At 37.7% G+C, this 53,787-nt stretch carries 50 protein-coding genes and 11 tRNA genes; 18 read left to right on the top strand and 43 right to left on the bottom strand.

Translation table 11 applies throughout. From position 1 onward, the window contains the following. Positions 1–298 precede the first annotated feature (298 nt). Complete coding sequence (locus tag AC2VNP_RS05965) at positions 299–814, top strand: DUF3231 family protein (RefSeq protein ID WP_486916466.1); 516 nt, start codon at positions 299–301, stop codon at positions 812–814. A gap of 52 nt (positions 815–866) precedes the next feature. Here AC2VNP_RS05965 and AC2VNP_RS05960 read toward each other — a convergent pair whose 3' ends face one another. The 7 genes from AC2VNP_RS05960 to AC2VNP_RS05930 form a co-directional block, all read right to left on the bottom strand. Then, a complete protein-coding gene (locus AC2VNP_RS05960; protein ID WP_486916465.1) occupies positions 867–2,069 on the bottom strand; it encodes a serine hydrolase domain-containing protein in 1,203 nt (400 codons plus the stop codon). A gap of 140 nt (positions 2,070–2,209) precedes the next feature. Continuing rightward, a complete protein-coding gene (locus AC2VNP_RS05955) occupies positions 2,210–2,521 on the bottom strand; it encodes a DUF5634 family protein (RefSeq protein WP_486916464.1) in 312 nt (103 codons plus the stop codon). Positions 2,522–2,797: 276 nt separating this feature from the next. Continuing rightward, positions 2,798–4,033 carry a Ger(x)C family spore germination protein gene (locus tag AC2VNP_RS05950; protein WP_486916463.1) on the bottom strand — a complete coding sequence of 412 codons (1,236 nt, stop codon included), beginning with the start codon at positions 4,031–4,033 and terminating at the stop codon, positions 2,798–2,800. Continuing rightward, positions 4,026–5,123 (bottom strand): GerAB/ArcD/ProY family transporter, encoded by a 1,098-nt coding sequence (locus AC2VNP_RS05945; protein ID WP_486916462.1) that lies wholly within the window; start codon positions 5,121–5,123, stop codon positions 4,026–4,028. Before AC2VNP_RS05945 ends, AC2VNP_RS05950 begins: the two co-directional genes overlap by 8 nt. Before the next feature lies 1 nt (position 5,124). Then, complete coding sequence (locus tag AC2VNP_RS05940; protein ID WP_486916461.1) at positions 5,125–6,651, bottom strand: spore germination protein; 1,527 nt, start codon at positions 6,649–6,651, stop codon at positions 5,125–5,127. Positions 6,652–6,777: 126 nt separating this feature from the next. Further along, complete coding sequence (locus AC2VNP_RS05935) at positions 6,778–7,617, bottom strand: DUF2935 domain-containing protein (RefSeq protein WP_486916460.1); 840 nt, start codon at positions 7,615–7,617, stop codon at positions 6,778–6,780. Positions 7,618–7,799: 182 nt separating this feature from the next. Continuing rightward, positions 7,800–8,864 (bottom strand): M42 family metallopeptidase, encoded by a 1,065-nt coding sequence (locus tag AC2VNP_RS05930; protein ID WP_486916459.1) that lies wholly within the window; start codon positions 8,862–8,864, stop codon positions 7,800–7,802. A 141-nt stretch (positions 8,865–9,005) separates the two neighbouring features. Between AC2VNP_RS05930 and AC2VNP_RS05925 the strand changes: the two genes are divergently transcribed. The 3 genes from AC2VNP_RS05925 to AC2VNP_RS05915 all read left to right on the top strand — a co-directional run bounded on the left by AC2VNP_RS05925 (position 9,006) and on the right by AC2VNP_RS05915 (position 11,849). Continuing rightward, complete coding sequence (locus AC2VNP_RS05925; protein WP_486916458.1) at positions 9,006–9,968, top strand: DMT family transporter; 963 nt, start codon at positions 9,006–9,008, stop codon at positions 9,966–9,968. Positions 9,969–10,037: 69 nt separating this feature from the next. Then, positions 10,038–11,228 (top strand): DUF2515 domain-containing protein, encoded by a 1,191-nt coding sequence (locus tag AC2VNP_RS05920; RefSeq protein WP_486916457.1) that lies wholly within the window; start codon positions 10,038–10,040, stop codon positions 11,226–11,228. 180 nt (positions 11,229–11,408) lie between these two features. Further along, the gene (locus AC2VNP_RS05915) at positions 11,409–11,849 is read left to right on the top strand and encodes a cupredoxin domain-containing protein (protein WP_275120032.1); all 441 of its coding nucleotides are present in this window, start codon (positions 11,409–11,411) and stop codon (positions 11,847–11,849) included. A gap of 110 nt (positions 11,850–11,959) precedes the next feature. Here the strand turns inward: AC2VNP_RS05915 and AC2VNP_RS05910 are convergent, their stop codons facing one another. Then, positions 11,960–12,562: a hypothetical protein gene (locus tag AC2VNP_RS05910; protein ID WP_486916456.1), complete on the bottom strand. Its 603-nt coding sequence runs from the start codon at positions 12,560–12,562 to the stop codon at positions 11,960–11,962. Positions 12,563–12,883: 321 nt separating this feature from the next. Here AC2VNP_RS05910 and AC2VNP_RS05905 point away from each other — a divergent pair, with 321 nt between their 5' ends. From AC2VNP_RS05905 to AC2VNP_RS05895, 3 genes are all read left to right on the top strand, one after another. Beyond that, a complete protein-coding gene (locus tag AC2VNP_RS05905) occupies positions 12,884–14,797 on the top strand; it encodes a triple tyrosine motif-containing protein (RefSeq protein ID WP_486916455.1) in 1,914 nt (637 codons plus the stop codon). 213 nt (positions 14,798–15,010) lie between these two features. Further along, a complete protein-coding gene (locus AC2VNP_RS05900; RefSeq protein ID WP_486916454.1) occupies positions 15,011–16,036 on the top strand; it encodes an AimR family lysis-lysogeny pheromone receptor in 1,026 nt (341 codons plus the stop codon). A gap of 26 nt (positions 16,037–16,062) precedes the next feature. Next, positions 16,063–16,227, top strand: a complete 165-nt coding sequence (locus tag AC2VNP_RS05895; protein ID WP_486916453.1) for a hypothetical protein — start codon at positions 16,063–16,065, stop codon at positions 16,225–16,227. A 104-nt stretch (positions 16,228–16,331) separates the two neighbouring features. Here the strand turns inward: AC2VNP_RS05895 and AC2VNP_RS05890 are convergent, their stop codons facing one another. The 4 genes from AC2VNP_RS05890 to AC2VNP_RS05875 all read right to left on the bottom strand — a co-directional run bounded on the left by AC2VNP_RS05890 (position 16,332) and on the right by AC2VNP_RS05875 (position 20,439). Then, positions 16,332–16,742, bottom strand: coding sequence for an acyl-CoA thioesterase (locus tag AC2VNP_RS05890; RefSeq protein WP_486916452.1), 411 nt, complete (start codon positions 16,740–16,742; stop codon positions 16,332–16,334). A 108-nt stretch (positions 16,743–16,850) separates the two neighbouring features. Continuing rightward, the gene (locus tag AC2VNP_RS05885; protein WP_486916451.1) at positions 16,851–18,017 is read right to left on the bottom strand and encodes an iron-containing alcohol dehydrogenase; all 1,167 of its coding nucleotides are present in this window, start codon (positions 18,015–18,017) and stop codon (positions 16,851–16,853) included. A 164-nt stretch (positions 18,018–18,181) separates the two neighbouring features. After that, positions 18,182–18,829 (bottom strand): hypothetical protein, encoded by a 648-nt coding sequence (locus tag AC2VNP_RS05880; protein ID WP_486916450.1) that lies wholly within the window; start codon positions 18,827–18,829, stop codon positions 18,182–18,184. Positions 18,830–19,500: 671 nt separating this feature from the next. Continuing rightward, positions 19,501–20,439, bottom strand: a complete 939-nt coding sequence (locus tag AC2VNP_RS05875) for a manganese-dependent inorganic pyrophosphatase (RefSeq protein WP_486916449.1) — start codon at positions 20,437–20,439, stop codon at positions 19,501–19,503. Positions 20,440–20,803: 364 nt separating this feature from the next. Between AC2VNP_RS05875 and AC2VNP_RS05870 the strand changes: the two genes are divergently transcribed. Both AC2VNP_RS05870 and AC2VNP_RS05865 read left to right on the top strand, forming a co-directional pair. Beyond that, positions 20,804–22,339, top strand: a complete 1,536-nt coding sequence (locus AC2VNP_RS05870; RefSeq protein ID WP_486916448.1) for a glycine betaine uptake BCCT transporter — start codon at positions 20,804–20,806, stop codon at positions 22,337–22,339. Between the two features lie 85 nt (positions 22,340–22,424). Continuing rightward, positions 22,425–23,252: a histidinol-phosphatase gene (locus AC2VNP_RS05865; protein ID WP_486916447.1), complete on the top strand. Its 828-nt coding sequence runs from the start codon at positions 22,425–22,427 to the stop codon at positions 23,250–23,252. A 126-nt stretch (positions 23,253–23,378) separates the two neighbouring features. Here the strand turns inward: AC2VNP_RS05865 and AC2VNP_RS05860 are convergent, their stop codons facing one another. The 7 genes from AC2VNP_RS05860 to yhbH form a co-directional block, all read right to left on the bottom strand. Beyond that, a complete protein-coding gene (locus AC2VNP_RS05860) occupies positions 23,379–24,752 on the bottom strand; it encodes a solute carrier family 23 protein (RefSeq protein WP_486916446.1) in 1,374 nt (457 codons plus the stop codon). A gap of 185 nt (positions 24,753–24,937) precedes the next feature. After that, on the bottom strand, positions 24,938–25,702 hold the full coding sequence (locus AC2VNP_RS05855; protein WP_486916445.1) for a response regulator: 765 nt from the start codon (positions 25,700–25,702) through the stop codon (positions 24,938–24,940). Between the two features lie 81 nt (positions 25,703–25,783). Beyond that, positions 25,784–26,023: an AMP-binding enzyme gene (locus tag AC2VNP_RS05850; protein ID WP_486916468.1), complete on the bottom strand. Its 240-nt coding sequence runs from the start codon at positions 26,021–26,023 to the stop codon at positions 25,784–25,786. 21 nt (positions 26,024–26,044) lie between these two features. Continuing rightward, entirely contained in the window at positions 26,045–26,236 is a 192-nt protein-coding gene (locus tag AC2VNP_RS05845) for an AMP-binding protein (protein WP_486916444.1), read from the bottom strand. A gap of 184 nt (positions 26,237–26,420) precedes the next feature. Beyond that, positions 26,421–27,743: a hypothetical protein gene (locus tag AC2VNP_RS05840; protein WP_486916443.1), complete on the bottom strand. Its 1,323-nt coding sequence runs from the start codon at positions 27,741–27,743 to the stop codon at positions 26,421–26,423. 35 nt (positions 27,744–27,778) lie between these two features. Then, positions 27,779–29,026, bottom strand: a complete 1,248-nt coding sequence (locus tag AC2VNP_RS05835) for a M20 metallopeptidase family protein (RefSeq protein ID WP_486916442.1) — start codon at positions 29,024–29,026, stop codon at positions 27,779–27,781. A 243-nt stretch (positions 29,027–29,269) separates the two neighbouring features. After that, positions 29,270–30,439, bottom strand: coding sequence for a sporulation protein YhbH (gene yhbH, locus AC2VNP_RS05830; protein WP_486916441.1), 1,170 nt, complete (start codon positions 30,437–30,439; stop codon positions 29,270–29,272). A gap of 479 nt (positions 30,440–30,918) precedes the next feature. Here yhbH and AC2VNP_RS05825 point away from each other — a divergent pair, with 479 nt between their 5' ends. Continuing rightward, positions 30,919–31,623, top strand: a complete 705-nt coding sequence (locus AC2VNP_RS05825; RefSeq protein ID WP_486916440.1) for an Ig-like domain-containing domain — start codon at positions 30,919–30,921, stop codon at positions 31,621–31,623. A gap of 23 nt (positions 31,624–31,646) precedes the next feature. On the opposite strand, the gene AC2VNP_RS05820 is transcribed toward AC2VNP_RS05825, so the two are convergent. After that, positions 31,647–33,542, bottom strand: a complete 1,896-nt coding sequence (locus tag AC2VNP_RS05820; protein WP_486916439.1) for a PrkA family serine protein kinase — start codon at positions 33,540–33,542, stop codon at positions 31,647–31,649. Positions 33,543–34,125: 583 nt separating this feature from the next. Here AC2VNP_RS05820 and AC2VNP_RS05815 point away from each other — a divergent pair. Beyond that, positions 34,126–35,898 carry a transglycosylase domain-containing protein gene (locus AC2VNP_RS05815; RefSeq protein WP_486916438.1) on the top strand — a complete coding sequence of 591 codons (1,773 nt, stop codon included), beginning with the start codon at positions 34,126–34,128 and terminating at the stop codon, positions 35,896–35,898. Positions 35,899–36,042: 144 nt separating this feature from the next. Here AC2VNP_RS05815 and AC2VNP_RS05810 read toward each other — a convergent pair whose 3' ends face one another. The 6 genes from AC2VNP_RS05810 to queG form a co-directional block, all read right to left on the bottom strand. Next, a complete protein-coding gene (locus AC2VNP_RS05810) occupies positions 36,043–36,600 on the bottom strand; it encodes a DUF5366 family protein (protein ID WP_486916437.1) in 558 nt (185 codons plus the stop codon). Between the two features lie 136 nt (positions 36,601–36,736). Beyond that, complete coding sequence (locus tag AC2VNP_RS05805) at positions 36,737–37,042, bottom strand: antibiotic biosynthesis monooxygenase family protein (protein WP_486916436.1); 306 nt, start codon at positions 37,040–37,042, stop codon at positions 36,737–36,739. 354 nt (positions 37,043–37,396) lie between these two features. Next, positions 37,397–37,870 (bottom strand): tRNA (uridine(34)/cytosine(34)/5-carboxymethylaminomethyluridine(34)-2'-O)-methyltransferase TrmL, encoded by a 474-nt coding sequence (gene trmL, locus AC2VNP_RS05800; protein WP_486916435.1) that lies wholly within the window; start codon positions 37,868–37,870, stop codon positions 37,397–37,399. 189 nt (positions 37,871–38,059) lie between these two features. Next, positions 38,060–38,962, bottom strand: a complete 903-nt coding sequence (locus tag AC2VNP_RS05795; protein ID WP_486916434.1) for an amidase domain-containing protein — start codon at positions 38,960–38,962, stop codon at positions 38,060–38,062. 411 nt (positions 38,963–39,373) lie between these two features. Continuing rightward, positions 39,374–39,904 carry a methylated-DNA--[protein]-cysteine S-methyltransferase gene (locus AC2VNP_RS05790; protein WP_486916433.1) on the bottom strand — a complete coding sequence of 177 codons (531 nt, stop codon included), beginning with the start codon at positions 39,902–39,904 and terminating at the stop codon, positions 39,374–39,376. Between the two features lie 69 nt (positions 39,905–39,973). Beyond that, positions 39,974–41,113 carry a tRNA epoxyqueuosine(34) reductase QueG gene (queG, locus tag AC2VNP_RS05785; RefSeq protein ID WP_486916432.1) on the bottom strand — a complete coding sequence of 380 codons (1,140 nt, stop codon included), beginning with the start codon at positions 41,111–41,113 and terminating at the stop codon, positions 39,974–39,976. An 86-nt stretch (positions 41,114–41,199) separates the two neighbouring features. Here queG and AC2VNP_RS05780 point away from each other — a divergent pair, with 86 nt between their 5' ends. Both AC2VNP_RS05780 and AC2VNP_RS05775 read left to right on the top strand, forming a co-directional pair. After that, entirely contained in the window at positions 41,200–41,868 is a 669-nt protein-coding gene (locus AC2VNP_RS05780) for a B3/B4 domain-containing protein (RefSeq protein WP_486916467.1), read from the top strand. A gap of 99 nt (positions 41,869–41,967) precedes the next feature. Further along, positions 41,968–42,408 (top strand): Dps family protein, encoded by a 441-nt coding sequence (locus AC2VNP_RS05775; RefSeq protein WP_486916431.1) that lies wholly within the window; start codon positions 41,968–41,970, stop codon positions 42,406–42,408. Between the two features lie 118 nt (positions 42,409–42,526). Here AC2VNP_RS05775 and AC2VNP_RS05770 read toward each other — a convergent pair whose 3' ends face one another. Continuing rightward, positions 42,527–43,633, bottom strand: a complete 1,107-nt coding sequence (locus tag AC2VNP_RS05770; RefSeq protein WP_486916430.1) for an alpha/beta fold hydrolase — start codon at positions 43,631–43,633, stop codon at positions 42,527–42,529. Between the two features lie 337 nt (positions 43,634–43,970). Between AC2VNP_RS05770 and AC2VNP_RS05765 the strand changes: the two genes are divergently transcribed. Further along, positions 43,971–44,918: a LysM peptidoglycan-binding domain-containing protein gene (locus tag AC2VNP_RS05765; RefSeq protein WP_486916429.1), complete on the top strand. Its 948-nt coding sequence runs from the start codon at positions 43,971–43,973 to the stop codon at positions 44,916–44,918. A 179-nt stretch (positions 44,919–45,097) separates the two neighbouring features. Further along, positions 45,098–45,253 carry a hypothetical protein gene (locus tag AC2VNP_RS05760; protein WP_486916428.1) on the top strand — a complete coding sequence of 52 codons (156 nt, stop codon included), beginning with the start codon at positions 45,098–45,100 and terminating at the stop codon, positions 45,251–45,253. Between the two features lie 365 nt (positions 45,254–45,618). Here the strand turns inward: AC2VNP_RS05760 and AC2VNP_RS05755 are convergent, their stop codons facing one another. Together AC2VNP_RS05755 and AC2VNP_RS05750 are read right to left on the bottom strand one after the other, a co-directional pair. Beyond that, a complete protein-coding gene (locus tag AC2VNP_RS05755; RefSeq protein WP_486916427.1) occupies positions 45,619–47,223 on the bottom strand; it encodes an ABC transporter permease in 1,605 nt (534 codons plus the stop codon). Positions 47,224–47,225: 2 nt separating this feature from the next. Next, positions 47,226–48,140 carry an ABC transporter ATP-binding protein gene (locus AC2VNP_RS05750; protein WP_486916426.1) on the bottom strand — a complete coding sequence of 305 codons (915 nt, stop codon included), beginning with the start codon at positions 48,138–48,140 and terminating at the stop codon, positions 47,226–47,228. A gap of 169 nt (positions 48,141–48,309) precedes the next feature. Between AC2VNP_RS05750 and AC2VNP_RS05745 the strand changes: the two genes are divergently transcribed. After that, the gene (locus AC2VNP_RS05745) at positions 48,310–48,894 is read left to right on the top strand and encodes a TetR/AcrR family transcriptional regulator (RefSeq protein ID WP_486916425.1); all 585 of its coding nucleotides are present in this window, start codon (positions 48,310–48,312) and stop codon (positions 48,892–48,894) included. 666 nt (positions 48,895–49,560) lie between these two features. After that, positions 49,561–50,088 (top strand): DUF6241 domain-containing protein, encoded by a 528-nt coding sequence (locus tag AC2VNP_RS05740; protein WP_486916424.1) that lies wholly within the window; start codon positions 49,561–49,563, stop codon positions 50,086–50,088. Positions 50,089–50,260: 172 nt separating this feature from the next. Here the strand turns inward: AC2VNP_RS05740 and AC2VNP_RS05735 are convergent, their stop codons facing one another. From AC2VNP_RS05735 to AC2VNP_RS05725, 3 genes are all read right to left on the bottom strand, one after another. Then, positions 50,261–50,407: a YvrJ family protein gene (locus AC2VNP_RS05735; RefSeq protein ID WP_486916423.1), complete on the bottom strand. Its 147-nt coding sequence runs from the start codon at positions 50,405–50,407 to the stop codon at positions 50,261–50,263. A gap of 117 nt (positions 50,408–50,524) precedes the next feature. Then, a complete protein-coding gene (locus tag AC2VNP_RS05730; protein ID WP_486916422.1) occupies positions 50,525–50,740 on the bottom strand; it encodes a DUF2922 domain-containing protein in 216 nt (71 codons plus the stop codon). A 38-nt stretch (positions 50,741–50,778) separates the two neighbouring features. Next, the gene (locus AC2VNP_RS05725) at positions 50,779–50,985 is read right to left on the bottom strand and encodes a DUF1659 domain-containing protein (RefSeq protein WP_486916421.1); all 207 of its coding nucleotides are present in this window, start codon (positions 50,983–50,985) and stop codon (positions 50,779–50,781) included. Between the two features lie 398 nt (positions 50,986–51,383). Here AC2VNP_RS05725 and AC2VNP_RS05720 point away from each other — a divergent pair, with 398 nt between their 5' ends. Next, on the top strand, positions 51,384–52,271 hold the full coding sequence (locus AC2VNP_RS05720; RefSeq protein ID WP_486916420.1) for a hypothetical protein: 888 nt from the start codon (positions 51,384–51,386) through the stop codon (positions 52,269–52,271). A gap of 213 nt (positions 52,272–52,484) precedes the next feature. On the opposite strand, the gene AC2VNP_RS05715 is transcribed toward AC2VNP_RS05720, so the two are convergent. The 11 genes from AC2VNP_RS05715 to AC2VNP_RS05665 form a co-directional block, all read right to left on the bottom strand. Further along, positions 52,485–52,569, bottom strand: a tRNA-Leu gene (locus AC2VNP_RS05715). 48 nt (positions 52,570–52,617) lie between these two features. Next, positions 52,618–52,706, bottom strand: a tRNA-Leu gene (locus tag AC2VNP_RS05710). Between the two features lie 30 nt (positions 52,707–52,736). Continuing rightward, positions 52,737–52,811, bottom strand: a tRNA-Cys gene (locus AC2VNP_RS05705). An 8-nt stretch (positions 52,812–52,819) separates the two neighbouring features. Further along, positions 52,820–52,894: transfer RNA gene (locus AC2VNP_RS05700), tRNA-Gly, on the bottom strand. A 3-nt stretch (positions 52,895–52,897) separates the two neighbouring features. Then, positions 52,898–52,972: transfer RNA gene (locus AC2VNP_RS05695), tRNA-Gln, on the bottom strand. A 16-nt stretch (positions 52,973–52,988) separates the two neighbouring features. Then, a tRNA-Trp gene (locus AC2VNP_RS05690) sits at positions 52,989–53,062 on the bottom strand. A gap of 15 nt (positions 53,063–53,077) precedes the next feature. Further along, positions 53,078–53,162 (bottom strand) — tRNA-Tyr (locus AC2VNP_RS05685). An 82-nt stretch (positions 53,163–53,244) separates the two neighbouring features. After that, a tRNA-Thr gene (locus AC2VNP_RS05680) sits at positions 53,245–53,320 on the bottom strand. 5 nt (positions 53,321–53,325) lie between these two features. After that, positions 53,326–53,401: transfer RNA gene (locus AC2VNP_RS05675), tRNA-Phe, on the bottom strand. 142 nt (positions 53,402–53,543) lie between these two features. After that, a tRNA-Asp gene (locus AC2VNP_RS05670) sits at positions 53,544–53,619 on the bottom strand. 77 nt (positions 53,620–53,696) lie between these two features. Next, positions 53,697–53,773 (bottom strand) — tRNA-Met (locus AC2VNP_RS05665). Positions 53,774–53,787 lie beyond the last annotated feature (14 nt).

Here is a 53,787-nt window from a genome sequence, read left to right as displayed (position 1 = left end):
TCATGATCATATTTTCTAGCCATTTTGACACGCTCCATTTTAGATTCTTGTTTTTACAAGTCTCTCCATTGCGTGTCCACTTTATAGTCTACATTCATCATCACCTTTATGAAGGACACTTCTTCTGCCGTTCTTCCTCGCTTTGTCCTTCATCGCCTTTATGAAGGACATTAATGTCATTACCGCTCGACAAAAGTGTGACTTATATATTTACCACATCACTTATTTTTTCCCTTTCATGCTTAAACGAAAATAGGATCATAATAGCTTTGTACCAAACTTGAAGGAGGAGATTTTTATGGGTATCTTAGGTGGAAATCAAAAAGACGAACCTTTACACTACGGGGAAGTTTCTAGTTTATGGGCGTATTTAGCGGGAGTAAATGCACACCTTGCTGAATATCAAACACTCTACAATCATACAGGTGATGACGACCTCAGAAAATTTATCGAGGACAAAATAAATGGTGCAATGAAGCCGCAAGCTCAAGAAATTGAAGCGATTTTAAAAGATAATGGCATCGCTATTCCACCAGCACCGCCTGAACGTGCAAAAGCAAATATTGAAGATATACCGGCTGGAGCGAGATTTAACGATCCAGAAATCGCTAACGCAATCAGCATGAACATTGCTACTGGTCTCGTTGCACTCAGTCAGATCATGGGGCAAAGTACTCGTGAAGACATCGCTATGATGGCAGGCAAGTATCATGTTGAAAAAGCACAATACGGACTTCGCATTCTCAAAATGCAAAAGGAAAAGGGCTGGTTAATTGTCCCGCCGTTACACACAAAAGTACCTGAGCTCGTATAATGTTAAACTCCATAAAACTCTTGTGCCAAAATAGGCGCACAAGAGTCTATTATTATTCATTTAATTCTTCGATAACCTGCCTCAAAACATTCGGCCACCACTCGACTTCTCCAGTGCCACTTCCATGCCGAACAATTACCGTATTATATCGCGGGGAAATATAAATAATCTGTCCATACTTACCTAATGCATATACATCGACATCTTCCTCATCATTGATAACGCTGTACCACATGTAACCATATTGAGTATCTTTCTCTTCCAAGAATGAGCCGATGTAATCTTCGCTTCTAGGTTCCTCTTTTGAAATGGATTGAGATAACCATTCTTTACTAATAATTTCTTGACCGTTCCATGATCCATTATGAAGAACCAGACTGCCTATTTTAGCAAAATCTATAGCACGTGCATTAATTCCGCTTTCCATTTTTTCAAAAGAACTTTTTTTGCTGTCTATACTCCATGATGCGTCAAACTCAGTTCCAAGTTTAGACCAAAGTTTTTCTTCCATGAATTCTGTAACTGACATACCAGTAGATCGTTCTAAAATAATTCCGAGCAACAGTGGATGATAATTATTGTAGTGAAAACTTTCTCCCCTAGTGCTGTCAACTTCTGTCTGCAACAAGGCCAAACTTCTTAAATCAGGCATATAATATGTTTTGGCATCATCCCCCATCCATGCCATCCCTTCTCTATATCTAATTGGTGACCGCATAGTTAATAGTTCTTCAATTGTAATTGCTGAGAATTCTGTTCCTTGAAATTCCTCAATATATATTGAAATTGAATCGTTCTTACTTTTTATAAAAGCTTCATCAATGGCTATGCCGATTAAGAGGGAAACAATAGATTTCGCTGCAGAAAATGAAGTATTAATTGAATCTCTTTCATGACCATTTAAGTAGTTCTCATAGACCACTTCATCTTCTGTAATAACAATAAACGCTGTCGTCTCATTTTCTTCAAGAAAATCACCTAATTCTTTTTGAACGGTTACACCGTTGATTGGATATGAAATAAGCTCCGTTCCTAATGAACGATTATCGGTCTTGTTATAAAAGTAAGTATCTTCACTCTGTTTTATTAGCTTTTCATTGAAGACAAGATAGTCTTTAATATCTGACTCTCTATAGAGCATAATTCTCATCATATATTCGGGCGAATAAACAATTGCAGAAACAGATAAGACGGTAAATACTAAAACAGCTGCACTACTCAATATCAGCACCAGGAACATCTTTACTCTTTTCATCTAATTCCCTCTCCATCATTATTCAATTTTTATTTATTATATATTTAATTTTGAAAATATTAGTAGATATATTTTCAAAACAAATACAAAAGAAAAGAAGTTGACTCAAATCGAGTTCAACTTCTTTTAAAAGGTACTTCCTAATGTTCCAACCCTTTATCCATTTTTTCAAACACTTCTTCTAGTGAAGAAAATCCTCTCAGATCACCTTCATCGGTTTCTATAACCCACTCTTGTTTTTCCGGTCGTAGAAGACCTTCATCATTGATTACATATGGCGTATGTGTCATAAACACTTCATCATCCTTACGAATCGTATACCCTATATAATAATGATTACCTTCACCTTGTTCCTCGAAAATGCCAATATCATCAACATTGTACTTTTCCATAATGGGCCTTAAAGATTCGTTCATTTCATTTAGTATCGCTTCTCTCGATAAATAATCCATATCGTTCTCCTTATCGTCGGTCTTTTATATTCATAATATGGATTAACTTCTACTTGTTTATCCATATAGATCAATTCCTATTGTTACAATTAACCCTTATTTCAAGGTTACACTCTCATATATAACCATATAGGTAAGACCACTAGCGGAATGCATAAGAAAATTAGAAATACGACAAACCCTCGCTGCTCTTTATCATCAAAAAGAGAACGAGCATACATGATCGTATAATAAGCACAAAAGAATGAAATTGGTATAAGTATCCATTCCATAGTCTCAATCCTTAATCAATTCAATATTAGGCGGTCTGAGTTGCTTCCCGTATTCTCTAATTTCAACGTTAACATCTAGATTTACTTGAGCATTCGGGTAGGAATTCATCCAGTCATAATTCCAGTATTCTTGTAGAGTAAGGAAATTTTTTCTTGCAATAAGTGACCAACGAAATGGATCGGCTTTAAATTGTTGCTGTGTTTTTTCAATAAATTCACCTGCTACCTCATAATATCTTTTTTCAATATGCTTCTTAAGTAGATCCTGCTTTTCTAAATCTTCAATATAATCGATATGACTAGTTATTGAAAGAATTTCTAATAAAATCGGTATCTTCACATTGATAATCGGTTCCTTTTGATCAGTATTTATGCTGACCTTTGTTCGCTCCTCACTATAAACTCTCGCAGTAATATGTTTTCCTTCAGCAAGTGGATCATCATAAGTGACGACCATCGTCCCTACGTCAATAAACGGTCGTAAAACTAATGAAATTCTCGTCTCTTCACCAGTCAATGTTCCAATCATTTTTCCTTCTTTAATAACTGCCGAACCGATCGTCTGAACAGGATTTCCTCCGTCTTTCTCAATTTGCCCAGCTGTATACTCATCTTCCATTCCATCCTTTTCGGTTTCCATCTTTTCAGCTGTACTATACGTTGCTAAAAACAGTCCAGCACCTTCCTCTAGCCTGTGTAAATATTCATTTAAAGTCGAGTCTGGAATTAACCCCGTTTCTTCCCAACGATCGGTCATAAGTTCAAAAAATTTATGTGGTCTCGTTTCTAACGTTGGATCGTTTTTTCGCAGATAATCGGCAGCTTTTTCCCGACAAATAATAAAAGTTATTTTTCGATCGAATTCCCTTTCTCTTACGGAAGGCTTAATATAATCAATAAGTTCTTCTCCCCTTGCTATCTCTTCACTAACGACTAATACCTTCATATGCGTAAAGTTCGCTTCCCTTGACACAAAAGAAACAAGCATGTCGCGAGCAGAAATAAAGTCAGGGGCATTTACCGTAATAATATCTGAAGCAGCTTCTTCTGTTCCACCATTAGTGACACCACTAGCTTCGGGATTAGCGATTTGATAGGTTATTTTCATCCCATACCCTTCGCTTTTATCAATTCCGATAGCAATAATATAAGCTAGCTCCTCTAAATCATGGCGATCCCAACACCCCATTAACATGATAGAACTAATCAATATTATAAGAAGTGACCATCGCTTAACCATTAAATCGTTCCTTTACTTTATATGTTATCCATAATAGGACAGGTAGCATCGTTACAAAATACCAACCTAATTGAAGTAAAAACACATCTCTCAAAAAAAAAGTCGTTTCCGTTGGATTTTCTGGGATTAATCCAACTAACAGAGTTAGACAAGCGATTGGTAATAAGATCGGTTGAAAATCTTTTAACTGAAACATCGAACAGACGATGAATGCAGAAAGCAACAAGTAGATAGAAAACCTTACGACTGAAGCCATAATCCAAAACCCTAAGAAGAACCCCTCATAGCTTGTCACAATCGTTCCTACCTCTAATAATTTTGTGAGCTGTTGAAATGGATATGCAACATGTGCGATTTGTGGATAATCAAACATCATGACAAAATAGGCCATTGTTATCGTCATTTCCAATACGATAAAACCAACCGCAAGTAATGTAGCTGTCTTATAACTTTTATGGTCTCTAACCCAGGGGAAAAATAAAGCAACTAAAATAAATTCAAAAAAAATCGTATGATAGGAAAACGACTCTTTTATTAAGACATCCAACCCTGGTCCCGCTATTGGAAATAAAAACTCAAAATGAATCTCATTAATAATCAGCAAAAATAACAGAAATAAAACAACCTTAATATAGGGAAGTACCACCCAAGCCGTTCTCGCCACAGCTTCTAATCCAATTCTTGCTACAGCGTAGCTGCTCCCTAATAAAAATAGAAAAACGATCAGGATGGGAGTTGTTGGAAAGAACATCGTACTAATAATGTCAACTGTTGTCCGCTGATTTAATGCATTTGCAAAAATCATCGAGACAAGAATAATGAGACAAAGGATAAATCCTATATACTTGCCTGTTACGATAAAAATAATATCCACTAAGTTTTTATTTTTATATTTTTTTAAGAGCGACAAAATAAGTAAAGTTGGTACTAGTATGATAGCCCCGCCTACTAGAGGTAAAACCCAAGTCGCGTTTTTTCCCGCTTGTAGTAAGAGCATCGGGGTGCCATCTGACAATTTGATTCCTATTGAGATTAAAAATATAGCAAAAAGTTCCCTTGTCCCTATTTTTCCATCTGCAGGTTGAAGCATGTCATTTCCCCCTCGGTTCGGCACCTCTAACTTTCTCTTTTGGAAACACGTAAAATGGACGTAACCATTGTTTCCACACTGGCGGCCTTACGATCATATCCTTAGAAGAACGAGTATGCGGTGCAAGCGGTGAGAAAAATGGGACTCCAAATGATTTAGCATTAGTTGCATAAGCAATCGCAAATACGAGAAAAACTCCTATTCCAAAAAAACCCATGGTAGCCGCAAAAAATAGTACGATAAAACGTGTAATTCGAATCGTGAAGTTCATACTGATATCTGGTATAGCAAACGAAGCTAAGCCAGTTATCGCAACAACTATAACAAGAATAGGACTAATGATACCGGCTTCTACTGCAGCTTGTCCTAATATGAGTGCACCTACAATCCCAATCGTCGGTCCTATTGGTGTAGGTATTCGAATTCCAGCTTCTCGAATTAATTCAAATGAAACTTCCATCATAATGACTTCGACAATCGCCGGAAACGGGACTCGTTCTCTTGTCGCTGCAATAGCTAATAATAAGTCCGTTGGAAACATCTCAATATGAAAATTCGATATCGCAATATATAACGAAGGTACTAATAACGCAATAAATAATGAAAACAAGCGAATTAGTCTTATAAAATTGCCAAAAGCCCATCTGTGATAATAATCCTCGGCTGTGTGAAAAAGTCCCCAAAACGTAATCGGTAGGACTAAACAGGCTGGAGAATTATCCATTAATAAGACGATATGGCCTTCATTTAAAAAAGCACAAGCTCGATCTGGACGTTCCGAATACAAAGTTGAAGGTATTAAAGAGTATGGTCTTTCCTCAATATGTTGTTCAAGTATAGCTAAACCTTGGACTGCATCAACATCTATTTGAGCAATTCGGTCACGGACATTTTCTAATAACTCTTCATTGACTAAAGAACCAATATACATAACAGAAACCGTTTGCACTGCATGATTTCCTACTGTCATTTCTTCCGTAACCAAATCCACATTTTTTAATTGCTTTCGAATGAGTGATCGGTTAACAGCAGCCGATTCTGTAAAGGATTCCATTGGCCCTTTAATGACATTTTCGGTTTGTGGATGCTCGATGCCACGATGTTCAAACGAAGTAGTTGCAATAGAAATTACGCTGTTCATCCCTTTTATTAACAGCAATGTTTGTCCACCGATTAATGCCGTAAGTAACTCTTTCTGATTCTTTACTACCTTTGCCTCTTTTATGGATAATACATTTTCTATCAAAAATGGTTCAAGCTCTTGTTCTGGTTCATAGACGATTTTCATCTCTTGTAAAGGTTTAATGATATGAAGTTGCACTTCATCTAAGTCCACCATGCCGTTAACAAAAAACAACGTTGCATCTACATATATGTCTCTTAACCTTATGTTCCTACATGTCAGATCAGTGTTTCCTGGATAGGAAAAAGCTTCTTTAATGAAAGTAACAGTTTTCTCATAGTAATTTTCATCTTGAAGACTTCTGTCTTTTACTTCTTGGTTGCGTCTCTTAATTCTTCTCTTCAAGGAAAATACCTCCATATTCCGCTGTAGTACTACTATTTCCAAATGGAAGATAATCATGTATGCAAGAAGCTCAGAACGATAAAAAAACCTCCATACATATATATGTATGGAGGTACTATATTTTACTTATTCGCCTACAGGAAAAGACGGCTTTAATAATGAACATTGCATCGCTTCTTCCGTTAACTCAGGAGCAAATTGGCTTAAGTGTTTTATAAAATAACATGTTTCTGGAAAATGGTGTTCAAAAAAACGTAACGTTGTTCGCGTTAACACTTCTGTGCCTTCATACATTTCAACCACTTGTCTTATAAACTCATTCGTTTCTAATGTTGCTTCTCCAACTTCTCGAGCTAACCGATCCAGGCGGGGTAATCCATGCGGCATCACTTTTAAAAACCCTTTAATATGAAAGTTTTGCAGGATAAACCCTCTAAACACTGTAATGTAAAGATCTGTTTGACTCGTAAGTCCGACTTCAATTGGATCCAATACATTCCTCAAGAGTACCAAATGACCCACTTGATCTTCTAACCATAAATCGAGAAGGTCAACTAGTGGAAGTGGCGGATAATCCTGCCCTTGAACATAATAACTAAGGATGCGTAAATATTCTCGATTTTCACTCAATGTACCATTTAAGTATGTTGGTGTTAAATTCAGATTTACTAAATTTTGAAGTCGTAACTGTTGCATGTAACTCTCAAATTGATAATAACGGCTTGATATGTCGTAAGCAAGCTTTGAGAACTCAATCATTTCTGGTGATGAAACTGTTAAGCGTCGATCTAATTGATTCAGTTGGTTAAGAACACCTGCAAATGCTTGAATATATTCGTCTGCTAATTGTACCCAGCGCGTTTCACTCGGGGACAAATGGTCCCTCACAAAAAAAGCATGATCTTGTAAGATTTCTAACCAAAACAAATGCTCTTCCCACGGACTAATCAATACTCGGTTTGACAAATTTTTATCCCCTCTCATAACATGCTTTTATCCAAAATATATGTTTTACATGTAGAAACATGAGGAGAATTTAAACAGACCCTATACAAAAAAAGTGCCCTCCCCAGGGAAGAACAATATCAATACGATTAATACACCGTATCGATGTTCGCGGGAAAGACACTTAAACAGGGATGATATGATTAAATAAAAGAGAAACTTGTCTCCTCTTTTAATGATAGAATAAATTCTTTTAGCAACTCTTTCGTTGCTTCCAAATCACCTAAATCAATTACTTCTACAGGAGAATGAGCATAGCGTGACGGGATCGATAGGACTCCAGTTGGAATTCCTTTATTCGCTAAACTTACTGCTCCGCCATCTGTTCCAATCCCAGGAAATACTTCGTGCTGGAACTGAATGTTTCTATCTTTCGCAAGGTGAAGCAGCTTTTCCTTAACAACAGGGTGAGCAATTAAGCTAAAGTCAATGACCTTCACTCCAGTTCCTCTCCCTAAATGAAGGGTTTGATCCATCGTTTCTTCCGGCGTATCGCTAACTGCTGTCGTATCAAGAGCAATTGCCACATCAGCCTCTACATTTCTTGCCGCAACTTGAGCACCTCGAAGACCCACTTCTTCTTGAACTGTAAAGATAGCAATAACTTCACCAGCAAAATCAGTTTTTTGCAGTTCTTTGAGCGTTTGGATGATCACAGCACACCCCGCTCGATCATCAAAGCCTTTACCAACAATCCTTCCCGTCTGCTCATTTCCTAAAAACTCCATAGACGGTGCCCATGTAATGGGGTTTCCAATCTCTACTCCTAATTGTTCAGCAGCTTCCTTCGATGAAGCGCCGATATCTATGTACAGCTGTCTATGGTTACGCACCTTTTGGGCATCATCAAATTTAGCAAAATGAGCAGAGATCGTACCGATAACGCCAGTAAGCAATCCTGTTTTGGTACGCAGTTGAACTTTCTGAGCGAGCAGGATCCGATCATCATGACCTCCTAACTTTTCAAAACGAATTAAACCATTTTCTTCAATTTTTTTCACGATAAAACCTATCTCATCCATATGGGCTGTAATAATCGTTTTAGGACCAGGTGCTGTCCCTCTTTTACGTGCAATGACATTCCCAAGACCGTCAACATGCAGCTCGTCCACTAATTCCTCGACTGTCTCTTTTACCCATCTTGTAACGGGTTGCTCATAGCCGCATGGCCCATGTAATGAAGTCATTGTTTTTAATAAGTCATACATAAAAAAACCTCACTTTTGCATTTATTTAGGAACTCGAATTATCAAATTATATCATATTCATCATTTCTTTTTTCTGAACATTATGTATAATATAGCAAACAATACGTTTGTTATATTATTATTTATTAGGTTGGTGAAATTATGAAAAGTATAGTGTTAGGGGTACTTTCTTCTTTCTTTTTCGCCTTTACATTCATTTTGAACCGCTCGATGGAATTAACAGGTGGAAGTTGGATTTGGAGTGCGTCCCTCCGTTTTCTCTTCATGTTGCCTTTCTTTTTACTTATTGTTTACTTTAGAAATAATTTAAAGCAATTATTCATCACAATGAAAGAGAATATTAGGATATGGGTGTTGTGGAGTTTTGTAGGATTCGTCCTTTTCTATGTCCCTATTACATTTGCAGCAGCATACGGTCCGAGTTGGCTGATTGCAGGAACATGGCAGTTTACAATTATAGCCGGGTTGCTTCTTACTCCTTTGTTTTCAACGATGATCACAACTTCTAACGGACTGCAAAGAGTAAGGCATACCATTCCAAAACGAGCCCTGATTATTTCATCGATTATTTTTATCGGCATATTATTTATTCAAAGTACACAATTTCAACATTCAAGTTTAGACCTGTTATTGTTAGGGTTTATCCCAGTTATTATCGCAACTTTTGCTTATCCATTAGGAAATCGAAAAATGATGGAAGTATGCAGCGGTCGCTTAGATACTTTTCAGCGAATACTCGGAATGACGATAGCAAGCACACCGTTCTGGCTGCTATTAGCGGGCTATGGCTTCATTTCTGTCGGACCACCAAGTATCATCCAAGTACAACAAACTTTTATTGTAGCTGTATGTTCTGGTGTCATCGCCACTTCATTATTCTTTTTTGCGACCGACCTCGCTAGACATTCACCAGAAAAGCTTGGCGCAGTTGAAGCTACTCAGTCCACTCAAGTCATTTTCGTCATGTTAGGTGACGTTTTATGGCTCGCTTCTCCCTTTCCTAGCCCTGTCGCATTAACTGGAGTACTTATTATTATGTTCGGTATGATTGTCCACAGCCTCGTTTCAAATAAAACAAAGCAGCAACTGAAAAAAGCAGTTTAAGTATTTTAAAGAAAAACGAAAAACGCATCCCCTTCTTCATACATATACTTTATGGAGGAGGACTTTGCGATGTTAAAACCTTTTAAAAAACTTGCTGAAATACCTTTGCACTTGTTATCTCTAACCTCTAATAAACTTAAAAAATATAAATATGAGTCAAAAGCAAACGTTAAGTGGAAAAAAATCCAAATACCTAACACGCTTCTAGAGAAGTTAAAAAATCAATTACAAACTAATACTCATACACTGTCAACCTCTCTATCTACTGATGAAAAGATCCTCCTTAATGACATAAAGAAAAAAACGAAACAATTAAACAAGAATAACATCACTCGAACAAATGCTTACCTTCAATTTTATAAAAGAAACCCAGAAATTCATTGGGCTTTTCTTGCACACCTTGTCTCCCGTAATGGAGGCTGGAATATGACAGACCTAAAGGGCAGCTTATTACGTTCCATTCTTTCAGATCAGCAGCAACTGGACTTTTTTATGTTTCTAGAAAAGGCCAATGCTAACATTTTTCATGATGCTTTTCCTCAACTACTCTTATATGAACATGGTAAGCAGCGAAATAAAAATCTATTTCATTTACTGCCTTACTTCAACGTTTCAGCATTCATGCAACCGGTTTGGAACCTTTTTAGCTCAGAAAAAAACTCTCAATTTCTTACGATTGCTCTTATCATTAATGAGCAGCATTACATTGAGAAACGCGTCATTCACAACCCATTTTTCCAAGAAAATGTACTCAACACGCTCCTTTTTCAAGCTCAAGAATTTTTACAATTTACCCAAGTTCTATTTCCATATCACTATCAAGACAAAAAGGTTAGATTGGCGGGATTTTCTGTTCGAGACTTCTCAAATGTTGCCGAGAGAATAGAAATAGGAAAGAGCCTTTATTCTATTTTATTTGGGATTGATGTACTATCGAACGATGTTACGTCATTTGCTGATTCAACAGACCATACGGGCTCAAGACATGACTTCTGGCCCCATGTTTTTTCAAAAGCAGATATAACTAATCCCCCTGCCACCCAATTAGTTTGTAACAGTAAAGAAGCAAGTATCTACAGCCCGCCTTTAACAAAAGCATGGGGGGATATAACACATTCCTTTTCAGATCAAAGCGATTGGTATAAGAGTACACAAACACTAGATTACTTTGCACCAATTAGCACACCCACTCGTTTCGATATCACTCATGACTATTGTCTAAAGCTGCAAAAAATGTTAGTCGCTTCTTCCGTATTGTAATCCTTTCAAGGAGTGCTGTTGACTTTGGGTTAGAACTGGTATTTCGATTTTGAGACTACTCAAAGTCAACAGTATATTATTTTCTCGTTAACACTTCTTAATAAAGTGAAAAAATAGACAAGTTCCCCCTTACCCATTCATATAGTCTAGTAAGCACACATTTTAAAGGGGGCAATCTGTATGTTAATCATCATTAAAAAAAAGTGGTTTTTTCTTGCCATTGCCGTGCTCTTTATAGGGTTTAGTTGGTATATCTTCAACTCGAGAGCGGTAACTGAAGCAGGATCACAAACTGTAGCGGAAAAGTTTGAAATTCATATGGTGACTAGTGAAATAAAATCTAAAACTGACGATGGAAAGGTCATTGAATCTTATCGCTGGGACCCTGGCACAATCTATGTCCCAAAAGACAAAAAGGTAAGTTTAACAATTTACGGAGTTAACGGAAAGGAACACCCTTTCATCATTGAGGGAACTGACGTAAAAGGCACGGTAAAAAAAGGAGAGGAAACAGTCTTAGACCTTCATTTTACGGAAGAAGGGATTTATCGACTGATCTGTACAGCCCACGCAAACAAAGATCACAACGGACCTATGATTGCCTATATCATAGTTGATTAATACAAGAACAAAAAACCAGCTATACATAGGCTGACTCAGGTAGAATTTCAAATTAAAGAAATGCAAATCCACAGAGTCAGCCTATACTTAGTAAACTATCGAACTTAAATTTAATGAATATACGAATATAACTCCTCTACATTTTGATCAGTTCCATAATGCGTTACATGATATAAAATGCCATCCGCTTCGTTCCCATTGAGATAATAGTCTAAATCATGCATGATACGATGGGCTAATAAGATCCCTTCAACGTCTTGTTCTGTTATTGCTTTTTCAATACAGGCTACAACGTTAAGAATGTCTTGTTCGATATCATTGTCAGAAATGCCCCCGAGTAAAGGTCTTTTCGTATTTACCAGGTGATTCAAATCTTTCGTTCGCTCCGCCCATGAAAAGTTTCGGTGCCCTTGCCACCCTACAGCGACATTTAAAGTACTATGCGAATCAGCAACCACCTGCCTCAACTGAACCATCTCCGCCTCATGAGCAATCTGTTGATTTTCTTCATTCGTAACTTCTTCCCCAGACGTAGCTCCCTCTTCATTTTTAACTTCTTCTCCAGCTTCATCAACAGAAGCAGCCTCTAGTTGTTCTTCAGAGACTCCTGCCGTCTTATCATTATTTTGATGAAAAGTAAGTCCTGTTAAGGCACCAATAATAATTAATAATACAACCGCGATGCCACCGTAACCAAAGGTTTTTCTAGACATCCAACCACTCCCTTACATCTGCTTGTCTTTCCACTATAAGGGAATCTATTAAAGCTCTCAAGAAAAGAAAATCGTACTATAACGCACGATTTAAACAATAAATGCCATAGTCCGCTACGTCCATTATTCTTCTGACAATTGTTCTAACATAGTAATCTATTATTAGTTACGATTTGCTAAAATTCTTCATTTAATTGTCGAAACATTTTCACCATTCTACCTTTTTCTATATATATTTTTAAAATACTTTTAATTATAATTTTTATAACTATATATCTATTAAAATTCAATAACGTAGAAATGGAGTGAAGGGGGATTACGATGAGGAATATTACAATCATATTTTTACTACTTGTAAGTTTATTTACTTTTAACCTTCCAATCGAAGCTAGCACGAATAAACAACTTATCATTATTAACAAAGCAAACAATCAATTAGCTTACTATAACGATGGAAAATTAGTTCGAACATTTAGTGTAGCCACTGGAAGAGAACGCTCATTAACACCAGAGGGAAAGTTTAAAATTGTGAACAAAATTGTCAACCGCCCATATTACAAAGAGAATATAAGAGGTGGCGACCCACGCAACCCTCTCGGTGATCGATGGTTAGGGTTAAATGCCCGCGGTACTCATGGAACTACATATGCAATTCACGGCAATAATAATCCTAGATCCATTGGAACTTATGCAAGCGCCGGCTGTATTAGAATGCATAACGAAGAAATTCGCTGGTTGTTTAACCAAGTGAAGGTAAATACGCCTGTAATTATTACACATTCGAAAAGCTCGTTTGACCATATCGCCAGAAGTAACGGCTATTCTCTTCAGAGTAAACTTCGAAATGTGACAATAGATAAAGTCTCACCACAACCTGCAAATACTACGATAACACTTACTGCAAATGCTGCAACGGGCCATAACCCAATGTATAGATTTTCTATTCATGACGGGAAGAAATGGACGACGATACGCAATTATTCTTCCTCCAAAACAGCTAAATGGAAACCTACTAAACCAGGTTCTTACAAGGTTAAAGTTGAAGTGAAAAATAGAGGATCTAAGAAAAATTTTGAGGATCAAAGAACGGTTAATTACACTGTGTTCCAACGTGCATCTATTAATTCCGTTACTACTAATAAAACAAGCCCACAGCCTAGTAATACATCTATAACAGTAACAGCGGCTTCTAACAGTAACAAGAATAATTTATTTAGATTTTCAGTATATGACGGTAACAAATGGAGAACTGTCCAAAAGTATTCGGCAAATAACAAGTTGACCTGGAAACCAACAAAAGCAGGAAACTATAAAATTAAAGTTCAAGCAAGGCACAAATTATCTAAAAATAGTTTTGACCATGAAAGAACCATTAATTATCACGTATACTCACCTGCTACAATTAATTCACTGGAGAGTAATAAATCTTCTATAGAGCCAATCAACACTGAGATTGCAGTAACAACACGAACAAATAGCCGCTCAAACAATCTGGTACGTTATCGAGTATTTGACGGCCATAGCTGGAAAACGGTTCAAGGCTACTCATCTAATCATCAATTAATTTGGAAGCCTACTAAGCCAGGTTCTTATCGGGTAAGAGCACAAGTTAAACATAAGTTATCTCAAAAAACTTTTGATCAAGAAAGAACTCTTCAATTTACGATCTATGAGCCTTCAGTTCTTAATTCGTTTGAAACAGACCAAACTACACCTAGTCCAATTAACACCGATATTAGATTGATAGCTCAACCAGTAAAGACAGGTGATCATCTCTATCGTTTCTCGGTTTCCAATGGTTCAAATTGGACGACGATACAAAATTATAGTCAAACAAATCAAGTAACCTGGAAACCAACTACTCCTGGAAATTACAAATTAAGAGTGGATATTAAGAATAAACAATCTAACAAAGACTTTGACGATAGAAGAGAAATAAACCATGTAATAAATCATCCTATCGTCATCCATGATTTAGTCCTTGATAACGAAACACTAATTATCAACTCACAAGTACCACTAACAGTTATGGCATCTGGAGGAACCGACTTAGAATATAAGCTTGAGTTACTCGAACAAGATCAGTGGCGAGAATTACAGAACTACTCCCCTTCTAATCAATTTGTTTGGGATACACCGTCCGAACAAGGTATTTACAAACTACGAGTAAGCGTCCGTGATAAAACGTCAAAAGTAGAGCACATCTTTGAAAAAGAATTTACAGTAGAACAATAGAAAAAGGTCCAGTATCATCTTATTTGATACTGGACTTCTTTCTGTAGATCCTAAAAATTTATTAATCTAATAAAATTAATCCATTAGATTATATACAATTTTCTAAATTAAATGATAATAAGTCTGTCTACTTTATTGACTTCTGTAAAATCATGGTGGTATATTGAATTTGTGGAATAATTCCAAAAAAACAGATCAAAAGGGCTGATAGAAATGGTTGAAAGTAATCAAGACATCGCAGAATATCTTTCTACAGCAGATGATATTGAACAGGCCATCCTAAACTTAGACCCCAACTCTCACTTAGCACGAACCGCACTTGAATATGCAATAAACAATAGTATGACTAATGTGCTAGATAAATTAATCGAGAAACTATCGACTAGTGATAATGAAGAAAGTCAGTCCTGGGCGGAAGTATACCGAATTGATCGAGAGGTAGTAAAAGGAAATCTGAGTTTAATAGAAGCTACTAATAAATTAACTTACATGAATTGTGAGACGAAAGAGTTAAATGTCTTAAGAATGATACTCCAACTATATAATTACTACGATTTAAAATGTATAGATATGCTGGGGACATTATGTGAGCTAGTAAATGCGGCAATTGCTGAATTAAGTGAAGGATTTATGAAAAGGTCACTTATAACTAGATTAGGATTAGCTATGCAAGGCGTACATTTACACTTAAATCAACTAGACGAGTCAAGAGATTATGGTAATTCAGTTCTTAAAAATGCAATTTCAGATAAAGCCAAAGGAGTAGCATTACGTAACTTGGGTAACTCGTACATAATAGAGGACCGAGAAAAGTCTATTTATTTCCTGACAGCTTCAAAAGAGATATTTTATAATATACATCAGCACTTTGAGCTTTCTTTTTCGCAGAGAAGCCTTAACTTTGTTTATTGTTACTGGAATCAACCAGAAAAGTACAGTAAAACTTCCCCTTTTAATGCAGTCGATGAAAAACACGGAAATGCGTACTATTATATTAAAAAAAATGAATTTGAATCCGCTTTAAAGATTTTAGATGAAGTTAAAAAAGGAATTTGTAATGATTTCCAATTAGGATTTAACTATTATTATAGGGGGTTAATTACAAATTCTGAAGACTGTTTTTTTGAAGCTATAAAACACTTCAAAAAGGCTGGTGATTTTTACTTTAGGAGACTACCCTTAATTGAATTAAAAAAACTAGGGGTTAATAATATAATTATTGAAACCTTGAGTATATAGAATTATAAAAAAAGGAGCGTAGAACTATGAAGAAACTTATTGCTTGTTTACTACTTATCACTGCCCTAGCATTGTCATCACCATTAGGTCAATTAGCAGACCCTAACGGAAGTATTCGAATTCAAAGCGAACCTATGGAGCTAGCAGATCCAAATGGCAGCATTAGGATTTCAAGTGTAGAACTTTCATAAAAAAACAGCGGCTATGGGCCGCTGTTTTTTTTCTTTTTTTATTCCTGCTTTTACTAAAATTACATTCTACTCCATACTAAAATTCATATAATTGAGTTTCAAAATTAATTACTAGATTTAACACTCTCATAAAAATGCTCGGACATCACTCTCTTTACGTCTTCAGTTATGGGCTCGGACTTTTGGGTTGCAAAGTTAAAGTTCACATAAGTTGCGTTTCCTTTTGCACAGACCTCACCATCCTGTTGGATTTCCTCATAAACTTCAAAACTAGAGTTGCCAATTCTAGAGATCCATGTTCGAACTGTTACTGGTCGTCCGTAAAAAATTTGACTTACATACTCGACGTTCATCTTTATTATGACGCAACGCCAATTTGAAAATGATAGATCGGGAGTAAACAGACGGAAGATTTCATCTCTTCCTGACTCAAACCAAATCGGAATCGTTGTATTATTAATATGGCCAGCCCCGTCCGTTTCTGAAACCCGTGGTTCAATCACTTTTTCAAACATCTTATCCACCTCATCTTTTATCTTTTGGTTTTCAAAATATATGGTTGGTACACGTTGTATAGATTTTCATTGTGTGAAGTGAAAGTTTCATTGACACGCCATTAGTAGTTAATACAATTTTCCTTCGTATGCTGCTGAATAAATAGTAAAGATATCTTTCCATTCTAACTGTACTGGACTCCTGGCCAGTAATCTTTTTTGCTTCATTGCATCTTCCGTTAACAGTTCAAGATGTCTTTGTTCAATGCCATACTCCCTTAGACTAGTTGGAATTTTCAGTTTTTTATTTAAGTTAAAGAGCGTTTGTATACAACTAGTAGACAATTCTTCATCATGATTTACTGATACATCTTGATCTAATTTTAAATAAACATTAGCTAGCTTCTCTTTACACCCCTCTTGAATATAGTTCATAACGTAAGGAAGCAACACCGCATTTGACTCTCCGTGCGGCAGCTTAAAACGATTTCCTAGAGGGTATGCTAGCGCATGAACTCCACCGACGCCTGCGTTATAAAACGCTAGTCCTGCCATATAACTTGCCGTACTCATCTGCTCTCTAGCCTCTTCATCACTTCCATTATTGAATGCACGTTCTAGTGATGCACCAATGAGTTCAATCGCCTTTTCAGCGATCCCGTCAGTCACTGCACTAGAGTTAACAGAAATGTAAGCTTCAATGGCATGAGTCAAAGCATCAATCCCCGTGGCTGCTGTAATTTGGGGTGGTACCGACATCGTTAATAATGGATCTACAATTGCTACATCTGAGATTAAATACGGGTGCGTTACAACATCTTTTGTTCCCTCTAATGATAAGACTGCTATATCTGTCACTTCAGAACCTGTTCCGGCTGTCGTTGGAATCATAATTTTAGGTAAGCCTTTATGTTGGACTTGCTTAGTTCCAGTTAAATTTAGATAATCCTTTACTTCTCCTTCATTTTGAGCTATAACTGCACCTAATTTAGCCAAATCGAGAGCACTTCCACCCCCTACACCAATAATTAAATCAAACCTCTCTCTTCTTATATAACTAACTAATTTTTCAGCTGTATGAAGCGGTGGCTCTGGAACAACATCGGTATAAATATCAATAGCACAAGCTGGATCGAGGGATTGAAGAGCTTGGGAACAAATTCCAAGATCAACTAAATTTTTCTCTGTTACAACAAGAATTTTACTCCCCCCTAATTTCTTTACCTCTTCATTAAGAGTTTCAATTACACCTAATCCGACATGACTGAGCTCAGGGAATATTAGCTTCGACTGCATTTCATTCCTCCTAAATTAAAGTAGTATAATTAGTTTCTTTCTCCTTCTTTTCTATAAATCCTTCAATACCGAAACAACTATTTCTTTTTAATCTACAAAGATACTATGTATATAAATATGTTTGAGAATATAAAAAAATGAGACTTTACGTTAGCCTCATTTTTTCATCTATTTACTTGTACATTTATGTTATATTCTCGTTTGTATTCACATTGCAGCAAGTACCATTGTAAGCCTCTAACCTCGCTGAGTGCCCTATTGGCATAACGAATAGCAGAAGATCTATCTCCTTTTTTATTGCTTAATTCGGCTAGTAAAGAAAATTTTATCCAACCTTCTTGTAACTGCTCAATTTCTGCTTGAGCACCTTTTAATGATCCCAATTCGATTTCAACACCAATCTTGTAATACTCTTTTATTTTTTCAGGCCGTATATCGTTAAGTGTTTCACTGGCTCCTTTAAAATCTTTATTATAAAAATGAAGGATCGTTTGATATAAAGCTATTTGATGTTTATTATTATGTTTTTTTAGCAATTTTGAGATGATTTGATCTACATCCTTATCCATCCGGTTACCCAAGGCATAAAACAAATACAGCTGCGGGTGGGTTTTGTTTTTCAGTAAATACTTCTCAATCGTTTTCTCATTTCGAGATACATAGGCTGGTAAAATAAGCGGAAGGTACAGAACGATAAATAAGATTAAAAAAATGATAACAAAATAGCTTAGTACGGGATGTAGTCCAAGAGCAGTCAGAAATACAGTTAAAATAACACCTAATACAAATGCAATAATAATTTTTAATATCATATACAGACCTCTTTTTAGCTTTTTATTGTTCTAGTGGTTTCTCATCTGACCTATGTTTGCTTGCTTTCTCCCAGTTCTCCCAGGTTTTTTCCTTAACGCTCACAAAATCGCGGCTTTTGGTTACTCATTTCCCCTAATTTTTCCCTCTTCCGCTCACCATTCACTGCTTTTCGTTACCACTTTCTCCTAGTTTTTTCCTCTACCGCTCACCATTCACTGCTTTTCGTTACCACTTTCCCCTAGTTTTTTCCTCTACCGCTCACCATTCGGTGCTTTTCGTTAACGCTTTCTCCTAATTTTTCCCTCTTCCGCTCACCATTCGGCGCTTTTCGTTCACGCTTTCTCCTAATTCTTCCCTCTTGCGCTCACGATTCAGCGCTTTTCGTTCACGCTTTCTCCTAGTTTTTCCCTCTTGCGCTCACTATTCTGCGCTTTTTGTTCACGCTTTCTCCTAATTTTTTCCTCTACCGCTCACCATTCACTGCTTTTCGTTACCACTTTCCCCTAGTTTTTTCCTCTACCGCTCACATTCGGTGCTTTTCGTTAACGCTTTCCCCTAATTTTTCCCTCTTCCGCAGAACATGAAAAAGCCGTACAATATTTCAACACCACCATTCTAAAAAGGCCGACTCAACAGATTGAGTCAGCCACAAAACCGAAAGGATTTTTTATTAAACTTGAACTTCACTTAAAGTTGTCGTTAAGATTGGAACGATTTGTTTCTTACGGGATACAACACCTTGTAATGTTGCTGTGTTATTTGCTAATGTAACGTTAAATGCTTTTTCCACGGCGTTTGAAGCTTTACCAATCGCCACACCAACCGAGTCGTTATTCAGAATGTCTGTTACAACAAAAAGGAATAGGTCTAATCCCTTCTCTTCAACAACCTTTGTTAAAGCAGCTTCTAATTCGTCTTGACGTCCTAATACATCATTTGTATCTACGACATTGACTTGAGCAATTTCAACTTTTTTATTACCCATGGCGAATTCTTTTGCATCAAGAGAAATAAGTTCAGCAATTGTCTTCTGACTTAAGTCTGCACCTGCTTTTAACATTTCTAAGCCGTAGCTTTCTAAGTCGACTCCAGCAATTTGCGCTAATTCACGAGCTGCAGCCACATCTTGATCTGTGCATGTCGGTGACTTTAATAATAAAGTATCTGAAATAATCGCTGATAGCATTAATCCAGCCATCTCTTTCGTTACTTCTACACCATGCTCTTTATGTAATTTATTTAAGATAGTCGTTGTGCAACCAACTGGCTCTGCACGATAGTATAAAGGATCACTTGTTTCAAAATTAGCAATTCGGTGATGGTCGATAACTTCTAAGACGCGAACTTCATTGATATCGTTTGCACTTTGTTGACGCTCATTATGGTCCACTAAGATAACACTTTTCACTTCTTCTGAAACTTTTTCCACTAAACGAGGGACCGCTACTTGAAAATGGTCTAACACATATTGTGTTTCCCCATTAAGTTGACCTAAACGAATAGGTTCGGCGTTCATTCCAAGTTTATTTTTTAAGTTAGCGTAAACAATAGCAGAACAAATTGAATCAGTGTCTGGATTTTTATGTCCAAAGACAAATACTTTCTCCATTTTTACTCCTCCTAGCCGTTAGTAGAAATTGACGGAAATCACTCTTATATCTTTATGATTACCCAAAATATAGTTTATCATATCCCTGCCATCTTTCACTCATAATTTTTTCAATTCCTTACAAATTCAAAGGTACTGCGTCTCTCTATTTTCGTATAATTCGAGCATCATAGAGAATTACGTCTTATTTTGTAGTATTTCTATATGAATAAAAGATAATCAAATCCCTCTCTTATTATTAAGTCATTTTCTAAAAATATTCCACCGTATCCTTTTTTAATAGTTTACTAAAATATGGTTTACTAGTAATGTGTACATTTTTGTTTTAACAAGACAACTTAGAAAGTAAAGGAAGTGTATGAATTTGGACAGTAGTGATAGGACAATTTTTAAAGTTTCTGTAGGGATAGCAGCCATTTTTGTTTTAATAGGTGTGCTTATTCCTAACCAATTAAGCGCTGCTATGGGAGTAGCACAAAGCTTTGTACTCGAGTCATTTGGCTGGTTTTATCAGTTAGTTGCAACGTTTTTCCTCGGTTTTGCTATTTTTATGATATTTAGTAAGTACGGAAAAATTAAACTTGGAAAACAAGATGCAAAACCGGAATACAGTCGTCCGACTTGGTTTGCGATGTTGTTTTCTGCCGGGATGGGGATTGGTCTTTTATTTTATGGTGTATCAGAACCAGTTGCTCACTTTGCAACTCCTCCACTTGGAGACGGAAGCACAGAACAATCTGCCATGTTAGGTATGCGTTATACGTGGCTTCACTGGGGGTTACACGCATGGGCTATTTATGCCATTGTTGCACTAGCTCTTGCTTATCAAAAGTTTAACAAAGGTGCTCCTGGATTAATGAGTGCAACACTTTACCCTGTGCTTGGTGAAAAGGTGAAAGGTCCAATCGGGCGTACGGTTGATGTAATAGCCGTATTTGCCACATTATTTGGTGTAGCAGCCTCTCTTGGATTAGGCTCACAACAAATCAATGCTGGTTTAGAATATCTCATTGGTATTCCAAACAACTTTATGGTTCAGATGGTGATCATGGCGGTCATCACTATTCTTTTCATCATCTCAGCAAACACAGGCATTTCACGTGGAATTAAATATTTAAGTAATACAAATATGACAATTGCCACTCTATTATTGGTTGCCATGTTAATTCTAGGTCCTACCTTATTTTTACTCAATATGTTTACTACAAGCTTAGGTACGTATGTACAGAATGTAGCTCTAATGGGATTACGAATTTCTCCTTTTGATTCCAATGAAGCAGCTTGGACTCAAGGCTGGACGATTTTCTATTGGGCTTGGTGGATTTCTTGGACACCGTTTGTCGGGATGTTCATTGCTCGTGTATCGAAGGGGCGTACCATTCGTGAGTTTACAGTGGCTGTTCTTCTAGTTCCATCACTCGTATGTGCTCTATGGTTTACCGTATTTGGTGGAACAGGAATTTATTTAGAATTAATTCAAGGATTAAATGTTTCTGGTCAAGGTCTTGAAACAGCTTTATTTTATGTGTATCAACAACTGCCGCTTGGAATTTTACTTTCAATCCTAACAGTGGCGTTAATTACAACCTTTTTCGTTACATCAGCAGACTCAGCGACTTTCGTTTTAGGGATGCTGACAACAGGAGGAAAATTAAATCCTTCTAGCCGTGTGAAAGTAACTTGGGGAATTATATTAGTGGCATCCACACTTGTGCTTATGGCGTCAGGCGGATTGGCAGGATTACAAACCGCAATTATTGTAAGTGCTCTTCCGTTAACCTTTATCGTCTTAGTCATGTGTTACGGCTTAGTCAAAGCACTTAACCAAGAATTAAGCGAAAGTTCATCAAATAAACCACCAAAAAAAGAAAAGTTGTTTTCAAAGAAAACAGCTAGTTAATAAAAAAGAGGCTTAAACCATTTTTTGGGTTTAAGTCTCTTCTAATATATACTGTTTAATATATCTAAAAATGGAGGTGCACTTAATGAATAATAACCATACAAAAACAACATTTGACTTACATACTCACCATGAACGATGCGGACACGCGGAAGGGAATATTGAGGCTTATATCCAAGCGGCTATCGAAAATGGATTAGAAGTGATCGGCATTGCTGACCACGCTCCCTATTTTCACAAAAATGAAGATCATCCGAGTCCTAGAATTACAATGGCAAAAAGTGATTTTCCGAACTATGTTAATGAAGTGCTTTCCCTAAAAGAAAAATACCGCAACAAAATTCAAGTGCTACTTGGGATTGAATGTGATTTCTTCCCTGGGCAAATGGACAACTATAAGAACGAATTGCAAAAGTATCCTTTTGATTACATCATCGGTTCTGTTCATTTTGTTGAAAACATTAGTATTTTTAAAAAAGGCCGTTGGGAAGGGCTAACGGAGGAACAAAGAAGACAGACCAAAGAAGAATATTACCGGCTGATTGAGCTTTCAGCACGCAGCGGAATGTTTCAAATACTCGGTCATATTGACGCAATGAAAGGATTTTACCCTGAGTTTTCACAGATTGAGACTGAGGCCATTGAAAAAACACTGCCGATTTTAGCAGAATCCGATTTAGCCATTGAAATTAACACATCGGGAAAAACCAAAGATGCCGGAGGATGGTATCCTTCTGACGAGATATTAGAGCGCGCACGATACTACAACGTACAAGTCACTTTCGGTTCAGATGCGCACACTCCTGACCGAGTCGGGGATGAATTTAATCTCGTAAAACAGCGTTTGAAGGAAATCGGGTTTAAAGAATGGGTTTATTATGTTCGCCAAGAGCGAAAAAGTGTAAAATTATAAAATATTTAACGAAAAACATTTCTCAAATCAACATTAATTAATCACATAGTAACTGGACTCTCCATTTTTGCACAAAAAACTGCCAAAACACTAAGTGTAATGGCAGCTTTTTGTTATTTTCAAAAACTAACTAGCCTTCTCTTTTTCATCGCTCACTTCTTCTTGCTGTTTTGCCTTAAACAAGCTCGTTTTTTCAATTAAGAAGTACAAGATAATACCTGCAATTAATCCGTATGTTGCACCGTGTATTGCTAGAACTACAGCCATGATACCTGCTACCCCACGTTCGGTTGTTGTGTGAACTTGTTCAACCCCAACACTAATACACACATAAGCAGTAATAATTAATGTTAATGATAAGGCAATTGGCAATACTGGTTGAAATAAGCTGACTAGAGGTAAAATGAATAAGGCAATAAAACCAGCAATCCAAAACGTTCCTATCCCACTATGAATGGAATCCATTGCTTTTCGTCCGTGCATATAGCGTTCTACTACTGTCGCTTGAACAGGTGTCCATAACGGTCCAGCTAATCCAGGGTATGGAGCAAAGAATGCATGTATTAAGTTACGGATGGATGTAACAAGGTGAACACGGTTTACGTTTGTATCAATGAGTTCGTCCTTACGCTTCGCATCCGCACGTTGCAAAAGTGTCTTACCGACAATAATGTCACCAAAAGCAATAATATAGGCAATAATCGCTGTTGGCACTGCCATTAAAAATATTTCATACCCAGGAAAACCAACTGCAAATGGCAGATAACTCCACATTCCAACAAAGTCAGGCTTCGTAATTCCCCACTCTACATTAGCTAACGGATATTCACTTACGATCCAACCGATAACCATCGCAATAATCATTGCTGGAACAAGACCATAGTCGGCAATCGATTTAGCAAGTTTATTTTTTTCTACTAACTGTTTAAAAGATAAAGAGAATAAAATATAAAAAGCAATTAAACTTCCGATAATTAAAGAAATTGGAGTATTCATTAGACGGCCGCCATGTTGGATTTCACCCATTAGTGCAGCAAGTCCTGCTCCAATCAAAATACCAGCTTTTAATGAATTAGGAACAAGTTCAACTAACCTGCCTCCTAACTTTGTAATTCCCATGATAAAAAAGATCGCAAATACTATGAATTGTAAAGCAAATAGGGCTTGAATAGCTTGTGGGCCAGGCTCAAAATTCCCTAAGAAGAGTAATACAACTGGAATAGCAGGTGTAATCCAACCTGGTACCATCGCTACCCCTAAAAGTGTAGGAAGCATAAATCCAATGCCTCCGATAACCACATAGGCTAAGGCTACTTGATAGGGGAGACCTAAATATTCTGTTAATAACGGGATCATCCCTAAGCTTACAACAAACATAATTAGTGCTTGAAGGAACTCTGCTTTCTCCCATCTGTAATGGACAAAAGGTAATCTTACTTTAAACGGCCCCACTGGCCAATACGGCTGTTCCTGTCCTTCTCTTCTTTCATAAATCGGCATACTTTTCCTCCACCCTCCATTTTTTCTGTCTCTAAAACGCTTTCAAAAGATTAGATAACAATCATCTAAGTAAGAAAGAAACTTTTTAGTATTAATTTTTTGCATTAACATAATTTTAAGAAAATTATAGCTATAGATGTTTAAATTTTTTGAGAACTTTTCTTTAATTTTTTTGCTTATTTTGACTAAGCGTTTAATTTAGAAAATAAATTACGATATTCACTAGGGGTCACACCTTCTAATTTTTTAAACGTAGTTGAAAAATAAGCTGCACTTGAAAACCCATGATTACTAGCAATGACTTCAATTGGTAACATGGTCATCTTTAATTGATTTTTAGAACGATCGACTCGATACCTCATCAAATATTCGACATAGTTATAACCTGTCTCTTCTTTAAACATACGACTAAAATGAGACGGACTTAAATAAACAAGACTAGAAACTTCTTTTAGAGTAATTGATTTATAAAAGTGTAGTTGGATAAACTTTTTTGCTGTCTCTATTGGGTTAGCAAGATCCGTTTCAAAGCTATCACTCGTCATGCTTTTCCGCTGTGAATTGTGTTCATTATCCCTTACTCCATTTTGTACAAGGATTCGACTGAAAGTAAACATTAATTCACTTTTAACGACTGGTTTTAATAAATAGCCGGAAAATCCTGCATTAATACATCTTTGTACTGTATCAAACATTTGCAGATGAGTTAAAACTACGATTGGCAAATGTGGATACCTTTCTAACACCTTCTTGCCAAACTCTATTCCATCATCATCAGGCAGAGATACATCTAAGAACAGTACAGACGGTTCATATTGTTTTATTATTTGCATCGCTTTATTAGCTGTTTCTGCTGATTTAATAGAAAAATGGTGATACGTAGTTTCTTCTAAAATTGACCTAATCATTTGCTTACATTCAGTATCATCAACTACTAAAATATCTGCCATTATACATCCCCTTTCCACTTTTTAGGTTTCTTTAATTTCCCTCACAACAAGATGATATAAATAGGTTAAAACCTTAAGAGTTTATGGACAAATTATATTTCCCTTTGTTCTTTTCCTTAATATCTTTCCTGTTGAGCTCTTTGGAATATGATCAAAAGAACGTACTCCTTGTCGTTGGTAACTAGACAATTGGTCGTGATATTTACACAACCGATCTAACTCCTGAAAGCTGATTGAGCAGTCGCTCGGCATAATATAAGCAACTATCATTTGGCCCCAACGTTCATCCTCTTCTCCAATAATAATAGCTTCACTAACTATTGGATATCTTCCTGTGAAAGTCTAAAATTCATTCGGAGTAAATATCGCAGCAAGCTTTTGAACCGCCCAAAATAATACGAGAGTTTCTACTCTATTTTTTAAAAGCAAAATGACACGATCTTGCTTTCCTATCCCAAGTTTATAGAGCGAAGCTGCTACTCTATCTACTTTTTCATTTAAATCATTGTTGGTTAACTTTTCAGTTACTTTCAACTACACCAATCCGGTTACGACTCCTTTCGACAGAAAATTCTAAAAATTTTTCCGTGTCCAATCTAATTACCCCATATATAGTACATTTAAAAAACCCGTTGCCAAAATTTAAATATTTTGTGAAACGGGAGGAAGGCATTATAGTATTTAGTTTATACAATTTTTAGGTTGAAGACAACGCAAATTATTGAAAGAGTAATTCATACACTTTTCTCGGACGCCCTCGGTTCCCGACTTGTTCTTCTTTAACGACTTTAGCCAGGCCAAGCTTTTCGAGCTCTGTAAGGATCCGGCGTGCATTTCGTTCGGTTCGGTTTAACCATAGCGCCACTTCATTCGCCGTAACCACGTTTTTCTTATGCCGGTGTGAAATCGCTTCTAATTTAGAGATTACTTTTGGGCTGAGCTGTACTTCTTTAAACTTCAGTTCCCAATCTCTTCCCCACTTCCGTTCAGAGTAAGAAACCTCGGCTTCATTCTGTTTAACATACTCGTGCACTTCTTTTTTTTCATTCACACTTACGATAATTGGTTCGATGTATTCTCGTGCCTGTCTTAATGCGAGACGAACATTTTGTTCTGCATCATATGCTGTTAACCCGTAACCAATTCCAACTCGAATGTGAAGCCTGCTTTGTATAAATACATCATCTAATAAAGTAAAACGGGAACTATCGTTAAAACGAAAATCGACTTCACCTCTTGTCGTATAGACAAAAAAGAGCCCGTCACCGATTTGTACAAAAGATCCCTGAACATTTTGTGCGTGTTGTAACAGCACATGCTTAAGGTCCAGTTCTTTATGTTTCATCTCATAAGAGTAATAATGTTCCTCTAAGCTCGTACCCGAATGGATAACTTCAATACCTAAGATCGCAATCTGAGAGTGACGGTACCAACTCGATTGTCCTCTTTCCTTTAACAGGGTTAGAACTTTTTTTACCGATGACTCCGACGGTATGACTCGATAACAAGGAATCCCTAACTTTTGTAATTGAATATGTACTTCTTTAATACAAGTTACAGCTACTTTACTTTTCCCTTCTTCATATAGCTGCTGATGAAACTTTATAATGTCTTCCGCTGGTTCATATCCAGAATAAGAGTAGGAATGAATGTTTAATTTTTTTAACGAATGAGCATTTTGAATTTGCTTAATTTCTTCTTGCTGTATCGTATCTAAACTTAACTCTTTCACATCATTTCCTTCATGAATTAGTATCTCTAAAAAGGTCCCTAATAAACTTGAACCGTGTAACGTTAAATAAGTAGCATCTTCTGTTCGAATTAACCCTTTATTCAACGCAAAGTAATAAGGAGCTTGTCCAGAAAATAACCACTGGTCAACACGACCAACATTATCTTGAATAATTTGTTCCGCTTCCTCTGTTTTGTCATAAGAAAACGGGACAAGCTCCATATTTTCATTTCTCGAAAATTCTTCTGCAAAAAATAAAATCTGCTGCACAGAATCTTCAGGTCCTACAATTGCAATACGTACTTTCATCTTTTCACCTGCTCTATCAGACGATTATAAGAATATCATTTATAGTTAGCCACTTTTTTTAATAAAGGTTTAGTATGAAATATATTTTCTTTAGCTTGTAATTCATAAAGCGTATCTACAGCGATTTGTGCCATGACTTCCATTCCGAGCGGTATCGCCTCTTCATTCAACATAAATTTCGGATCATGAAGCGGTTTTTGTTTTGCTACACCTGGCATTGCGGTTCCTAACCAAAAGTAGGCTCCAGGATATTTTAATAAAAACCGACTGAAATCTTCACCACCTAAACATGGTTCGACGACCGGAGTTGAGTCAGCACCTAAAAGTCCTTGAGCAGTGTCTTTAACACGTTGCGCCCACTTTTCGTCGTTAACGGTCGCGGGGTAACCATCATAATACTCAATTGTTGCTTTAGCTCCCATTGATTCAGTAACTCCACGAACAATAGAGAAAAACCGATCTTTTACCATTTCTTTTGTTTCATTTTTAAATGTTCGAATGGTTCCCTCAAACGTCACTTTATCAGCCACTACATTATACCGATAACCACCCTCAATCCGGCCAATGGTTAATACGGTGGAGTCTACAGGATTTACATTGCGGCTTACGATGGTCTGTAAATTCGTTATCACCGAATTTGCAACAATGATCGCATCTACCGTCTGATGCGGCATACTAGCATGTCCTCCTGCACCTTCAATTTCAACTTTAAAACGGTCAGAAGCTCCCATTATTGGACCTGGACGGACACCAATTTGACCGACTGGCAAATCTGGCCACACGTGTTGCGCAAAGATGACATCAGGTGTATGCTCTGCAAAAACTTGATCGTCCATCATTGGGCTCGCGCCACCAATCGGCGTAATTTCTTCAGAAGGTTGAAATACAAGTAACACCTTCCCGTGCAGCTGATCTTTTACACCATTTAATAAACGAGCTGCTCCTAATAGCATTGCCACATGCGCATCATGCCCGCAAGCATGCATTTTCCCTTCAATTTTAGAGGCAAATGGAAGATCTGTATCCTCAGTTATTGGCAGTGCGTCCATATCCGCTCGAATCGCAACCGTCTTACCAGGCAGGCCTCCGTCGATAACGCCTAACACACCTGTCCTTGCATAGCCTGTGGTATACGGAATTTGATATTCATCTAGCTTCTGCTGAATTTTTTTAGACGTTTCATACTCCTCACCGCTTACTTCCGGAAACTGATGAAACAAACGTCTTAATTCAATGATTTCCTGTGCCAGCTTCTTACCTTCACCCTTTAAATTCAGTCTCATGACATCTTCTCCTTGCTGCTTCGACTTCTGTATATATAAGGCTGGTTTACTTACACCTAACAGAATTTTACTAACGTTATATTCATCTATATTATTAAAGGAAACTTTCCTTTATGCTTCCTTTATTATAACTTATCGTTCCGTAAAACAAAAGAATTAACTACCTAGCTATTCCCATAAAAAAACTACTTGCATCTTATGAGAATACAAGTAGCTATTAAAACAGTTACCGTAATTAATTTTTTATGCCATGACACCTGTTTCTTCTTTTCTAAAAAAACTCTTCATCGCATGAAACACATCCGCTTTTTCCTTTAAAATGTAATAACGGAAACGCTCATCTTTAATGTTTTTGTATGCGGACATTAATGTAGAATGTCGGCTATACTGATTGACTTCACCATAACCAAACATGCTTGAAACACTCATCAATTCATTAACTAGCTTCAAGCAACGCGCATTATCCGACGTTAAGTTATCACCATCAGAAAAATGGAATGGATAAATATTGTAGCGCTTTGGATCATATTTGTTCTCGATGAGTTCAAGTGCTTTACGGTAAGCAGATGAACATATCGTTCCACCGCTTTCACCTTTTGAGAAGAAGTCCTCTTCAGAAACGACTTTCGCCTCTGTATGGTGCGCAATAAATTCAATATCTACCGTTTCATACTTTGTTCTCAGGAAGCGAGTCATCCAGAAGAAAAAGCTACGAGCCATATATTTTTCCCAACGGCCCATACTTCCACTCGTATCCATCATTGCTAAAACAACGGCTTTTGACTCCGGCTTTACTTTCTCACTCCACGTTTTAAAGCGTAAGTCATCGTTGTAAATAGGGACTATCCCTGGTCTTCCTTCTAGTGCGTTTCTTTTAATAGCCGAAAGAATCGTTCTTCGTTTATCAATATTGCCCATAAGTCCTTTTCTTCGGATATCATTAAATTCAATTTCTTCTACGATAATTTCATCTTGTTCTTTTCGTTGCAAGTTAGGTAGCTCCAGCTCGTTAAATAACATTTCCTGAACTTCCATGATTGAAACTTCAGCTTCGTAATAATCTTCTCCAGCTTGATCCCCAGCTCCTTGCCCTTTTCCTGGCCCTTGTTGACGAGCGGCATTCGGATCTCTTGCTACGACATCCCCTACTTTACTGTCACCTTTTCCTTGACCAACATGTTTGTTTTTGTCGTAATTGTAACGTATTTTATATTCATCAAGTGACCGAATAGGAATCTTAATAACCTCTCTACCGTTGGACATGATAATATTTTCTTCACTTACTAGGTCTGGTAGGTTTTTACGAATTGCATCTTGGACTTTTTCTTGGTGTCTTCTTTGATCTTGGTATCCTTTACGGTGGAGGGACCAATTCTCCTTTGAAACGGCATAATTGATATTGTTTTTTTTCATTTCATTCCCCTCCTTGATTTTTTACTCTCTCTACATTACTTTTTCAAAAGTCAATTTTCTATTCACAAACTCCAACGTCTCTACATATAATGCTTTTGAGACTGCCCTTTTTAGTTATTCTAAGAAAACAATAACTAAAACAGATGCTTACTCTATCCTATGCAGCTAGACAAGAGAGTTGACAATAAATTCTGACAAATTGAGCTCTTTTTTTTGTGGACAAGCTTATTTTTTATTATCTCCCTGCTCTCTGTAACGTTAACTATACGTGTGTTCAATCCATTTCATGTCTGTTTCAAGTCACTTTATAGATAAATTAACACTTGGTCTTAATCATATCGTACGATTTTTATTTTTTGAAACCTTTCTGAAGGAATTAACGTCTATAGTATAGTAAAAAGATAAATCTGTAAGCCTTGCATAAATGTTAATTTATATGACTATATAATAATGGTAAAGAAAGAATTGGAGGTTCATATATGAAAAAACGGTCAACAGCACTTCTAATTCTTACTCTATTGCTTTTTATTGTTACTCCAGAAGCATCTGCTGAATTTCTGTCAACTGACGGCGTTACATATGAAACTAAGGAACAAACACCTGGAATAGTTAATGCAGATATTCCATTAATAACAATTGGAACTTACTTCAATGTCCCAAATAATAAAACTTGGACATTAACATTTAATGAACATATTCATCCAGTAACTATCTCTCCCAACAGTCTTTACATTCTAGATTCTCAAGGGAAAACTGTGGATAGCTTAATCATTAATGATCATGAACAAACCGTAACAGTCTTACCGCCTCCAAATCGTTACCTTGAAGGTGAAACGTACACAATATTCATTACATCCCAGTTAAAATCAGTTTCTAATGAACCGTTAATGAATGACTATCAACTTCACTTCACTATAAATAATAGCAATTTAACGCATTCAAACAGTAAATTAGAAGAAATAAATGATAATGCCTTAGAGTACACATTTATCAAACCCAGTCAATCTCAACAAGCATCTGAACTAAATGATTTCGATTTGATTAGTATCAATCAGACTCATGATAAGAAAATTCTTTCGATGGGCTTTCATGAACAAGAACCATTTATTCACAACCCAGTCTCTTTCTACACCAAACTTAAAGAAATGATGATTAAAATGTACACACCCCCAGTCTACTACTGACTGAGGGTGTCTTTTTTCTACAACTATCTGTTTAATAAACTACCAACATAACGAAGTAATTCATTCGCAGATACCGAATTATATCCATGCTCATCTATTAACCTTGCAATTACCTCATTTACTTTCTTCAATTGTGATTCATCTGGCGTTTTTGTTGAAGTTGTGATCTTAACAATATCTTTCAAATCAGCGAAAAGCTTCTTCTGGATCGCTTCTCTTAAACGTTCATGCGAGTTATAATCGAACTTCTTCCCTTTTCTTGCATAAGCAGAAATACGGATGAGAATTTCTTCACGGAATGCTTTCTTTGCATTTTCGGAAATTCCAATTTGCTCTTCAATTGAACGCATGAGTTTCTCATCTGGTGACATTTCTTCACCTGTTAGTGGATCATACAATTTATTTTTATTACAATACGCTTCTACATTATCTAAATAATTATCCATAAGCGTTTTTGCTGACTCATCGTAGGAGTAGACAAAAGCTTTTTGGACTTCTTTCTTGGCAATATCATCATATTCTTTTCTAGCAATAGAGATAAAATCAATATATCTTTCACGATCTTCTTTAGATATAGAGGCATGCTGATCTAAACCTTCTTTAATCGATCTTAACACATCTAAAGCATTAATAGATGTCATTTCCTTGCGAATAATTGCCGAGGAAATACGATTAATGACATACCTTGGGTCGATTCCTGTCATACCCTCATCCGGATACTCTTTCTTTAACTCCTCAAGATCTTGACTATTAAAGCCTTCAACAATTTCCCCGTCATATAACTTCATTTTCTTTACGATATCTACGCTCTGCTTTTTAGGCTCTTTCAACCTAGTAAGAATTGTAAAGATCGCAGCAATCCGCAAAGCATGAGGAGCGATATGGACATCTGATATGTCACTATCCTTAATCATCTTTTTATAAATTCGTTCTTCCTCACTAACTTTCAGATTATACGGAATTTTCATAACAATCATACGGGAATGCAGGGCTTCGTTTTTCTTATTTGCAATAAATGATTTATACTCCGACTCATTGGTATGAGCAACAATCAATTCATCTGCAGAAATAAGCGCAAAACGACCCGCCTTAAAGTTCCCCTCTTGCGTTAGAGAAAGTAAGTGCCATAAGAACTTTTCATCACACTTTAACATCTCTTGGAACTCCATAATCCCTCGGTTCGCTTTATTTAATTCTCCATCAAACCGATAAGCACGAGGGTCTGATTCAGAACCATATTCAGCGATAGTTGAGAAATCAATACTACCTGTTAAATCGGCAATATCTTGTGACTTTGGATCGGAAGGACTAAACGTACCAACACCGACACGTTTGTCTTCAGATAGGAAAATTCTTTCGATTATAACATCCTCAATTCGCCCACCGTACTCTTTTTCTACTCTCATCATATTGAGTGGAGATAAATTCCCTTCTATTTTAATACCGTATTCCTCATAGAATTCTCCTCTTAGGTGTTGTGGAATTAAGTGAAGCGGATCCTCATGCATCGGACAACCTGCTATCGCATAAACCGCACCTGCATCCGTTCGTGAATATTGTTCTATTCCGCGTTTAAGCATCGTTACTAATGTTGATTTACCCCCACTGACCGGCCCCATCAATAATAATATTCTTTTTCGAACATCTAAACGTTTGGCAGCGGAATGGAAGTATTCCTCTACAAGCTTTTCAATCGATTCCTCTACCCCATAAATTTGGTCACTAAAGAATTTGTATGTTTTCTTCCCGTTTTCTTCTTCTACACCTGCATCCTTAATCATATTGTATACACGTGAATGTGCCGTTTGAGCAACCTGTGGATTTTCCTTAATCATTTGTAAGTACTCAGCAAATGTACCGCGCCAATGTAGCTTCTCTTCTTCTTCCCGGTGGTGCCTGATTCTACCTAAAATATCCATATATTTGGTTCCTCCTCTCAAGTCTAAACATTTGCCGTTGTTAATTCATCCTATGCAGGTACCCAAATAATCATGCCCTCTAATCTCGAATCTATGTGACAAGTAGAAGTATGTCTTCAAAAAGGAGGACAAAAAGATCCGAGAAGTTCAAGGAAGCGCAGTCTCTGAGCATAAAGCTGGTTGCTCCGTAAGCATAAACCTCGCACGCCGGAAAAGTGATCTTCTTTTCCAAGGACTGGAGCGTATGGGGTTAATACGTAAAGAGCGGAAGAGCAAGCTGACGAGCTACCACAGGATGTGGTGACTTCGACGTTCCCACAGGACGTGGGGCTTTTAGTCGAAGGTCTTCTGCCGAAAGAGATTTTTCCCGGACTTTTTGAACAACCTCTAGAAGTAATTAACAAAACTAGATATATGTCGCAATGTGTTATAAGAACTAGTTTTATAGTCACAAATCAGATAAAATGATGAAAGAAAAACACGAAAGAGATGTGTGTTCAACATGCGAAGTGGAACTGGTTTTTTCCTCACCGTAATCCTATTATTTGTTTTCTCGTTTATGCTTGTTAACACCATGAGTGAAATGTCGAAGATGCAATCGATCCAATCAGTCCTCGATGAACACGTTGATATAAAAGAAATTCACCTACCTACGAACAGCTATGTTTACGACCGACACGGAAAACTAATTTCAGAAGTGTATCAAGGCGAAAATCGGATTTACTTATCCTTTAGTGAAATTCCCCAAATGGTTATTGATGCCTTTATCGCGACAGAAGACCGAAGATTTTTTGATCATAAAGGGTATGACCCTTCTTCAATCGCAAGAGCCTTTCTAACAAACTATAAGACTAATAATATTGAAGAAGGTGCTAGTACAGTTACCCAACAACTCGTTCGAAATTTATTTCTTACTCACGATCAAACGTATGATCGAAAATTAAGTGAGCTACTATATGCTTATAAGCTAGAGCAAATGTATAGTAAAGAAAAAATACTTGAACTTTATATCAACACGATCTTTTTCCACAATGGTGTGTACGGCATTGAAGCTGCCAGCCACTATTACTTTAGTAAACCAAGTAATGAATTATCGTTAGCTCAAATTTCTTTTTTATGTGCGGTCCCAAATAATCCTTCTTACTATAACCCTTTAAAAAACAGTGAGAATACAAAGTTACGACAACAGTGGATCTTAGAAAAAATGTTAGAAGCACAAGTGATTGATAAAGGAGAATATGAAAAAGCACTCGCGGAGAACATTCAATTAGCTGTATCAACCAAAGTTGATCTACACCCTGACTACGTTACTTATATACACTACGAACTTACTCAACTCATTGCTCAAAAGGAAGGGTATCAACAACAGTTACAAAATGCACCTGCTGAAAGCAAACAAGCTGTTCAACAAAAATTAGATCAACGCGTACAGAAAGTTTTGGAACAGGGGATCCGAATCGAAACCGCTCTAGACCCAGATATTCAACGTAAATCGATACAAGCCATTGAAAAACAATTACCAAATAACGATATCCAAAGTTCCGCTGTTGTCATTCACCATCCAACAAATGAAGTTGTTGCGATCACTGGTGGTCGGAATTATAAGAAGTTTGATTTCCACCGTGGTTTTCAGGCCTTTAGACAACCCGGCTCAGCCATAAAACCTCTGCTCGTCTATGCACCTTACATCGCCGAACACGGAGTTTCTAACCAAAGTTCAATTAATGCCGATCATTTCTGCAAGAAAAATTATTGCCCTAAAAACTTTGGCGGGGCTCAGTATGGGAACGTCACCCTTGAAACAGCCTTAAAGAATTCGTACAACACTCCAGCTGTTCGAATTCTTGATCGCACTGGAGTTGATACTTCTTTCCGCTATCTCGATAAGTTTGGCTTTAGTCGGATCGTCTCAAACGATTATGGCCTCCCTGCTGCTCTGGGTGGCTTTACTCATGGAATGTCACCCCTAGAATTAACGCAAGCTTATACGACTTTTGCTAGGGATGGAGTCTACCAACGATCATATGGTATTCGAAGAGTAACTGATCTTAAAGGAAATGTACTTTATGAATGGAATGAGGCACCGCAACATATGTGGAATTCAAGTGTCAATCAGCAAATGAAATTTCTTCTTCATAAAGTTGTAACTGAAGGTACTGGAAAAAAGGCAAATCAACCTAGCACATACATTGGCGGGAAAACGGGAACAACGAATGCGTTTCACGATATTTGGTTTGTCGGCATTCGAGACGAATATACAGCAGGCGTGTGGGTAGGAAGAGACAAACCGTCCTCTCTTCAGTCCATCTACAATCGAGGTCCCCACCTCCTCATTTGGCGCGACATCATGCGGTGATAAGAAAAGTAAAAGCCCGGTTTACGTCGTATGGACTGCCCTCGGCCGCTGAAGTTAACTTAGCGTCCGAAGGTGAGGAACGTCTAAAAAAGGGTAGCAGGTACCTTTAGTTCGCTAAAGGTACCTGCTACCCTTTCAACCGTATTATAACGGTAAGCTGGCAATAAAACTGTTGTAGAGAGTAAGGATTGCGTAGGACACAGCTATAATAAAAGTAAACCAAAATAATAAATGGAACATAATTAGACCGAACATATGAAGTGGAGTTAACGTATCACTTAATTTATATAAGAAGTAAATAAAATAAATCAAGGTCGCACTAATAAAAACAATCATAATTACAAGAATGGAATGAAAAAAGATAAGAGCAATCAAGCTCGCAATTAAGTATACCCACGTACCTGAACGAATTTTGTTCAATTCATCTCCAGTTTCATCATTAGAAAAAAATAATAGTGAAAGTTGAATGATTGTATCTGCAATTAATTTTAAAGCTGAAAATACCATAAAGAAAAACAACAGCAATAGAAATAGTAATGTAATTTTTATTCCGCTTTCGGAGAAGAACTCCTTCATCCCATCATATAACCCTAATAACTGTAATTGATTAACAATATATCCTTCCGTAAAAAGAGCGAGAGATGTACTAAATAACAAGATTGAAAATAATGGAAAGTGACTCGTGATATACCTGTTCTTCATGCGCTAATACCGCTCCTACTCTTTTATCAAAAACTAGACTGACTTTACTACTTTAAACCAAAATGCCAGGCCCGCTAAAAACGGAGCCTGACACATGAAAAATGAAGATTAGATAACAGAACTAGCTAGGGTAATTTTACGTATGATGAATCACACGATAAGCGTTAAGTTCGTTTCCTGTAGCTGGTCCTTTTTCTTTTGACTCACGCTTTTCTTGATGCGCACGTTTAAATGCATCACTATGTAACCAAGCCTCATAGTCCTCTTTCGATTCCCATTTTGTAAAAACGACCTGTTTGCCGTCCTCAGCTTCGTTATCTAGAAATAAAAATTCTAAACAACCAGGAACATTTTTCATGTTTTCTGAACTTTTTCCAAAACGCTCAGATATGTGTTGCTTTGCTTCTTTTGGTATATGAAGCTCATTCATTACTACGTACATTACAAATCCCTCCATTACTTTTTCTCTCCCTATTATACACAAAAGTATGGTACTTATAGAAATTAATGGACTATTCATAGAAAAATCATATTTATGTAAAAGAAAACTTCCACACATACATTCACATTGCGATTATGTTACATTATAATAAGAAGATAGGATTGATTGCTTTTAAGGAGGAAAACCTATTATGGGATTATTACTTATTCTTGGTGTTTGTGTAGCATTTCTTGTAGCTATCTTCACTGCTGGGTATGAAGAAAAGCCTCACAAAAATTAATACTTATTGAAATAGACCTATTCTCTTTGAGGATAGGTCTATTTTATACCAATAAATTTTATATTCCCTTTTAGTTATACTAACCCACGAAATCCTTGTTGGCGGATCGCTTCATAAATTACGATCGCCGCTGTGTTTGAAAGGTTTAAAGAGCGTATTTTGTCAGTCTGCGGTATCCTTAAACAATTCTCTTCTCGCTCTTCTATCAATTCTTTAGGCAACCCTGTTGTTTCTCGCCCAAAGACAAAAAAGATTTCCTTGTTTTCATCACTATAATCAAATTCACTATAATTTTTTGTCCCCACTGTTTCGATAAAATAGAACAGACCCTCTTCATACTTAGTAAACAACTCTTCTAGCGAGTCATAATAATTAATTTTAACGTTCGGCCAGTAATCACAGCCTGCTCTTTTTAACATTTTATCATCTGTCGAGAAACCTAGTGGTCGAATTAAGTGTAAGGATGTATTCGTCCCTGCACACGTTCTCGCAATATTCCCTGTGTTTGCAGGAATTTCAGGTTGATATAATACAATATGTAGTCCCACGCTATGTACACCTCTTTATTTAATTTGCTACGAATTATTATACCACTTGTTGTTCTGAAGAAAAGCATCCACCCTTACAATGTCATCTATCCTATCTTTTACTAAAACTAATTTGACATCTTTTTTCCCCCTACTAGTACCGTTAAAAAAAGGATGCCTTAATACTTAGTATTAGGCACCCCATCTTTTTCATGAGTCAGTAATTTTAAAATACTTATATTTGATATTAGGCGTCCAAGCCGTTGAGTCTTCGTATTTCCAATAGCGCATCCGACTATTTGTTGTTTGCGCATTGACCAAAGGTTCCCCGTTCTCGTCTTTAGCAACGACTATTGTAGTATGCTGCCATCTCCCGTTTCCATCAAAATCATAACAAATCACATCTCCTGGCGACAACTCACTAGCAGATGACATTTCCTTTCCCCTTACCCCAGACTTTGCTCCACTTAAATGCCAGCGCATTGAATGAGCAACAGACCAACTATAACTCCAATTATTATTCCGATACCACCAGCCATTAGAACGATTTGGATGACCAATCATCGGTGCACCGCCTGCTCTTAGACATTGGGAGATGAAATTCGTACAATTATCTTCAAACCTGCGATAGGCGGGATTGTAATCGTTCCACCATCTTTCTGCATAACGAACGGCTTCTCTACGATCATAAGACCAACGTTCTTCTGACTCCTCCAGACTCCGCATCCATTCACGGTTCGGTGGTACTTCTTCTTCATGGTATTGTGCTTTCAGTTCAACGTCATCAACCAGTTCATTTCGATAAAACGTAGCTTGTCGGTGTTGAATGGATTCTTCTATATAAAAATTTCTTCGTTGCTTAATCGATTGTTGAAGGTGCAGAACATATTCTACCTTCGTTTCACCATCGTACTTCCGCTGCCCTAATATTTGTGCGTTTACTGTGGAGTTTACAAGTTCACTGTTTCTCGATTGCAGACTTGCTAATTTTCGCTCTAAACATTTTTTTTCACCCTCTGAAATGAGTACATCATCGTCGTTCCGAACATTTTCTACATACATATCATTTCTATTTTCAATTAACCGTTTCAATTGTTCAAACTGATCCATCATTAGGAGAGGCCCTCCTTTTTTCTTTTTTCCCTACAAAAGATCCATATTCACTTAAGGGAACAGTAAGAACACTTGGAACGAGGAACTTCTCTGTATGTGACTTTATGTTAGCTATATTGCAAGGAGCAGGACTTGCCGAAGTCCCAGTTAGTCTTATTGAATGCCTTGTAACCAATTGTGCTAATTTTATATTTTTACTGCAATCCACTGTACCGATTGATATATGTTGGTGGGGATATTTAGGTTTATGGTTAAACAATACTCCTGTGTGCGGTTTGGAAATTATTTAGGTAATCCATAAACCGTTACTCCTGATTGGCGCGCTTATGCAAATATCTGGGATAATCAAAAGCTTATCCCTCCCTCAAAAAAAAAATAGAGCAGGAAAACGATCCTGCTCCAATTGAATGTTTATGAAATTTTTTCAATTGCACCTTCCATCTGGAGGAGGATTTCTTTTTTGTCTAGTCCTCCGCCGTAACCTACCATGGCACCATTACTTCCGATCACACGGTGACATGGAATGATAATGGGAATAGGGTTTTGGTTGTTCGCTCCACCGATCGCTCTTACCGCTTTAGGAGCTCCAATTTCTTGTGCAATTTGCTTATATGATCGTGTCTCTCCATAACCTATGTTCCGTAGCGCTTCCCAAACTTTCTTTTGAAAACCTGTTCCATAAAGATCAATAGGAAGTTCAAAGTCATGACGTTCTCCAACAAAATACTCACTGAGTTGCTCAATAATAGGAGAAATTTTCTCTTTGTTTTGTACAAGTTCTCCTTTAATTCCTTGCTTTTTCAACCACGCTTTTAATGTCGGTAAACTAAAATCCACTGTACCAAAGTGGATATGGCATACGCCTCGTTCAGTTGCCGAAATTGTTAGCGCCCCAATTGGACTATTCATTTCATCAAAATAAACCGTTGACTGAGCCGACATGTTATCCCTTCCTTCCAACTCCAGTCTTGTACCTATCTTACTGAATAAACAATATCTTTTCCACGGACGTTAGAGGCCCTCAGCGATGATATTCAGCCCTCTATTTATCTCTTCTACTACATCCGCGTCTTTTTCTCGGTCTTTCGCTTGTTTCAACTGTTTTTCTACAGATTTCCCACCAATTACAGCTAGTGCCCAGGCGGCAGTGCCTCGTATAACAGGACGAGGGTCTTTAGTCATAAGCTCTGTTAATGGCTCAATAGCTTCCTTTTCTTTGAAATGTGCTAAGGCAATAATTGCATTTCTTTGGATTGGCTTTTTTCCTCTCCAAGCTCCTGAAACATGACCAAATCGCTCTTTAAATTGTCGATTGCTCATTGATAACAATGGCATTAGAAGCGGCTTTGCTAGTTCTGGATCAGGTTCCATTTCTTCGTGAATATGAAAATCTTTCCCCTTATTTTCTGGACAAACTTGCTGGCACGTATCGCATCCATATAAACGATTCCCTAATTTCGTACGAAACCGTTCCGGTAAAAAGTCTTTTGTTTGGGTCAGGTAAGCTATACACTTTTGAGAATCCAGCTGGCCCCCTTGAACAAGTGCACCTGTTGGACAGGCATCTATACAGCGCCTGCACGAACCACATTGTTCTTCGAGCGGTTCATCGGGCTGAAACGGTATCGAGGTGACTAATTCTCCCAGATACACGTAAGAACCAAATTCAGGTGTAATAATGGCACAATTTTTACCACTCCAACCAATACCCGCTCTTTCAGCCACTGCTCGATCTGAAAGTTCTCCGGTATCTACCATGGAAATAATGTGAGCGTCTGGTACCTTTTCTACTATAAATTTTTCTAAGAGTCGAAGTTTCTCTTTTAAAATATGATGATAATCTTTCCCCCACGATGCTCTGCAAAAAATACCTCTTCGTTCTCCTTTCGTGCTTTTCGGAGGATTTTTCATTTTTGAAGGATATGCTAAGGCAATTGAAATAATTGACCTAGCTTCTGGTGTAATCTTCTTCGGTTCAACTCGTTTTTCTAAATCAGGTTCTTCAAATCCAGATTCATAACCTAATTCACGATGGATCGTTAGTCTTTCTTTTAATGTTAAAAATGGATCAGCACTGGTGAAGCCAATTTTATCTATATCAATACTTTTACTATATGCAATAATTTCTTCTTTTAACTGGGCATATGCCATGAAAAAAACCCTTTCTTTCAAAGTTACATCCATTATATGCTACACTAAATGAAAACAAAAAATAAAGAGGTGTTTTTTTGGAAGATATGGTTCGGCTTACAATAGACGAGGAAGTTAAAAGACTAGTACCTCGATTCAAGATCGGGGTTATTACATATCCATCAATCGTCATTTCTGAATCACCACAAATGTTAAAAGGAAGAATTCGGTTTTACCAAGAAGAGTTAGCTCTGCAACTTGAAAGTAATGACTTAATGAGTTATCCAGGTATCGCTGAATGGAGAAGTACGTTTAAATTGCTTGCGATTGACCCTGGAAGATATCGGCCGTCATCAGAAGCACTTCTTAAAAGAATTAAAAAGTCCGAGTTTTTACCATCCATTAATTCTGCGGTAGATATAAATAATTTTCTCTCGATCCGTCATCAAATTCCTTTTGGTATTTATGATTTACAACAATTAGAGGGGGAAGTATTGATACGCCTCGGAACAAAAGAGGATCGTTATTTAGGAATTAACGGACGTGAAAACAACATGGAAGGGAAACTGCTGTCCGCTGATGAAAAAGGTCCTTTCGGAAGTCCAATCGTTGATTCTAAACGATCGGCTGTTACTGAGACAACTACTAAAGCACTTCACCTGATCTACCTCCAACCATCAATGGACGATGAAGAATGTGAACAATTACTTCAATCTGTCGGTAAGATGTTCACTCAAGTCCATGGTGGGAACTATCACTACTCAATCGTCACATAATTGGAAAATAATTCACGAAAACAATATAGAATCTGGTTTATTTCTTCGTTAAGATGGGAATTAGTAAGGTGTGATGAAAATTGAAAGGGTGATCTAATCATGACTCAAGAAAAAGTATCAGCCATTTTAAACAAACAAATAGCTAACTGGAGTGTATTATTCGTTAAACTTCACAATTACCACTGGTATGTGAAGGGGCCACAGTTTTTCACATTACACGACAAATTCGAGGAATTCTACAACGAAGCCGCTTTACATATTGATGAACTAGCAGAACGATTATTAGCACTTAAAGGACATCCTGTAGCAACAATGAAAGAATATTTAGAAACAGCATCTGTTTCTGAAGCAACAGGCAATGAAACAGCTGACGATATGGTATCCACAATCATCCAAGATTTTGATACACTTATTGATGAATTAAAAGAAGGTATGGAGGCCGCTGATACTCTCGGTGACGAAACAACAGCGGATATGCTTCTAGCTATTCACCAATCATTAGAAAAGCATAATTGGATGTTACGCTCTTTCTTAAAATAATATGCCAATTGATTAAGAATCTGGTCTCAATTTTGAGACCCAGATTCTTTTTTATTGTTCGCTTTATTCACCTACTATCGCTGGAGAAGCAGTTTACAGTTCTAATAGGTTGCTCTGTTCAGTTAGGTAAATTGGTCTTATCTTTTGAAATTGCTAGTTCCACTAGCTTATGAAGAATTACATTAAAATCAGCCTCATTCGGATAATGAGCCGATTGCTCTAGAGTGATAAACTCCTTCCCTTTTGGAGCTGCAATACAGCTGAAAAATTGTTTGGCTAGTTCATAGTTCGTCGTTTTATCATGTTTGCCTTGAATTATGCAAATCGGAATCTCAATATTAGAAATCGTCTCTAAATAATTGGTGTTTGCTATTTCCGTTTGTAAATCCTTACTTTCCATTAAGCTGAACTTTGCCCCAGTTATCAGCGCCTTCCAAAGATCAGGCAGTGTATAATCCGGGGATATAAACGCCCCTCTAACTAATCGTAAAAGGTTTGGCTTTTTTGTACTTCGATCTTCATATAGATCTCCTTTATACTTAGAAATCAGCTTATCGAGTCGCTCATCCTTTTTTCCGACGTAGGGCGGTTCCCCAAGGTCTTTTAGTACATGAAGTGCTCGCTGATCTCCAGTGCGCTTTGCTTTCTCTGCCAACCATGTCTTCGCTAATTTTTGTGATTCTGTTTCATTAACAACTTGAGAAATGCCAACGTAAGTGGAAAATTTTTTGGGATAGCGTCTGATTAACTCTGTTCCAAGTATAGTCCCCCATGACATGCCAACTAACATCACCTGATCCTGTTGAAACTTCTCTCTTAAATAATCCACAAGCTCATGAATATCATTAATAAATTGTTCAATCTTCATTGATTTAGGATCGATTGCTTTTGAATAGCTCTTTCCTGCACCGCGCTGGTCATAATAAACAGCTAAATAGTGCTCCGTGATTTCTGGGAATAAGCATCTAGAGCTTACACCAAAAGGAAAAGGCACCCCAGGTCCCCCATGTAAAAATAAACAAATCGGCAAGTCCTTGCTTTTACCTTCAATTAAGATATACTGCCTAATGCCGCCAATATATAACTTTTCAACCTGGCTTATACCGCCATTCTTTATCAACCTTTTACTCTTTTTGATGATTTTTCTTTGAATAAAAAATCTATAGCCAAAAACGGCTACCAACAACAGTACAAGCAATATACCAAGCATAATTATAGTCTCCAAGATAATCTCCCCAATTTTCAAAATTTGTCTTCTACCTTACTCGCCTTTAGAATTTTAATAATCTAAAGAAAAAAAATTCAGGACTTTAATATATATTCACTGAAGTTACGTTATTCCACAGTTATATGATTAGGACAAACCGTAGATTATGTATTGAATTCATTAATTTCTCACAACCTTTCATTATTTTTGAGGAGAATTCAGTATCATGTAATAGTTTGTACATAACAGTGTTATGTGTGTAAACCAATTGTTATGGGCTTGTTCTTTGTCTCAGAATTTCTTGTGCTATCATAAAAACCAATTAGAGAGAAACATTAAATTTTGGAGGTAGTCTATGAAAAAAAGGATCGTTTCTTTAGTAACCGTTGCTGCAATTTACGGGACATTTAGTTTAGGGTCACACACATCTGCTAAGGAAGTTACCGTTCAAAAAGGGGATACATTATGGGGAATCGCAAACGCTAATGATATATTAGTAGAAGATTTGAAAGAGTGGAATGGACTTACCAATCATATCATTCATCCAGAAGAGCGTTTAAAAGTAGCGCTTACTGAAGAATATCACATTCAAAAAGGTGATACTTTATCAGAAATTGCCCTTCAGTATGACAATATTTCTTGGAGAGCGTTACAGGACTGGAATCAGATTAATGATCCTCATTTTATCTTAGCCGGTGATACATTAACCGTTTATTTAAAAGGAAATCCTCAACCAGCAGCTCAATCAAAAGGAATTGCTAGTGTTACTGATACTGAAGTACCAAGCAATACAGAAGTAAATCCTTCTTCAGATGTGAAGCAGGAAGAAGTAGAAGAAGCGCCTTCAGTACCGGACAAGCCAGTACAGGAGGAAGCAGTCTCAGACGAGCCTATCAAAGAAGAGTCAACTAAAGAAGAAACTATCAAGGAAGAGCCTATTAAAGAAAAACCTAATACAGAAGAAGCGATAAAAGAAGACGCAGCTTCTGAGCCCACTTCAAATGATAATGTAGCGATGGAACTAACGATGACAGCTACTGCATACACTGCATCTTGTGAAGGTTGCTCTGGAATTACTTCAACTGGAATTAACTTAAAAGATAATCCGGATAAAAAAGTAATCTCAGTTGACCCTAGCGTTATCCCATTAGGCTCAAAAGTTTACGTCGAAGGCTATGGACATGCGATAGCTGGTGACACAGGCGGTGCCATTCAAGGAAACAAAATTGATATCTTCATACCGAACAAGCAAGACGCCATCAATTGGGGTGTAAAAGAAGTAAACGTAAAAGTTTTTAAATAAGATGATGAACTGCCATATCGAAAAGCGGTATGGTAGTTTTCTATTTTTCTAGAGCCCTCATGATTAAAACCATTCTCTCTTCCTCTGCATATACTGATAAGAAAAGCGGAAAGCGCCTGCTTATCGGCGACAAGCACTGGAGGGCCAACAATACGTGTCTTGCTCTTTAGACACGTTTGATGGACCGAAATGACCTCGAGCCGATGGCGCCTGGAGCTAGACATCACCGAAAAGCGGAAGGCGCCTGCTTATCGGTGACAAGCGCTGGAGGGCCAACAATACGTGTCTTGCTCTTTAGACACGCTTGGTGGACCGAAGCGACCTCGAGCCGATAGCGCCTGGAGCTAGACATCACCGAAATACAAAAAACTAGGTGTTCTTTCTTCCATTCTACAAGCGTATCTATGATTTAAATAAGAAAGGCTGGTGAGGTGAAACGTATGATGAATTCACCCTTTTTTTGCAGTCAATGCGGGAGAGATTTATTGACTCCATCAAAAGAGGATACTAAGAAAGTATGTCCTGACTGTCTGCCTAAAAGTGAGTTGCAACATAAAGAGAAACCCATCTATAAAGGTCTATTAGGGGAGTCCACGTGGTGGCAGAAGCGCAAATAATGCGCTTTTTCATTTAAATTTTAGTAAAAGAAAAAGTCCCCCGTTAACAAAATTCTGTTAACGAGAGACTCATCTTTATATCGTTACCCTTCTATATCCCGCTTGTTATATCCCAGAAACCCTATGAACAAAAGAACACCAGCAATACTTATTAAAATAAGGATCGGTAATGCCGTCACCTCTTCTACTGGGAATTGTGGAACGTGCGCAAATGGGGAAACCTTCTCCATCCACGTTGGAAGTTGAAGTAATCCACCTAAATAGACAACAAAGAAAGAATATCCTAAATACAACCAAGTTAGACTAGTCAGCCTTGGAAGATATCCCATTAGAAATACCGCTAAACCTACCAACACAAACATAGCTGGAAAATAAACCATGCCGGCTTTTACTATTGAAGAAAATAAAATCGCTTCTTCCATTACTGAAACTGCGGCAGACCAAAGTCCGACTATTGCTAGAACGAAGACGGTTGCCCCAAAGATAATGGAAACCAAGAGATAGCTTCCCATCAGTTTTGTTCGTGATACAGCTCTTGCTAATAAATGTTCCGTCATATTCTTTTTTTCTTCATTTTTAAGTTTGAGAACGAAAAGAAGCGCAGGAACCGTACAGATGATTGAGATTACTAACATAAGCATCGGTAAAAATTGTTCAACTAAAGAAAAGCCTTCGACAGGAGCTAAAAATTCCGCCATCATTTCATTACTATCAAAAAAATACTCCAAATCCCCTAACACCGACCCATAAGAAGCTCCTAAAATGAACATCCCAATCGCCCAGGCAATAATTCCTGTCCGTTGCAATCGAAAAGCTAAGCCAAATGGGCTTTGAAGGAAACGCGATGCATGTTTTTTACCCGGTCTAGCCTGTAAGAACCCAGCTCCTAAATCACGAATCGTATTTAAATAGAACGTTATAGCCAACAGTACAATCGCTGCACAAATCGTCAAAATAACTGGCCACCAGTAATTAGTAACGTATGCTTGTGTTCCTACAACCCATCCAAGCGGTGAAAACCATGAAAGCATTTCATTACTTACATCTCCAACGGCCCGAATTAAATAAGCTCCACCTAATACCGCAAACGAAAGTCCAATCGTCCCTCTAGAGTTTTCTGACAGCTGTGCAAACAAACCCGTAACACTAGTAAAAAAGATACCCGTTGCTCCGATAGCTGCCCCGTATAAAAGGGATCCTTGTAAATCCATACTTTCTATTTGCAATGCATACAGTCCTAAACCTGTAATCAATGCTAAAAGAACATTCGCACCAATCATGACAAGTACGGAAGACGTAATATTCGATAATTTACCGACTGGAAGGGAACGAACTAGCTCTATTCTCCCCTCTTCTTCATCCGCACGGGTATGGCGAGTAACAAGTAAAATACTCATGATCGCTACAACAATAGCTGTAAATAACAGCATTTGGTGGGCGAACATAGCTCCTGCTGTGTAATTGTCTAATCCATAACCAGGTCCGACCATGGCGATCATTGCCGGATTTTTCATTGTTTCTGCTATCGCTTGCCGCTCTTGTTCGGTTTGATATAAACCCGTATAAGATGAAGCGATGATTACATTCATCAAACTAATGGAAAGTAACCAGACAGGCAGCCGCACCCGGTCCCGCTTAATGATCAGGCGAGCCAACACTCCTGTTTGATTATATAAATTTTTCCACATACTTATTCACCTCCCACCCCATTAGTTGAGGTGTGCCCGGTACCTTCATAGTGACGCATAAATAAATCTTCAAGCGTCGGTGGTGAACTTTCTAATTTAATCAGACCAAACTGACTCACATGTTTCATCACAGCATCTAGCTCTTCCCCATCGACTTGGAACGAAAGAGCATTTCCTACGGTTTCCACATCATGAACACCTTTTAATTCATTGATAGATAAAATCGGCTGTTTCGTTTCCACAAGTAAGTTCGTTCTTGTTAAGTGACGAAGTTCGTTTAACGTTCCAGTCTCAATGATTGTTCCTTCACGGATGATACCGACTTTATCACATAATTTTTCGACTTCAGATAAGATATGACTTGAAAGTAAGACACTTTTTCCTTGTTGTTTTGCCTCATTTACTTGCTCTTGAAAAAGTCTCTCCATTAACGGGTCGAGTCCAGATGTCGGCTCATCAAAGATATACAGGTCAGCATCCGAAGCAAAAGCCGCAACTAAAGCCACTTTCTGCCGATTTCCTTTTGAATATGTTCTGCACTTTTTCGTTGGATCTAATTTGAAAATTTCAATAAGTTCCTCTCGTCTAGCCTTGTTAGTTGCTCCTCTAAGCTTCATGAATAAATCAATAACTTCGCCCCCGGTAAGGTTCGGCCATAAGTTCACATCCCCCGGTACATAGGCAACTTTCTTATGAATTTCTACTGCATCTTTCCATGCATCCATCCCAAAAATCTTCGCTTCTCCTTCAGTAGCTTTCAAAATGCCAAGCAAGACGCGAATCGCAGTAGACTTGCCGGCTCCATTCGGACCAATAAATCCATATATCTCACCTTTATTCACTTCCAAATTTACACCATCTAGCGCTTTAAAGCTTCCAAACTTCTTCGTTAAATTCGTTGTTTTTAATATCGTCATGGCGATGCTCCCCCTGTCTTAAGGATAAAAATCTTTATTTAGTTTTGAAATTTTTTAACTTATATAGTTCATAATATATATAAATTTAATGCATGACAACACGAAATTATGAAATTTATTGTTTGTTTTGTTACAAAAATTTTATTAAACTTGAATTGAGGTGACAAAAATGGACGGTTTTCAACGACGCAGAGAACAAAAGAAGAAGAATATTCTAGAAACGGCACTATCCCTATTTACGGAATACGGAATCCAAAAAGTATCGATTTCAGAAATTGCCAAAAAAGCAAACGTATCACAAGTTACGATTTATAACTACTTTGAAAGTAAGCACAATTTAATTCATGATGTCTTTATTTATTATGTGGACAAAGCTGCCAATGATTTTGAAGAAGTTATCTTTAGTGACTTACCTTTTCCGGAAAAAATTCAAAAAATGATCTTTGCGAAAAAAGAGGCTGCCACTCAAATTCATGAAGAGTTTTATGAGTTTATGATGAAACAATATACAGCAGAGGGGAATTACATTGAGAAGGTCTATATCGAAAAAACAATTCCATACTTTACGAAATTGATTGAAGATGGGAAACAACAAGGATTTGTAAATCAGGACTTATCTGCGGAAGCGGTTTTATTTTATATCAATATGTTAAAAGACTATGTGCAAAAAGAAGAGGTGTACCAAAAGATCCTTCCAATTACCGAGGACATTACGAATATCTTTTTTTACGGGATCTGTGGGAAAAAGGATTAGAGTAGGACCTGACGGCTATCCGCCCCCGTCATTGCGATCAGCTCTTCTTTCCTCAAGTGAGGGCAAACACCTGACCGCGGTATGCCCACAAAAAAGACTGCCAGGCAATAGCAAGCTTTTTCAGCTTTTTAAAACTACTTCAGCGAAGGCTAGCTCCTATTTGTTTTTTGGATTTTTTGCGGACTCACAGGCCCTTATTTCATCAAAATCTATCATTTTATCATTGTTTGCGGACTGAGAGGCCGTTATTCGTCGTATTTCTTGTGTAAAAGACTGCTTTTTGGGGTAATAAGGGCTTCTCAGTCCCCTAAAGTGTAGGAAACATCGAAATTGACACCAATAAGGGCCCTGGAGTCCGCTAACTTTCCCTAGGGATGATGATGTTGGGCATCGGTCTATCACTAGCTGTGGTCAGGGCCCTGACCACTCCCGCAATTCTGCTCCCGGCCCTACTGGTTAATCACCAACAGAAAAGAATATTAAGTTTTTTGATATTTTGAGCCTCTATTTTATTTATCCTACGTCTATAAATATGAGGCTGACTATTTGTTTATTTAGTTTGAGTTTGATAGGTTCTTTTTTAAGACTCCTATCCTTCTATCCTAAAGTTTGATTAGAACTTAAGTTTAAGTAAAAATAAATTGTCCAAAGGGGGAAGATGAACTTATGAAAATGAGTCGTATTCTTTTCATTGCAATCGCACTAATTATCGCTGTCGTCATCTACGCTTTTAATACCTTGTCTACTAATGAAACTCTGAATGAGCTGGGAACAGCCGAAACGAGTGGAACAAGCGAGCAAGTAGTAACTGATAATGAGGAAGAACCGATCATAGGAAATGTTCCAACTGCAGAAGAAGTGAAGGAAGAGTTTCCTTTAGACTTATCAGAAGTTGCGGTACAAAATTCCATTCATCATATGTCTCACCAGAAAGTAGCCGCCAGCCAAAAATGGGGCCATATGCAAATTACTCAGGAGAGAATTGAAAGGTTAATAGAGGTTGTTGAAGCAAACAATTACACCTATAGTAGAACTTATTTGGATATTCTCGAAAGATGGCAAAAGGGAGACTTCAGCCAAGCCGATGAAGATCATAACCGAATTTGGCGGTTACAAGGGGGTACGGTTGGAGAAGCAACCAGACTGTTAACTCCAGAAGAAGAAGCCGAGTATATTAGGAAGCATTTTGAATAGCACGGTTAACCCCATAAGCTGAATAAGCTGATGGGGTTTCTTTACTTCCATTCTTATTATTCAGAACAACGGTACCTGCCCCCCAGTACACTAACCAGTACAAGCCGGGGCAGGTTTCCAATCAAGATAGTTCTCCCTTTTACAAACTACTTTTCTTTTGACATGAGCTTCATTAGTAATGAAGCGGTGCTTGGCTTTCGAGTAGTCGTTGGATTGACTGGTTGACCGCGTCTAGCTGCTTTTCAACTCGGTGCAGCAAGTAGAGCGTCACCATGACAGGGAAACCAAACTCACTCAAAAGCGACCTCCACATCTCCATCGTTAGAACCTCCTTTCGTCTAGGAAAAGCGTTAAGCACCCGTTTAGCAGAACATCTAGACATCTCAAATTAAAAAAGAGAAAAGGCCAGGCCTCCTCCCTTCCAAACCATCATCAATTAAAATTCAATCGTTTCAACTGTGCGATCGACTACACGCGCACTTTTTTTCGCTAACAGGTTACCGCCAGACGATGTAAAAGCGTTCTGAGCTATAATCTCATCCATCGCTGCACTAATCGCAGCGGTATCCACTGGATAAACAGGGTTGTCCAAAGAAATCGTAACGGTTTTTGCTAATTCGTTTTCAAAGACTAATTCAAGTTTCTTCGTCATTTCAGCCCCTCCTTTCTATTCATTGGTATTACATTAAATTAAAGATCTAGCGCATACGTGTTAGCACGGTCCACATGATAAGGCGTCCATCCTTGAAGTGGAATTAACGCATCAGCAACAGCTTTTAACTGTTCGTTCGTTGCAGCTGTTTTTATATTATTGAAGCTCTTCGTTTTTAAGATCGGTTCACCAATTTGGTTGTAACCCGACTCAAACACAATAACTAAACGCGAATTCGAAAGCATTCTTTTCACCCCCTTTCACTATGTATATATGGAGATGCGGATGAAAACGGTCAAGGAAGAACTATATTTTTTTAAGTACATCAGATCTTTCATTCTATTCATCTACCAAAACCAAAAAAAATTCTGATTTGATATCGATCGTACGTTGCCAAATCCTTTTTATCGAAACATATAGTAGGTTAAAAGCGGCAAGGCTATTCCGTTAATTGAGAAACTTCTGCACTTCCCCCTACCTATCACATTAACTATTAAACAATCATATGGGAACAAAACAATGAGTTTTGTTCGAAGACTGTATAACCACAACCGGCTTAAAATCAACAAGAGCATAAATCCAAACTTTACAAAAAAAATTCAAATTGACTCACCGTTTTCCTCTCGAACTCTGTATATACCTATTGACGGAACGATACGAAGAGGGGGATTTTAAAATGAAATCAGGTCGAATTGAGCAATATAGATCATATAGTCAGTTTGCAAAACTAGAGGCATTCAACAAATCTAATAAAATGGCATTAGACATCCACGGACACCACTTTACAAAAGGTGAAAGAATTGCATTTGACGTTCTTACTCGTTTTAGTGTGAAAGTACTCGGTGTTTGTAATGCACGCATCTGTAAACTAGTACAAGCCTGCCAAGATATCAAAGGCGGCATTTCCAGGTCAACCTTTGAACGAATGCTTAGAAAAGCAAAATCGTTAGGCATCATCTCCATTATTCATACTGTACGCGAAACGGGTGGGTATGCCCACAGCGTGTATATTTTTAACCGATTTGACACGCCCAACCAGGAACAATTGACGTCGCGCAAAAACGACAAAAAGCGCCAACCACCAAAGGCGAATGAGCACAAAAATCAATCGGAAACTCATTTAGTTGAAACAAAAACATTAAAAGATAAAGATCTTCGTCAGGAACAGGTCAAAAAAATAGATCACATTGACATAAGCGAACTAGACCATTCGTTCATTCCCGATCATGTGCCAACGCTATTCATCAAAGCTGTAAAACCATTCTTTAGCCGAGCAACGGAAATATGCGGGCTATGGAATCGTGCCCAAATCGCCTACCGATCCGCAAAGTTTCCGATCACCATGTCGATCGATTTAATGCTACCGACCATTGTGCACGCATTCAAACAAACCGTTTATCGCTATAAGCAAAAACGAATCAAAACTAGCTTTATGCCTTATTTTTATGGGACTATGGCGAACCTACTGACTGTGGAGAAAAGGAAGATCGTTGCTGAACATTCTCACTGGGGGCAGTGGTTGAAGGGATAATCTGTGTTTTGGAGTTAGAGTATTGCAGACAAGCTAGATCTCTTTCAAATCATTTCAAAGCTACAGAATGGGTTTTCCTAAAAAAAGTGGGTACTCTCTTTCTGATGACGCAGTTTGCACTTTCCATAGCCTCATTTACTCATTTACAATCAAATAAAAAACGCTCCTTACATTTGTAAGAAACGTTGATATTAAAGATTACTTGTTATGTAATGGTACCGGTGGTCGGGGTCGAACCGACACTCCAGAAGGAACACGATTTTGAGTCGTGCGCGTCTGCCAATTCCGCCACACCGGCATATAGTAATAAAAAAACACAGTCAAACTGTGCATGGTAAATTTAAAATGGTGCCGAGGGCCGGACTTGAACCGGCACGGTAGTCACCTACCGCAGGATTTTAAGTCCTGTGTGTCTGCCAATTCCACCACCCCGGCAAGGGTATAAAGGACTATAAGTATTTAAGTTGGAGGCGGCAACCGGATTCGAACCGGTGAATAAAGGTTTTGCAGACCTTGGCCTTACCACTTGGCTATGCCGCCATATATTCTGGAGCGGAAGACGGGACTCGAACCCGCGACCCTCACCTTGGCAAGGTGATGTTCTACCACTGAACTACTTCCGCAAATGGCTGGGCTAGCAGGATTCGAACCTACGCATGACGGAGTCAAAGTCCGTTGCCTTACCGCTTGGCTATAGCCCAATAGTAAATTTTTAAATGGCAGGGGCAGTAGGAATCGAACCCACACTGACGGTTTTGGAGACCGTAGTTCTACCTTTAAACTATGCCCCTACAATTTACGATTAATGGTGGAGGGGGACGGATTCGAACCGCCGAACCCTCAGGGAGCGGATTTACAGTCCGCCGCGTTTAGCCACTTCGCTACCCCTCCAACATTCTTTAATGTTACTTATTATATCATATGTCACTCTACATCTAAAGTGATTTATTTTAATGTTATTCTATAAAACTGCTGGTGCCGGCGAGAGGACTTGAACCCCCAACCTACTGATTACAAGTCAGTTGCTCTACCAATTGAGCTACACCGGCAAAAATGGTGGCTCGGGACGGAATCGAACCGCCGACACATGGATTTTCAGTCCATTGCTCTACCGACTGAGCTACCGAGCCTAATTCGGTCTGTGATAAGCTTCGAATTTCTTCGTCAACTTCCTTCACTCACGTCCTCATGTATCAAAATACAATCCGGCGTTCGTTCAGTTGTTTCCTCAAACTTCTTGCTTCTCTCAACCCTCTAATATGAAAATAATAATGGCGGTCCCGACGGGAATCGAACCCGCGATCTCCTGCGTGACAGGCAGGCATGTTAACCGCTACACCACGGGACCACTTTTAGTTGCACTCTTCAAGCACTACTTATATTATCTTCCTAGTAGTAATTCGAAGTAGATGCGATAATTTTTTTTGGTTGCGGGGATAGGATTTGAACCTATGACCTTCGGGTTATGAGCCCGACGAGCTACCAGACTGCTCCACCCCGCGATAATATAATTTTA

The organism is Alkalihalobacterium sp. TH-98, assembly GCF_057473385.1.
This window is presented reverse-complemented; position numbering and strand designations above follow the sequence as displayed.

Coding starts and splice junctions, on each gene's coding strand:
- AC2VNP_RS05950 (WP_486916463.1), bottom strand. CDS start 4,033: ATGGTTAAGCGATGGTCACTTCTTATAATATTGATTAGTTCTATCATG.
- AC2VNP_RS05865 (WP_486916447.1), top strand. CDS start 22,425: ATGAATAATAACCATACAAAAACAACATTTGACTTACATACTCACCAT.
- AC2VNP_RS05740 (WP_486916424.1), top strand. CDS start 49,561: ATGAAAATGAGTCGTATTCTTTTCATTGCAATCGCACTAATTATCGCT.
- AC2VNP_RS05860 (WP_486916446.1), bottom strand. CDS start 24,752: ATGCCGATTTATGAAAGAAGAGAAGGACAGGAACAGCCGTATTGGCCA.
- AC2VNP_RS05945 (WP_486916462.1), bottom strand. CDS start 5,123: ATGCTTCAACCTGCAGATGGAAAAATAGGGACAAGGGAACTTTTTGCT.
- queG (WP_486916432.1), bottom strand. CDS start 41,113: ATGGCATATGCCCAGTTAAAAGAAGAAATTATTGCATATAGTAAAAGT.
- AC2VNP_RS05920 (WP_486916457.1), top strand. CDS start 10,038: ATGTTAAAACCTTTTAAAAAACTTGCTGAAATACCTTTGCACTTGTTA.
- AC2VNP_RS05750 (WP_486916426.1), bottom strand. CDS start 48,140: ATGACGATATTAAAAACAACGAATTTAACGAAGAAGTTTGGAAGCTTT.
- AC2VNP_RS05885 (WP_486916451.1), bottom strand. CDS start 18,017: ATGCAGTCGAAGCTAATATTCCCTGAGCTCAGTCATGTCGGATTAGGT.
- AC2VNP_RS05780 (WP_486916467.1), top strand. CDS start 41,200: ATGGTTCGGCTTACAATAGACGAGGAAGTTAAAAGACTAGTACCTCGA.
- AC2VNP_RS05760 (WP_486916428.1), top strand. CDS start 45,098: ATGGACCGAAATGACCTCGAGCCGATGGCGCCTGGAGCTAGACATCAC.
- AC2VNP_RS05925 (WP_486916458.1), top strand. CDS start 9,006: ATGAAAAGTATAGTGTTAGGGGTACTTTCTTCTTTCTTTTTCGCCTTT.
- AC2VNP_RS05805 (WP_486916436.1), bottom strand. CDS start 37,042: ATGTACGTAGTAATGAATGAGCTTCATATACCAAAAGAAGCAAAGCAA.
- AC2VNP_RS05775 (WP_486916431.1), top strand. CDS start 41,968: ATGACTCAAGAAAAAGTATCAGCCATTTTAAACAAACAAATAGCTAAC.
- AC2VNP_RS05815 (WP_486916438.1), top strand. CDS start 34,126: ATGTCGAAGATGCAATCGATCCAATCAGTCCTCGATGAACACGTTGAT.
- AC2VNP_RS05840 (WP_486916443.1), bottom strand. CDS start 27,743: ATGAAAGTACGTATTGCAATTGTAGGACCTGAAGATTCTGTGCAGCAG.
- AC2VNP_RS05875 (WP_486916449.1), bottom strand. CDS start 20,439: ATGGAGAAAGTATTTGTCTTTGGACATAAAAATCCAGACACTGATTCA.
- AC2VNP_RS05730 (WP_486916422.1), bottom strand. CDS start 50,740: ATGACGAAGAAACTTGAATTAGTCTTTGAAAACGAATTAGCAAAAACC.
- AC2VNP_RS05790 (WP_486916433.1), bottom strand. CDS start 39,904: ATGTCGGCTCAGTCAACGGTTTATTTTGATGAAATGAATAGTCCAATT.
- AC2VNP_RS05960 (WP_486916465.1), bottom strand. CDS start 2,069: ATGAAAAGAGTAAAGATGTTCCTGGTGCTGATATTGAGTAGTGCAGCT.
- AC2VNP_RS05890 (WP_486916452.1), bottom strand. CDS start 16,742: ATGTTTGAAAAAGTGATTGAACCACGGGTTTCAGAAACGGACGGGGCT.
- AC2VNP_RS05725 (WP_486916421.1), bottom strand. CDS start 50,985: ATGCTTTCGAATTCGCGTTTAGTTATTGTGTTTGAGTCGGGTTACAAC.
- AC2VNP_RS05895 (WP_486916453.1), top strand. CDS start 16,063: ATGAAGAAACTTATTGCTTGTTTACTACTTATCACTGCCCTAGCATTG.
- AC2VNP_RS05825 (WP_486916440.1), top strand. CDS start 30,919: ATGAAAAAACGGTCAACAGCACTTCTAATTCTTACTCTATTGCTTTTT.
- AC2VNP_RS05905 (WP_486916455.1), top strand. CDS start 12,884: ATGAGGAATATTACAATCATATTTTTACTACTTGTAAGTTTATTTACT.
- AC2VNP_RS05900 (WP_486916454.1), top strand. CDS start 15,011: ATGGTTGAAAGTAATCAAGACATCGCAGAATATCTTTCTACAGCAGAT.
- AC2VNP_RS05820 (WP_486916439.1), bottom strand. CDS start 33,542: ATGGATATTTTAGGTAGAATCAGGCACCACCGGGAAGAAGAAGAGAAG.
- AC2VNP_RS05810 (WP_486916437.1), bottom strand. CDS start 36,600: ATGAAGAACAGGTATATCACGAGTCACTTTCCATTATTTTCAATCTTG.
- AC2VNP_RS05855 (WP_486916445.1), bottom strand. CDS start 25,702: ATGGCAGATATTTTAGTAGTTGATGATACTGAATGTAAGCAAATGATT.
- AC2VNP_RS05880 (WP_486916450.1), bottom strand. CDS start 18,829: ATGATATTAAAAATTATTATTGCATTTGTATTAGGTGTTATTTTAACT.
- AC2VNP_RS05930 (WP_486916459.1), bottom strand. CDS start 8,864: ATGTATGACTTATTAAAAACAATGACTTCATTACATGGGCCATGCGGC.
- yhbH (WP_486916441.1), bottom strand. CDS start 30,439: ATGAAAAAAAACAATATCAATTATGCCGTTTCAAAGGAGAATTGGTCC.
- AC2VNP_RS05735 (WP_486916423.1), bottom strand. CDS start 50,407: ATGGAGATGTGGAGGTCGCTTTTGAGTGAGTTTGGTTTCCCTGTCATG.
- AC2VNP_RS05965 (WP_486916466.1), top strand. CDS start 299: ATGGGTATCTTAGGTGGAAATCAAAAAGACGAACCTTTACACTACGGG.
- AC2VNP_RS05835 (WP_486916442.1), bottom strand. CDS start 29,026: ATGAGACTGAATTTAAAGGGTGAAGGTAAGAAGCTGGCACAGGAAATC.
- AC2VNP_RS05755 (WP_486916427.1), bottom strand. CDS start 47,223: ATGTGGAAAAATTTATATAATCAAACAGGAGTGTTGGCTCGCCTGATC.
- AC2VNP_RS05910 (WP_486916456.1), bottom strand. CDS start 12,562: ATGTCTAGAAAAACCTTTGGTTACGGTGGCATCGCGGTTGTATTATTA.
- AC2VNP_RS05955 (WP_486916464.1), bottom strand. CDS start 2,521: ATGGATTATTTATCGAGAGAAGCGATACTAAATGAAATGAACGAATCT.
- AC2VNP_RS05745 (WP_486916425.1), top strand. CDS start 48,310: ATGGACGGTTTTCAACGACGCAGAGAACAAAAGAAGAAGAATATTCTA.
- AC2VNP_RS05795 (WP_486916434.1), bottom strand. CDS start 38,962: ATGATGGATCAGTTTGAACAATTGAAACGGTTAATTGAAAATAGAAAT.
- AC2VNP_RS05915 (WP_275120032.1), top strand. CDS start 11,409: ATGTTAATCATCATTAAAAAAAAGTGGTTTTTTCTTGCCATTGCCGTG.
- AC2VNP_RS05765 (WP_486916429.1), top strand. CDS start 43,971: ATGAAAAAAAGGATCGTTTCTTTAGTAACCGTTGCTGCAATTTACGGG.